At 62.2% G+C, this 57,332-nt stretch carries 49 protein-coding genes, 1 tRNA gene and 1 pseudogene (1 of these 51 running past the window's edge); 20 read left to right on the top strand and 31 right to left on the bottom strand.

All coding sequences use genetic code 11. The features are described 5' to 3' along the window. The 4 genes from JV241A_RS09315 to JV241A_RS09300 form a co-directional block, all read right to left on the bottom strand. Window positions 1–767 carry the 5' portion of a hypothetical protein gene (locus tag JV241A_RS09315; protein WP_115087055.1) on the bottom strand. It extends 286 nt beyond the left edge of the window, so 767 of the gene's 1,053 nt are visible here — the first part of the coding sequence; it begins with the start codon at window positions 765–767; its stop codon lies off the left edge, out of view. Window positions 768–983: 216 nt separating this feature from the next. Continuing rightward, window positions 984–2,048 carry a lipocalin-like domain-containing protein gene (locus JV241A_RS09310; protein ID WP_115087054.1) on the bottom strand — a complete coding sequence of 355 codons (1,065 nt, stop codon included), beginning with the start codon at window positions 2,046–2,048 and terminating at the stop codon, window positions 984–986. Then, window positions 2,038–4,491 (bottom strand): ABC transporter permease, encoded by a 2,454-nt coding sequence (locus JV241A_RS09305; RefSeq protein WP_134062118.1) that lies wholly within the window; start codon window positions 4,489–4,491, stop codon window positions 2,038–2,040. Before JV241A_RS09305 ends, JV241A_RS09310 begins: the two co-directional genes overlap by 11 nt. Then, complete coding sequence (locus tag JV241A_RS09300; protein WP_134062116.1) at window positions 4,491–5,156, bottom strand: ABC transporter ATP-binding protein; 666 nt, start codon at window positions 5,154–5,156, stop codon at window positions 4,491–4,493. The genes JV241A_RS09305 and JV241A_RS09300 overlap by 1 nt, the downstream gene beginning before the upstream one ends. 238 nt (window positions 5,157–5,394) lie before the next feature. Between JV241A_RS09300 and JV241A_RS09295 the strand changes: the two genes are divergently transcribed. After that, on the top strand, window positions 5,395–6,645 hold the full coding sequence (locus JV241A_RS09295; protein WP_134062114.1) for a hypothetical protein: 1,251 nt from the start codon (window positions 5,395–5,397) through the stop codon (window positions 6,643–6,645). A 77-nt stretch (window positions 6,646–6,722) separates the two neighbouring features. Here the strand turns inward: JV241A_RS09295 and JV241A_RS09290 are convergent, their stop codons facing one another. The 10 genes from JV241A_RS09290 to JV241A_RS27605 form a co-directional block, all read right to left on the bottom strand. Beyond that, window positions 6,723–6,941, bottom strand: coding sequence for a DUF4287 domain-containing protein (locus JV241A_RS09290; RefSeq protein ID WP_115087051.1), 219 nt, complete (start codon window positions 6,939–6,941; stop codon window positions 6,723–6,725). Beyond that, window positions 6,934–7,641, bottom strand: a complete 708-nt coding sequence (locus tag JV241A_RS09285) for a class I SAM-dependent methyltransferase (RefSeq protein WP_115087050.1) — start codon at window positions 7,639–7,641, stop codon at window positions 6,934–6,936. Before JV241A_RS09285 ends, JV241A_RS09290 begins: the two co-directional genes overlap by 8 nt. A gap of 98 nt (window positions 7,642–7,739) precedes the next feature. Further along, on the bottom strand, window positions 7,740–10,322 hold the full coding sequence (locus JV241A_RS09280) for a fimbria/pilus outer membrane usher protein (protein ID WP_134062112.1): 2,583 nt from the start codon (window positions 10,320–10,322) through the stop codon (window positions 7,740–7,742). Window positions 10,323–10,411: 89 nt separating this feature from the next. Continuing rightward, entirely contained in the window at window positions 10,412–11,161 is a 750-nt protein-coding gene (locus JV241A_RS09275; protein ID WP_115087048.1) for a molecular chaperone, read from the bottom strand. 73 nt (window positions 11,162–11,234) lie between these two features. After that, a complete protein-coding gene (locus tag JV241A_RS09270) occupies window positions 11,235–11,822 on the bottom strand; it encodes a fimbrial protein (protein ID WP_134062110.1) in 588 nt (195 codons plus the stop codon). A 130-nt stretch (window positions 11,823–11,952) separates the two neighbouring features. Next, on the bottom strand, window positions 11,953–12,600 hold the full coding sequence (locus tag JV241A_RS09265; protein WP_115087046.1) for a response regulator: 648 nt from the start codon (window positions 12,598–12,600) through the stop codon (window positions 11,953–11,955). A 41-nt stretch (window positions 12,601–12,641) separates the two neighbouring features. Next, entirely contained in the window at window positions 12,642–15,860 is a 3,219-nt protein-coding gene (locus JV241A_RS09260) for a hybrid sensor histidine kinase/response regulator (protein ID WP_115087045.1), read from the bottom strand. An 85-nt stretch (window positions 15,861–15,945) separates the two neighbouring features. Continuing rightward, the gene (locus JV241A_RS09255) at window positions 15,946–17,133 is read right to left on the bottom strand and encodes an EAL domain-containing protein (RefSeq protein WP_115087044.1); all 1,188 of its coding nucleotides are present in this window, start codon (window positions 17,131–17,133) and stop codon (window positions 15,946–15,948) included. Beyond that, window positions 17,120–19,939 carry an ATP-binding protein gene (locus JV241A_RS09250; protein WP_134062108.1) on the bottom strand — a complete coding sequence of 940 codons (2,820 nt, stop codon included), beginning with the start codon at window positions 19,937–19,939 and terminating at the stop codon, window positions 17,120–17,122. Before JV241A_RS09250 ends, JV241A_RS09255 begins: the two co-directional genes overlap by 14 nt. A 54-nt stretch (window positions 19,940–19,993) precedes the next feature. Beyond that, the gene (locus JV241A_RS27605) at window positions 19,994–20,968 is read right to left on the bottom strand and encodes a fimbrial protein (protein ID WP_240047848.1); all 975 of its coding nucleotides are present in this window, start codon (window positions 20,966–20,968) and stop codon (window positions 19,994–19,996) included. A gap of 354 nt (window positions 20,969–21,322) precedes the next feature. Here JV241A_RS27605 and JV241A_RS09240 point away from each other — a divergent pair, with 354 nt between their 5' ends. After that, the gene (locus JV241A_RS09240) at window positions 21,323–21,853 is read left to right on the top strand and encodes a glyoxalase superfamily protein (RefSeq protein ID WP_115087041.1); all 531 of its coding nucleotides are present in this window, start codon (window positions 21,323–21,325) and stop codon (window positions 21,851–21,853) included. A gap of 89 nt (window positions 21,854–21,942) precedes the next feature. On the opposite strand, the gene JV241A_RS09235 is transcribed toward JV241A_RS09240, so the two are convergent. Then, window positions 21,943–23,175, bottom strand: a complete 1,233-nt coding sequence (locus tag JV241A_RS09235) for an NADH:flavin oxidoreductase/NADH oxidase family protein (protein ID WP_134062106.1) — start codon at window positions 23,173–23,175, stop codon at window positions 21,943–21,945. A gap of 115 nt (window positions 23,176–23,290) precedes the next feature. Beyond that, window positions 23,291–24,121 (bottom strand): alpha/beta hydrolase, encoded by an 831-nt coding sequence (locus JV241A_RS09230; protein ID WP_134062104.1) that lies wholly within the window; start codon window positions 24,119–24,121, stop codon window positions 23,291–23,293. Between the two features lie 82 nt (window positions 24,122–24,203). Between JV241A_RS09230 and JV241A_RS09225 the strand changes: the two genes are divergently transcribed. Further along, window positions 24,204–24,626, top strand: a complete 423-nt coding sequence (locus JV241A_RS09225) for a MerR family transcriptional regulator (RefSeq protein ID WP_134062102.1) — start codon at window positions 24,204–24,206, stop codon at window positions 24,624–24,626. Between the two features lie 13 nt (window positions 24,627–24,639). Here the strand turns inward: JV241A_RS09225 and JV241A_RS09220 are convergent, their stop codons facing one another. After that, window positions 24,640–25,191, bottom strand: a complete 552-nt coding sequence (locus JV241A_RS09220) for an AAA family ATPase (RefSeq protein WP_134062100.1) — start codon at window positions 25,189–25,191, stop codon at window positions 24,640–24,642. Window positions 25,192–25,459: 268 nt separating this feature from the next. On the opposite strand from JV241A_RS09220, the gene JV241A_RS09215 reads away from it, so the two are divergent. Both JV241A_RS09215 and JV241A_RS09210 read left to right on the top strand, forming a co-directional pair. Beyond that, a complete protein-coding gene (locus JV241A_RS09215) occupies window positions 25,460–26,515 on the top strand; it encodes an alpha/beta fold hydrolase (protein ID WP_134062098.1) in 1,056 nt (351 codons plus the stop codon). Window positions 26,516–26,656: 141 nt separating this feature from the next. Further along, entirely contained in the window at window positions 26,657–27,748 is a 1,092-nt protein-coding gene (locus JV241A_RS09210) for a DUF3616 domain-containing protein (RefSeq protein WP_115087036.1), read from the top strand. Between the two features lie 53 nt (window positions 27,749–27,801). On the opposite strand, the gene JV241A_RS09205 is transcribed toward JV241A_RS09210, so the two are convergent. Both JV241A_RS09205 and JV241A_RS09200 read right to left on the bottom strand, forming a co-directional pair. Further along, window positions 27,802–28,236: a GFA family protein gene (locus JV241A_RS09205; protein ID WP_115087035.1), complete on the bottom strand. Its 435-nt coding sequence runs from the start codon at window positions 28,234–28,236 to the stop codon at window positions 27,802–27,804. Between the two features lie 71 nt (window positions 28,237–28,307). Then, on the bottom strand, window positions 28,308–29,249 hold the full coding sequence (locus JV241A_RS09200) for a carbon-nitrogen hydrolase family protein (RefSeq protein WP_115087034.1): 942 nt from the start codon (window positions 29,247–29,249) through the stop codon (window positions 28,308–28,310). A 103-nt stretch (window positions 29,250–29,352) separates the two neighbouring features. Here JV241A_RS09200 and JV241A_RS09195 point away from each other — a divergent pair, with 103 nt between their 5' ends. The 3 genes from JV241A_RS09195 (at window position 29,353) to JV241A_RS09185 (ending at window position 32,763) form a co-directional block, all read left to right on the top strand. Further along, window positions 29,353–30,048 (top strand): helix-turn-helix domain-containing protein, encoded by a 696-nt coding sequence (locus JV241A_RS09195; protein WP_134062096.1) that lies wholly within the window; start codon window positions 29,353–29,355, stop codon window positions 30,046–30,048. A 292-nt stretch (window positions 30,049–30,340) separates the two neighbouring features. After that, entirely contained in the window at window positions 30,341–31,264 is a 924-nt protein-coding gene (locus tag JV241A_RS09190) for a hypothetical protein (protein ID WP_134062094.1), read from the top strand. A gap of 338 nt (window positions 31,265–31,602) precedes the next feature. Then, window positions 31,603–32,763: an HPP family protein gene (locus JV241A_RS09185; protein ID WP_134062092.1), complete on the top strand. Its 1,161-nt coding sequence runs from the start codon at window positions 31,603–31,605 to the stop codon at window positions 32,761–32,763. Here JV241A_RS09185 and JV241A_RS09180 read toward each other — a convergent pair. After that, window positions 32,737–33,600, bottom strand: coding sequence for a LysR family transcriptional regulator (locus JV241A_RS09180; RefSeq protein WP_045196624.1), 864 nt, complete (start codon window positions 33,598–33,600; stop codon window positions 32,737–32,739). The genes JV241A_RS09185 and JV241A_RS09180 overlap by 27 nt on opposite strands. 66 nt (window positions 33,601–33,666) lie before the next feature. After that, a complete protein-coding gene (locus tag JV241A_RS09175; RefSeq protein WP_134062090.1) occupies window positions 33,667–34,188 on the bottom strand; it encodes an Lrp/AsnC family transcriptional regulator in 522 nt (173 codons plus the stop codon). Window positions 34,189–34,307: 119 nt separating this feature from the next. On the opposite strand from JV241A_RS09175, the gene JV241A_RS09170 reads away from it, so the two are divergent. Continuing rightward, the gene (locus JV241A_RS09170) at window positions 34,308–35,342 is read left to right on the top strand and encodes a histone deacetylase family protein (protein ID WP_115087029.1); all 1,035 of its coding nucleotides are present in this window, start codon (window positions 34,308–34,310) and stop codon (window positions 35,340–35,342) included. A gap of 63 nt (window positions 35,343–35,405) precedes the next feature. Further along, entirely contained in the window at window positions 35,406–36,797 is a 1,392-nt protein-coding gene (locus JV241A_RS09165; protein WP_134062088.1) for an amino acid permease, read from the top strand. Between the two features lie 62 nt (window positions 36,798–36,859). On the opposite strand, the gene JV241A_RS09160 is transcribed toward JV241A_RS09165, so the two are convergent. Next, a complete protein-coding gene (locus tag JV241A_RS09160) occupies window positions 36,860–38,347 on the bottom strand; it encodes an aldehyde dehydrogenase family protein (protein ID WP_134062086.1) in 1,488 nt (495 codons plus the stop codon). Window positions 38,348–38,506: 159 nt separating this feature from the next. On the opposite strand from JV241A_RS09160, the gene JV241A_RS09155 reads away from it, so the two are divergent. The 5 genes from JV241A_RS09155 (at window position 38,507) to JV241A_RS09135 (ending at window position 45,566) form a co-directional block, all read left to right on the top strand. Beyond that, window positions 38,507–39,451, top strand: a complete 945-nt coding sequence (locus JV241A_RS09155; protein ID WP_115087026.1) for a LysR family transcriptional regulator — start codon at window positions 38,507–38,509, stop codon at window positions 39,449–39,451. An 84-nt stretch (window positions 39,452–39,535) separates the two neighbouring features. Continuing rightward, a complete protein-coding gene (locus JV241A_RS09150) occupies window positions 39,536–40,948 on the top strand; it encodes a DOPA decarboxylase (RefSeq protein WP_115087025.1) in 1,413 nt (470 codons plus the stop codon). Window positions 40,949–41,190: 242 nt separating this feature from the next. Next, entirely contained in the window at window positions 41,191–42,360 is a 1,170-nt protein-coding gene (locus tag JV241A_RS09145; protein ID WP_115087024.1) for a p-hydroxyphenylacetate 3-hydroxylase oxygenase component, read from the top strand. 58 nt (window positions 42,361–42,418) lie between these two features. Beyond that, window positions 42,419–43,366: a p-hydroxyphenylacetate 3-hydroxylase reductase component gene (locus JV241A_RS09140; protein ID WP_115087023.1), complete on the top strand. Its 948-nt coding sequence runs from the start codon at window positions 42,419–42,421 to the stop codon at window positions 43,364–43,366. Window positions 43,367–43,472: 106 nt separating this feature from the next. After that, window positions 43,473–45,566 carry a TonB-dependent siderophore receptor gene (locus JV241A_RS09135; RefSeq protein ID WP_177414855.1) on the top strand — a complete coding sequence of 698 codons (2,094 nt, stop codon included), beginning with the start codon at window positions 43,473–43,475 and terminating at the stop codon, window positions 45,564–45,566. Window positions 45,567–45,578: 12 nt separating this feature from the next. Here the strand turns inward: JV241A_RS09135 and JV241A_RS09130 are convergent, their stop codons facing one another. Next, a complete protein-coding gene (locus JV241A_RS09130) occupies window positions 45,579–45,956 on the bottom strand; it encodes a GFA family protein (RefSeq protein ID WP_115087022.1) in 378 nt (125 codons plus the stop codon). Between the two features lie 15 nt (window positions 45,957–45,971). Then, on the bottom strand, window positions 45,972–46,364 hold the full coding sequence (locus JV241A_RS09125; protein ID WP_115087021.1) for a VOC family protein: 393 nt from the start codon (window positions 46,362–46,364) through the stop codon (window positions 45,972–45,974). A 98-nt stretch (window positions 46,365–46,462) separates the two neighbouring features. On the opposite strand from JV241A_RS09125, the gene JV241A_RS09120 reads away from it, so the two are divergent. Further along, window positions 46,463–47,287, top strand: coding sequence for a class I SAM-dependent methyltransferase (locus JV241A_RS09120; protein WP_115087020.1), 825 nt, complete (start codon window positions 46,463–46,465; stop codon window positions 47,285–47,287). Window positions 47,288–47,395: 108 nt separating this feature from the next. On the opposite strand, the gene JV241A_RS09115 is transcribed toward JV241A_RS09120, so the two are convergent. Then, complete coding sequence (locus JV241A_RS09115) at window positions 47,396–49,336, bottom strand: DNA topoisomerase III (RefSeq protein WP_134062084.1); 1,941 nt, start codon at window positions 49,334–49,336, stop codon at window positions 47,396–47,398. A gap of 251 nt (window positions 49,337–49,587) precedes the next feature. Here JV241A_RS09115 and JV241A_RS09110 point away from each other — a divergent pair, with 251 nt between their 5' ends. Next, window positions 49,588–51,438 carry a polyurethanase gene (locus JV241A_RS09110; RefSeq protein ID WP_134062082.1) on the top strand — a complete coding sequence of 617 codons (1,851 nt, stop codon included), beginning with the start codon at window positions 49,588–49,590 and terminating at the stop codon, window positions 51,436–51,438. 129 nt (window positions 51,439–51,567) lie between these two features. Here JV241A_RS09110 and JV241A_RS09105 read toward each other — a convergent pair whose 3' ends face one another. The 3 genes from JV241A_RS09105 to alkB form a co-directional block, all read right to left on the bottom strand. Then, window positions 51,568–52,845: a bifunctional O-acetylhomoserine aminocarboxypropyltransferase/cysteine synthase gene (locus JV241A_RS09105; RefSeq protein WP_115087016.1), complete on the bottom strand. Its 1,278-nt coding sequence runs from the start codon at window positions 52,843–52,845 to the stop codon at window positions 51,568–51,570. Between the two features lie 80 nt (window positions 52,846–52,925). Further along, window positions 52,926–53,882: an alpha/beta fold hydrolase gene (locus tag JV241A_RS09100; RefSeq protein ID WP_134062080.1), complete on the bottom strand. Its 957-nt coding sequence runs from the start codon at window positions 53,880–53,882 to the stop codon at window positions 52,926–52,928. 89 nt (window positions 53,883–53,971) lie between these two features. Next, window positions 53,972–54,628, bottom strand: a complete 657-nt coding sequence (gene alkB, locus JV241A_RS09095) for a DNA oxidative demethylase AlkB (RefSeq protein ID WP_134062078.1) — start codon at window positions 54,626–54,628, stop codon at window positions 53,972–53,974. Window positions 54,629–54,938: 310 nt separating this feature from the next. Between alkB and JV241A_RS09090 the strand changes: the two genes are divergently transcribed. Further along, window positions 54,939–55,012: transfer RNA gene (locus JV241A_RS09090), tRNA-Cys, on the top strand. A gap of 96 nt (window positions 55,013–55,108) precedes the next feature. On the opposite strand, the pseudogene JV241A_RS09085 reads toward JV241A_RS09090, so the two are convergent. Beyond that, window positions 55,109–55,609: pseudogene (locus JV241A_RS09085) on the bottom strand (tyrosine-type recombinase/integrase); the annotation flags it as partial. After that, entirely contained in the window at window positions 55,603–55,842 is a 240-nt protein-coding gene (locus tag JV241A_RS09080; protein WP_233674595.1) for a hypothetical protein, read from the bottom strand. The gene JV241A_RS09080 and the pseudogene JV241A_RS09085, both read right to left, overlap by 7 nt. 107 nt (window positions 55,843–55,949) lie before the next feature. On the opposite strand from JV241A_RS09080, the gene JV241A_RS09075 reads away from it, so the two are divergent. Then, a complete protein-coding gene (locus JV241A_RS09075; protein WP_134062076.1) occupies window positions 55,950–56,141 on the top strand; it encodes a hypothetical protein in 192 nt (63 codons plus the stop codon). A gap of 125 nt (window positions 56,142–56,266) precedes the next feature. On the opposite strand, the gene JV241A_RS27570 is transcribed toward JV241A_RS09075, so the two are convergent. Next, the gene (locus tag JV241A_RS27570; RefSeq protein ID WP_205125906.1) at window positions 56,267–56,500 is read right to left on the bottom strand and encodes a hypothetical protein; all 234 of its coding nucleotides are present in this window, start codon (window positions 56,498–56,500) and stop codon (window positions 56,267–56,269) included. Window positions 56,501–57,148: 648 nt separating this feature from the next. Between JV241A_RS27570 and JV241A_RS09065 the strand changes: the two genes are divergently transcribed. Then, window positions 57,149–57,332, top strand: a 184-nt coding sequence (locus tag JV241A_RS09065; protein ID WP_134062074.1) for a transposase, incomplete at its 3' end; no start/stop codon positions are given.

Genomic DNA, 57,332 nt, shown 5'->3' with positions numbered 1-57,332 from the left:
GCCGTGCCACCCAGCCCAACTCCGACGTAACCACCATATTTGAGATACTTCGCCGTCTTTGCCACCTGTTCCAGATGCGTAGCATAGCCAGGAATCTGTCCAGCTCCACCGGCGCGGCTCCAGTGGTGCACCAGGCTTCGGGTCGAAATTCCCAGGCTCTTGCGCAAGCGCTCGTGGTCTCCAAGATTGAGTTGCTTGTTGAGAAAAATGCTCTTCAATTGCGCATCAAGCTGCTGGAAGAGCGCGCGTCGGGCATTGAAGAATGCCGAGCTGTTCAGCCTGCCACTACGACCGAATTCACGCTGGTGCAACTGTTCGATACTGCGCAAAGTACCGTCAACCTGTCTTAAGCCCTTCTCCAGCATATCTTTGCCGATGCCCATCGACAGACTTGCTGTGCCCAGCATACCGGCGATTTCGGGCAGGTTGCGCATCATGAAGTCTGCTTCCTGGGAAGTGAGCGTGGCCAGGCTTTCGCGTACCTGGGTTGCTGAATTCATCAGTTTGGCTTCTTCGCGAGTACAGGCACTTTCGATGTTCGGGTCACCAATGACGAAGATTTCGCCTGCCTTGAAGCCGCTGGCAAAGGTCGGGTTGAGCCGCTGTAGCCGGGCGATCAATTGCGGTCCATGTGCCGTAGTCAGCGAAGCCACTACCTGACCGCCAGTCATGCTGCGCGGTACGATGTAGAAGCCGGGCTCCAGCGATTCGGAGGTAGAAATTATCGAGGGAGCAGGGGAAGTAGTTGAAGGTGGCATCCTTGTCATGCGCAGGTTCCTTGGGCAATGAGGGCCGGAACCTAGCACCGACGCCCACGGTGTAACGTACCGCCGGGCGGAATCGGAAACGTCCCACAGTAAAAGCCGAGTCGCTTAAGCAGGCGTACGAGAATGCCTGGTCAAGAACCCAGTGGGAGCGGGCTTGCCCCGCGATGCGATGTGGCTGACACAATGCTGTTGCGGGGCAAGCCCGCTCCTGCAAAGTCAGTAGCCGGTCATCTCCAGGTAGCCCTTGCCGCTCACACTTCCATTAAAGCGCACCGGCCCCTCCCAGTACGGAAAGCGCGTAGACATCCATGCGTTCGGCTCCAGTGCATCGACCTGCACATCCACGTCATGCGCCGGCACCTGCACGCGCCAGCGGGTAGGCACCTCGCGGCCGTTTTCCTGCTTGCTCCAGGCCAGCTCCTGCAGCTGGATCTGCTCACCCTGCAGCGCCTGGGCGCTACCCTCGGCACTGATCCAGGTACCTGCGCGGTAAGGTGTGCCTTGGGTCTCGCGCACGCGAAACAGCATCAGTTTGGCGCCGCTGTCCAGGTGCAGGGAAAACCAGTCCCAACCCGACTGCCCGGCCGCCAGGGGCTGGCTGCTCCACTCGCGGTCGAGCCAGGCGTTGCCGGTGACCGTCAGGCGTTGGCCGTCGCGTTCCACCTCGCCGCTGACCTGGTAGAACGGTTGGCTGTAATAGTACGACGCCTGGCCTTTGCCGGATTTTTCGCTGTAGCCCCGGGCGCCATGCAGCACCAGCGGGCCGGGGCTGACCAGGTTCAGGCGGTAGGCAAAGCCCTTGCCGCTTGCGGTCATCTGCAAGTGGCTGATGTCGTCGCTGCCTTGCAGTGACCAATCGTTGATCCAGGCCCGGAATGGCTGGGCTTCGACCCCCGCCTGGCCTATACCGCCCCGAGCCAGGCTTTCGCTGACCTGATGGCCGCCGGGGCCGGTCAGTGCCGCATGGCCCATCCACAGGTTCGGGCTGTCCCAGTCGCTAGTTTCCGGGCCCGCTCGCAGGGCCGAGCGGAACAGCGTCCACTGCGCGCCCCAGTCACGCCCCTGGCGATCCCTGAGGTTGGCGGTGACGTACCACCACTCGATGCGAAAGCCATTGTGGGCAGCGTGGTCGAGGGGGAACACCAGCGGATGATTGCGCGTCACCTGCTTGAAGGCCGCAGCGTCCTGACCCAACCCGGCAAAACTTTTGGGCACTGGCGCAGGCGGGTCACATCCGCCCAGCAGCAACAGGCCGATCAACACGCAGACGTTAAACTTCATCGGCAAATTGCCTCAACAGCTCGCTGGGCTGGCGTCGCGCCAGTTGCCACAGCGGCCAGGCGCTGGCCAGCAGGCTGGTCAACAGGCCGAGCACCGCCAGCTGCAGCAGTTGCGCGGCAAATACATGCAGCGGCAGGCGCCAGCCGAAGGCCTGGACATTCACCACCGCCACCAGGCACCAGGCCAGCAACAGCCCCAGGGGGATTGCCAACAGCACGGTCAGGCTGCTCAGCATCAGGGTCTGTCCCAGCGACAACCACACCAGTTGCGTTCGCCGCACGCCCAACGCCCAGAGCGGTGCCAACTGGCCCAGGCGGCTCTGGCTCAAGGTCAGCAGGCTGATGAACAAGGCGATGCCCGCCACCCCCAGGGTCAGGCTGTTGAGCGCCGTGGTGGCGGCGAAGGTGCGGCTGAAGATCTCGCTGGACCAGCGCTTCAAGGTGGCTTGCTCGACCACGCGGCTGTCGTCCAGGGCGAAGCGTTGTTGCAAGTCGGCCCTCAGCGCCGCAACGCGATCGGGCGCAAGGTTCAGGCTAATATTGCTCAGCTTCGCCTGCGCCAGGTGCCCGCGCAGCCAGTCGGCATTGACCAGCAGGTGGCCCTTGGGGTTGCCATAGTCGGCATAGAGGCCTACGACGGTCATGGCTTGATTGGCTAACTGTAGTTTGTCGCCCAGGTGCAAGTTCAGGCGCCGGGCCAGTTGTTCACTGAGCATAACTGCCCGCCCGCTGGCCAGTTGCGCCCAGGCCTGCGGGCTTTGTTCCAGCAATGGCCAGCGCGCGGGGTAGGCGGGGTGATCGATGATGCCCTGGACCTGCACCGGCCACTGTTGCAAGCGTATTTCTGCACGCCAGCTGGGCAACAGTGTAGTGACGGCCGGTTGCCGGGCGAGCCAGTCGCTGATTTGCAGGGCTTGTGTCGTGTCCTGCGGGGTGAGGTAAAGATCGGCTGAAAGGCGCTGGTCGAGCCAACCGCTGAAGGTCTTGCGAAAACCCTCGGTCATGCTGCCCACGCCGACGCTGGCGGCCAAGGCCAACAACAGCGCCATCAACGCCAGGCTCAGCGCGGGAAGCTGCTGGCGGCTGTCGGCGATAAACCATTCCTTCAGCGGGCCGTGGCACACACGTGCCAGCCAGGCCAGTGTGCCGTCGAGCAGGGCGGGCAGCAGCAACGCTGCCGCCAACAACAGCGCCGCAAGCAGGATCAAGGCGCTGGTCAGGCTGTTGCCCCATTGCCAGCAACCCAGCGCAACCACCAGCAAAAATGCCGCTACCAGTGCCTGACGGTGCAACCAGGGCCCTTGAGCCAGGCGCCAGGCCTGCGGCTGGGCCAGGGCCAGCAGCGGCAAACGGGCGGCGCGCAGCACGCTGCTGGCGCCGGCCAGCAAGGCGCCAAGCACGCTCACCACGATCCCTGCCAGCCACCACCAGGCCGGCAGGCTCAGTTGCCCGGCAACCTGCGCGCCGTACAGGCCACGCAAGCTGGCGGCGACATCGGGCAGCAACAAGGCGGCGAGCCCATACCCGCTGGCGACCCCGGCCAGGCCGCCGAGTACGGCGAAAACGCCTAGCTCCAGCGCCAGGCCGAGCAACAGGGTTTTCAGGCTGATGCCGCAGGCGCGCAGGTTGCGAATCAGGCCACGGCGCTGTTCGAGGGCCAGGCCGATGGCGGCGTGGGCAATGAATAGCCCGACGACGAAGGCCAGCAGGCCGAGGGCGGTGAGGTTGAGGTGAAAGCTGTCGGTCAGGCGCTGCAGGTCGCCGTCGTCGCTGGGCGCTTGCAGGGTCAGGCGCTCGGCGATCTCTGCCGGCAAGGGCCTGGCCTCATCGCTCGACAGTAATCGCGACAGTTGCCCCGAAGCGTGCAGCAACGCTTGTGCATGGCCGATATCCACGACAATCACGCCCGGTGCCAACTGTGGCTGCACAACCAACGGCGGCAATCTCTGGCCGTCACTGCTGGTCGCTTGCCCGGCAGCATCCACAGCCAGTTGCCGCAGGGTATCGGGGCCAATCCAGGCTTGCCCGGGCGTGCCAATGAATGCCTGCAAGTCGAACCCTTGCAACGGGGTGCCGGCGACGGTCATTGCCGGTGGCAGGCTCAGCGGCTCGATACCGATTAAGCGTACCGTCAGCGGCTGCTCCCCGGCAAAGCGCAAGCGGCCTTCCAGCACCGGCGATACCTGCCAACCAAGCTTGCGCAGTTGCAGATACAGCGATTGCTCGAAGCGTTCACCGCTGCGGGCCACCAGCTGCGCTTGCGCGGGGCCGGTCAACACCGCGCTGGCGCGGGCGTAGTCGGCCCGGGCCTGACTGTTGAGCGCCTGTACCCCGGTCCATAGCGCGGTGGCCAGCCACAAGCCGGTAAAGATGCTGAAAAACTGCAAGCGATGGCGCCGCCAGTGGCTGAGCAGCGCCTGCAAGGCAATCAGCAGCGGGCTCATCAGCGCGCCTCGACCTGCACACGCCCGGCGCGCAGGACGCAGCGCTGCTCAAGACGCGCAGCCAGGCGCGGGCTGTGGGTCACCATCAGCAGGCTGCTGCCGGCCTCGCCGACCAGCTGCAGCATCAGCGCCAGCACTTCATCGCTGGTGGCCTCGTCGAGGCTGCCGGTGGGTTCGTCGGCCAGCACCAGCGCCGGGCGGGCGGCCAGCGCCCGGCCAATGGCGACCCGCTGCTGCTGGCCGCCGGACAACTGCTCCGGGTAACGCGGCAACAGGCTGGCGAGGCCCAGGCGGGTTGTCAGGTAATCCAGCCACTGGCGGTCAAGCCGCGCCGCCAGCCTGGCCTGAAAGGCAAGATTGGCCGCCACGTCGAGGCTGCTGATCAGGTTGTACTGCTGGAACACCAGGCCGATGCCTTGCCGGCGCCAGCGTGACAAGGCTGACTCCGAATGACCGTCGAGGGCCTGGCCATCGATCAGGATGCGCCCGCGGTCGGCGCGATCGAGGCCGGCGACCAGGTGCAGCAGGGTGCTTTTGCCGCTGCCGGACTCGCCCATCAACGCCAGGCTGCCGCCCTGGGCCAACTGCAAGTCGACGCCCTGCAAAACCGCTAGCGGGCCTTGGGCGGTGCTGAAGGACTTGTGCAGTTGTTCGATGACCAGCATTGGCTGGGGGTTCCTTGCGAAGGCCCATCTGGTGCGGGGCTGCGGTTGTTGCGCAGATCCGCCACCCACAGTTTAGCTTTCGCCGCCGATCCGGGGCGGCCAAGGATCGACAGTACGAGCGCTTGGATCCCTCGCTATTGCCATAGTAGCATGGGGCCATTATGGCGGCCGGTCATCACGGGACCGCAGCGCAAATGGCCAGGAACACGCTGGAATTTCACGAAGGGAGTCAAACGCGATGTCGATGCTGGAGTTTATTGGTGAAATTGGCAGAGCTGAAAAAATTCACAGAAAGCCGCATGTCCCGCGAGACAAAGCGTACAACGCCATTTCATCCTACTGCCCGAAGGTCAGCTACGAGGACATCGAAATCCTTATCGACGAGACCGTTTTCGGAAATGCCAAGGTAGGCATTATCATCACCGCTGACGGAATCCATGGGAAAGAAAACTTTTGCGATCCCTTCCATTATGAAATGGGTAAGGTCGCTTCCCTGTTCGCCAAAAAAAGCCTGATGGCTACAACGCTGTACATCAATGAAAGGCAAGTCATCAAACTGACCCAACCTTCGGGTTCCGGCATCGTCCATCTGTTCAATAGAATTGAACTGTATCTGCGCCAGAGTACAAGTGCCGCCAAGGCTGAAGTTCAGTCTCAGCCCAAGGTTCAGGCGCCGCCCAGTGTGGACCCGCTACCGGTCGTGCAACAGCCGGTAGCGACGGAAGAACCGCAGGCAACCGCTGCGCTACCGTCCGAGGCGATTGCCCACCCGGTTGAAGATGCGCCTGCCATTGACGAAAAGCCGTCCGCTTCAAAGTTTCGACGCTGGCCGAAAGACGACTTGATCAATTCAATTCAGACCAACAAGCACCTGAACTCCGTGTTCAATTTCATCGGCGATGTGCTGAGCGACAACAACGCCAGCAAAACCGAAACGTTGCGCAGAGAGGTCAGCGGATTCCTCTCCAAAACCATCCTCCGGTTGCGCAAGGACTACATTGATCAGAACCAGGTCATTGGTCTGATGAACGATATTGCAACGCTGGAACTGGCGATTTACAGCATCGCCGTCCTGCGTTTCGAGTTGAGCAGCAGGCGGGTGGATCCGCGTTTGATCGCCTATTCCTTGAACGAAGGGGTAAAGGCCTTTCTCTCGTTGGATAACAGCACCAGTTCCAGAACAATGCTCGACAATGTGTTGCACCTGGCGCAGAGCATGGGGGACAGCCTCGACGATATTCTGTTCTCGTTCTACATGAGAATGGTCACCAGCAATATGAAAGGCGCCCTGGCCGATGACGAGATGGAGATGCGCATGATGCGCTCTGCTGTCAGTTTCAATAAAACGCTTGCGCCCGAGCAGGCCATGGAAAATCTGGTTCAGGAACTCGTGCTCGGAGCACTGTCCGAAATCGGCGACATTAGTGGCAACCGGCACATCGGTCATGACGCCCAACGTTGTGCCGATCGGTTGATTGACCTCTTCTAGCGATGGCTTGTCGCCTCCCGGTCAATGCGCGAAAAGCGCTTTCAGCAAGCATTGAACGGGGGCGCGGCAGCCAACCTTCAGCCCTTTTTAGCGGCTGCCAGAAAGTGCGCAACCAACGCATTGGCATGGCCATGGCCCATGCCATGTTCGGCCTTGAGCCAGGCCACCATCTCCATATGCTTCCTGGCGCTGACTGAGCCGAGCAGCGTCAGCCAGTGGCTTATGGGTTGCCCGTACTTCTTCTCGATCGAAGGGAAGTACGAGGCGGGTCCTTTTACTTTTTGCTCCTCACTCATGATCCAGGCTCCTTTCAAGCGAATTGACTGGCAGTGTCGCCTCAGCCACCAACAACAATGACTGCGGCACGGCGCTTTGCGGATGTTGCGGCTCTTGCAAACCGACCCATTTGAAACCCGCCATGTCCAGCGCATTGAACCAGCTGGACAGGGTGCGCAGGTACCAGGGCATGGGTTGCCACTGGCCCTGGAAACCGGCGAAGTCCTCCTTGCGCCAGCCATCCTGGTAGACCTCTGCGGCTGCCGTCCACGGGTGCAGGGTCTGGATCACCAGGGCACCGCCAGGGGCGAGCAGGGCGTTCATGGCGGCGAGCAGGGGGATGATGTCCTGGTGCAGCAGGGCGAAATTGGCGCAGATCACATGGTAGTTGCTGCCGATATCCACCTTTGCGTCTGCCAATGCCTGGTAGCTGGCCAGATGCACCGATGAATTGCCTGCCGCTCGTGCGGCCTCGACCAGCGTCGGGTCGCCATCCACCCCCACGGCCTCGATGCCCCGTTCGGCCAGCGCCCGCAACAGCCAACCTTCGCCGCAGCCCAGGTCGAGCACGCGCTCGGGCTGGCGGCAGAGCACGGCCAGCAGAATTGCCTGGTCGGTGACCTTGAGGCGGCTTTCGATGGCGCCGCTACGGACGGCCTCTATCCAGGCGCGGGCATTGTGTTGCCAGCTCTGCAGAAGTTCGGCATCGGGGGTGGCCATGGCGCTGTCCGGGGTGGAGTTGCCCACAAGGATAGGACAACTATGGAGGACCTTCGACGAACATTTGCGTCAGTAAGCGCAGCAGGCTTGCCCCGTGATCAAGGCAACGCCGGTTGACACACCAGCGGCACGCGCTCGTAGTTCAGTGCCGGGTTGCGCTCGGGGAGCGCGTAGGACGTCGTGCATTGCTGGTCATTCCATTTGATCAGGAGCGTGGCCGAATCCTTTTCGACCAGGGCCAGGGCGTTGCCGCCAGGGTCAGAGATTGCCAGCTGTTTGCCAGCTTGGTCTTCAACCGAGGCGCCGAACGGGATGCGCTGGTGCTGAGCATCGAACAGCTCGAATTGCACCCGTCTGCCGCTCTTGCTGGCGTAGCGGGCCAGCACCACGGCACCGCGCCTTGGCACCACTTGCCGGGTGGCGTTGTCCATCTCGATGTCGGCGCCCAGGTCGCGGGTATCCAGGCTGATCCAGTTGACCCGATAGGGTTGCGCGTTCGGCACCACGGCAAAGCCGTTGGCGCCGGTTTGCGCGCCGCTGTAACTGCCGATCTTGACCCCTGCAACACCGGGAACTTCAGCCAGGGCGAAGGTTTCACCCACCGTCTGGCCAAGGTTGATGCCGCCGGCATGGGCGACGACGGAACCGGCCAGGTTGAGGTTTTGCGAGTTGTAGCCACGTCCCTGGCTGTAGCCGACACCGATATCGGCAACGCTGGTGCGGGTGGTGATGTTGGCTGAAGCCGAGCTGCCGCCAGTGCTGCTGTTGCCGCCTTGCAGCGAGTAGTAAGTGTCACTGTCTTGCGACAGGTAGCCGTTGATGCCAACTTGCGTGCTGTCGCTGTTCTTCTGGGTGCTGGCCGAGACGAAGGCGCGCGGCGCCCGGGGCTTGGAGCCCAGCGGGAAGGACACGGACAGGTTGACCAGGGTGTCATTGTTCGAGGGGCCGTAATCACCGACGTCTTTGCTGTAGGTGGCGCCAAGGTTGTAGCTCAGCTCACCCCAATAGTTGCTGTAACCGGCGGACAGGCTCTGGGAACCGCCCCGGCCCCAATAGCGCTGATCGCTGGCATTGAGGTAGACGCTGCCATATTGCTGGTTGCGGCCGAGGCTCTGGTTGATGGTGAGGTCGGTACGGGTTTTCGAGTTGCCGGTACGCTTGGGGCTATCGGTATCGAGCTCTTCGACATGGTTGGTCAGCGTCCGGTAGCCCTCGGTCGAGTAACGGTAGGCGGCCAGGGTGAAGCTGGTGTCGGTACCGGTGAAGGTTTTCGCGTACAGCGCCCGCAGGCTATTGCCCCGGACCGACTGGCCCGGGGTACGGCTGGAGGAGTGGGTCAGGTCGACCGAGACCGCGCCAATGGCGGTGTTGCGCCCGGCACCGAGTGCCAGCGCCTGGAAGTGGTCGCTGGCCTGGACGCCGACGATGCCACTCAGGTTGCTGCTGATGCCATAGGCCAGGGTACTGCTGACAAATTTCGGCGACGCCAGGCCCTCGCTGTTGCTGTTGTACTTGCCCGCCGAGACGCTGTACTTCAGCTGGCCTTCACGAACCATGATCGGCAAGCTGGAGAACGCCTGCACGCTAACCCGACGACTGCCATCGGCCTCGATGATGGTCACTTGCAGGTCACCGTTCGAGCCGCTGGGATAGATATCACTGATTTCAAACGGGCCCGGCGGTACGTTGGCGGTGTAGAGGATGTAGTTGTTCTGGCGGATCTCGACCGTGGCGCTGGTTTGCGCCACGCCGCGGATGATCGGCGCGTAGCCGCGCTCGCTGTCGGCGCGCATGCCTTCGTCCGAGGCCAGTTTCAGGCCGCGATAGCGCACGCTGTCGAACAGGTCGGCGTCGGAGAAGATATCGCCGGCACTGAATTGCCCCTTCAACGCGGTCACATCATGCTGAACGTAGCTGCGGTTGCTCTTGAACTTGTTGGGCTGATCGGTACTGCTGCTGAAGTTCGACTCATTACGCAGTCGCCAGGCGCCCAGGTTGATACCGTTGCGCAGGCCCAGATTGTTGGACAGCGTGGTGGCGGTGTCCGTACTGTTGCGGTTGCTGCTCAACTGGTAATTGATGAACGCCGCCGATACGCCGTCATCCCACAGCGCCGGGTCGACATACCCGCGCATGCCGCGTTGCATGGCGACTTGCGGCACGCTCACCATCAAGCGCAGCCGGCTGACGTCATAGCGCTGGGTGGCTTTGTCGATCAGCGCGGACAGGTCGTAGCAGGCCTCTGGCTCGGCCGGGGTGAGCTTGTTCGTGGCTTCCAGCTTTTTCATGTCGATGCCCAGTTGCCGGAGCAGGTCCAGGGTCAGGCAGGCCTCGACTTTGCCGGTGCTGGGTGTGCGCCGGAATTCAATATCACGACGGCCTACCAGTACTTCGTTGCTGTAAAGGTCGACCCGGTAGTTACCCGGTAGCACGCTGTTGGCCGAGAGTAGCAATTGCAGGTCCACCGACGACTGGGCGCCCTGGAGGAACGAGGTGTTGAACTGTTCCTGCTCAATATCGCTGGCTGCGGGGGTGGCTGCGCCCGCTGTCGTGGGCAGGCATGAGACGATGGCGATGAGCAGGGGGCAAAGGGTCGACGGGTGTAATAGGGTGGGGGGCGTTGCCGGTCGCTTTTGCTGGTTTACGCCATGATCGTGTTTGCTGCCAGTGAGTAAAGACATGCAAATAACCTATATCACCCCCGATACGAGTAACGGTGCGGAGCGAAGTAAAGTGCGGTGGAAGTACGATGAATAGTCAAACCGGTGGCTCAAGGTGACGCTTTCGTCAGGCTGGCCTTTGTTGCCGTGGCATTGACGAGTTGCGTGGTGTAATGCTCTTGGGCGCCATAATCGTTAATACTGGTGAATGACAAGTTTGCCGTGCCGGCTGCGTTGAGTTGCTTTACCGCTAACTCTTTGTGTTCACCCGGGGCGATCATCATGGAATCAACGACGATTTCCGTTGATTGGCCGGATTGCAGTTTTATATCCCCCATGGACACGTGGTAGAGGCCGGGGTTATCAATCCCCAGGACGGTTTTCCCTGCGCGCTCGCGCAATTGCCATTGCAGTTCTGTGGGGGCCAGATAGGCGTTGGCGGTCAGGCCTGATGGGCGAAAGAACACTTTGATGCGCTGGCGAACCGCGAGCTGCAAGGTGTTTTCGGTTTTTGCCGCCTGGGGGATTTCCTGGACGTTGAGCCAGACCACAGACTCTTTATCCGACGGCATGCCGGTGCCTTCATAGATCACCCGCAACAACTGCTGCTCGTTGCCGGTGACCCGCGCCAGGGGCGGCGTAACCGCGAACGGCACTGGCGTCGAGTCAGGGCCATCGCTGTCGACCCAAGACTGGATCAGCACGTCATCACCGGTGTTGCGCACGGTGATGCCGGCCTCTTTGTGCTTGCCATCAAAGACCAGGCGAGTGCCGCTCAAAGAGATGCCGGCCGAGGCCTGGGCAACCGCGAGCATGCCGAGGATGCCCAGGCAGAAGGAAAGGGGTTGACGAACCAACATGATATTTACCGCGTCATTGCCAAGAAAAAAGCGGGGCGAGTTGCCCCGCTCCGGGTCAGAGCCTGCTCTGGAGTTATTCGTATTGCAGAACGAATGGCAGGGTGGCGTCACCGCGACCGGCAACGACAGTGTCCAGGGCCCCGGTGGTGACGTAGGCAGCGGAGAATTTCAGGGTGGTGTTGCCATCCTGCAGGGTGTTCTCGACGCGGGCGGTGGCGTCGGAAGTCAGGTCGATCAGCGCGCCATTGGCGTCGAGCAGGGCAATACCGACGTTTTTCGCCGCGCCCAGACCATCAATCAGTCTCAGTACTTTGGTGCCTTCGACCAGGCCAGAACCGTCGGCTTTTTTCGGTTGGAAGATCATCGACACTTTGGTGCCCTTGTTGCAGTTGATCTTCATGTCGAAGTTTTCCGCGCTCAGCTTGCCGCTGCCAATCGGCGCGGCGGCGGTGCCCATGTCTTTGATCGACACTTCACCCATGGGCACGGAAATAGTCTTGTTCATGTCCGAGCTTTCAACGGAGCAGGCGTCGTTGTTGATTTTTCCAGTGAAGTTGATGGTGCCGGAACCGGCTTTGGTCGGCACGGGGTCGGCGGCGAGCGCGTGACCAGTGGCGGCGAGGATCGAGAGGGTCATAAAGGCCAGGGTGAACTTCTTCATTCTGATTTCCATAGGTGTTTTAAGTGCTGCATGAAAGTGCAGTTACACAATACGGAGGCCAGTCGGAAGAAAGAATCAGACGATCCTTATAAGCACTAACGGCGGGTTTCGGCAGGCTCGATAACGCCGGTTAATTGAACAGTTTGCGCTCCAGGCAGTACGCCAATAAGTCCTGGTCACTGGCAACTTCCAGTTTGCGCATGGCCGCAACCTTCTGCGCACTGATCGTCTTGGCGCTTCTATTCTGGCTGCGGGCAATTTCATTGACACTCAGCCCGGCGACAAACAGGCGCAATATTTCATGTTCCTTGGGCGACAGCCGGGCAAAGCGTTCGTCCAGGGCGGTGCTGGACTCCACCACCGACGTGGGGGCGGCCCCGGCGCTGTGAAACGGCTTGCCGCTGGCGACGGCCTTGAGCGCGATTTCAATTTCGTTGTGCAACTGGCTCTTCTGGATAACCCCGAGTACACCCAGCTCATGGAGCCGGGTCAGGATCAACGGGTTGGAGATCATGGTCAGCACCAGGACCTGCACGTTCGGGAAGTGTCGCTGTAAATACCCCACGAGCTTCAGGCCATCGCCGTAGGGGGAGTCGGCGGGCATGTTGAAGTCGGTGATCACCAGGTCGACCGGCTGCTGTTCCAGCAGCTCGATCAGGCCGACGGAGCTGACGGCTTCGCCGACCACGCTGAAATGCACATCGCGCTCTACCAGTTCGCGTACGCCGAGCAACACGATAGGGTGATCGTCAGCGATGACAACGTTTAGTTTTTTCATGACCGGTCGTCCGTAAGGTTTGCTGAAAAAGTGGGGGGTAGTCATTCGACGGCGAGCAGCACAGCGCCCAGCGCTTCAAGGACGTCAAGCACCTCCTGCGCCAGGGCCGGGGTGATGGTCAGCCCGGTCAGCCGGCACTCGAGCTCGGCGCAGGTCTGCGCCAGGGCAAGGGCCTGCACCACGGCCAATGACCCGGCAATGCTGTGAAGTTTCTGCGCCACGCCGTCGGCATCGCCACGCTCAAGCGCGGTGCGGGTGTCCTGCATGTCCTGTTGCAGGGTACTGACAAACAGCGCCCGCATCTTCGCTGACAACTGCAGCGGTGTTGCAGGCGCTTGCGGGAGCGGGGGGAGGGTGGCGCCGATGGCATGCGCCGACTGGTTCGCTCTGCAGTGCTTGAGCAATTGCGTGCGCAAGGTCTGCAGGTTCAGCGGCTTGACCAGCCAGGCATTCATGCCCACGGCCGCGCAGCGTTCACCTTCCTCGCGCAGGGCATTGGCAGTGACGCCGATAATGGGCACCTGAGTATCCCGTTGGCGCAAGGCCGAGGCCAGTTCGTAGCCATTGGTGATTGGCATGTTGACGTCGGTCAGGACCAGGTCGAACCGCCCGGGCAGCCATTGGGCCAGCGCCTGTTCACCATTGTCGGCAACCGTGACGGTACAACCCAGCGCTTCCAGTTGTTCCTTGATGATCGCCTGGTTGATCGGATTGTCTTCAGCCACCAGTACCCGCAGGTTCAGGGCCAGGGCCTGGTGCGGCACCGGTGCCTGGTGTTGGGGGTTGCCCCCTTGCTGCGCCAGGTAGACCGCCCAGGCGATAGCGCGCACATCGTGGGCATCGACTTCCCAGCCTTGGGCCGAATGCTGCGGCGGGTTACGGGCGCCTGCGGCGGCGATAATCCGCGCTCCGGGCCAGGGCGTTTCGTTGCCCAGCGGCAACATATCCACCAACAGTGTCGAGGCCGCTGCCGGTTTCATCTCGGCACCTGCGGGCCAGGCTTGTGCGCCCAGGCGATTGAGCCAGGTGCACAGGTGCTGCGCCAGCTCCTGGGTCGGAGCACGCACGCAAACCGGCGCAGCGCCCGGCTCGAACGCCGGGCAATCGGCCAGCTCGCCCGGTCGGCACTCAAGTGCCAGTTGCAGGGAAAAACTGCTGCCCAGGCCAGGTTCGCTGACGACCTTGAGCTGGCCGGCCATCAATTCACACAGCCACCAGCAAATTGCCAGGCCCAACCCTGCACCGGCTTCACTGGAGGCGTCGCGCACCTGGTAGAACGGATCGAACAACTGCGCCTGCTGGGCCTGGGAAATACCGATGCCCGAGTCGCTGACCTGCCACTGCAGGCTGGCTTCCTCGCCACTGCGTTGCAGTACCCGCAGGCGCAGCACCACCCGGCCGTGATCGGTGAACTTGATCGCGTTGCTCAAGAGGTTATTGAGGATTTGCCGGATGCGCAGCGGATCGCCGCGCACCCGGTCAGGGAGTGTGGCGTCAATGCAGGCATAGAGCTGCAACCCCTTGGCCTGGGCGGAGGCGCTGTAGGTGCGCACGGTGTCTTCGGTCAGTTCCAGGGGGCAGAAGTCCTGGGCTTCCAGGGTCATTTGCCCGGACTCGATCTTCGACACGTCCAGTACATCGCTGATCAACTGGAACAAGGTTGCCGAGGAACGCTGGATGGTGTCCAGGTACTGCTGCTGACGCGGCTCGAGCGCCGTCAGCCCCAGCAGTTCGAGGGTGCCCAGCACGCCGTACAGCGGCGTGCGGATCTCGTGGCTCATGGTCGCCAGGAACCGGGTCTTGGCTTCGTTGGCCGAGTCGGCGGCTTTGCGTGCCTGTTCCAGCGCCACGGCGTCCTCGACCCGGCGGGTGACATCATGGATGGCGCACAGCCAGACATCCTGGCCGTGATAGCGGGTGGAAATGAAATCGACGTGCAGGTGACGGCCGTCGACCTCAAGGTCGGTCTGCCCGGAGCGGGTAAGGTCGTGCTGGCGGTTGAGGGCGTTGATCAGCTTGGCACTGTCCTGCCATTGCTGGGCGCGCGGGTTCTCCATCAACACCTGATGATCGCTGCGGCGGACCACGCACAGGCCGGTCGGCGCGGTGTCGATGACAGTGCGGCTGAACGCCTCGCTTTCGGCGATGCTCTCATGGGCCTGGTGGGCCGGCAGCACCACCCGGCGTTTGTACCAGCGGTTGAAGGCCCAGCCGCCGCCCAGCGCCGCCAGCAGCGCCAGCAACAGGCCAAGCAACGGCCAACGGGCGTAATTGAGGAAACTCTTGATACTGATGACGTAGATCCCCGTCCAGGGTTGCCCCTGGGTGCTGGATACCTTGAACACCAGCCCGTCACTGTTGAAGTTCAGCCCTTCATGCAGGTGCAGTTCAGGCTTCACCGCACCGATCAGCGCTTCGCCGGAGGGGGCGATCAGGGTGAAATGGTCGTAGATCGTCCACTGCATGATCCGCTCGACGTCGTTGACCTGGGACAGGTTCAGCAGTGACGCGACCACCACCCAGGGGCTGGCACCCTGGATGTTCAGATGGGTCGAGGACAGGTCGAGATTGACGTAGCCGAGCACGGACGGGATGGCAACGTTATCGGATGCTTCGTTGTACTGCACCCAGTGAACCTGGTTGTCCAGCGGCTTGGGATTGTTGTCGTGCAGCCGCTGCAGCACCTGCTTCATCACTGCGACGAACTCGCCACCCTGTATCTGACCTGCGTCGCGCAAGCGTCCGGCGGCGGGCACGGCAATGTCGAAGTTGTCCGGAACGTTGAACAGGAACACCTGTGGTGACTGAAAGTGCGAGGCAGACCAGAAGGCGCTGTAGTAATCGGCCAGGTGCGCCCCGAGGGTAAAGACTTTCGCCTGTTGGCTCGGTGCAACACTGTCCGGGTTGATCTTCACGCTGAACGGCAACGAGAACGAAAACTGTTGCCCCTGATAGATGTCAGGGCCTTCATCGGGCAGTGCCTTTTGCAGCGATATGGGTGAGACCAGTGAGTCCAGCAGTTCACCCTTGGCACTCTGCGCAGACACCGTGTCGAGAAAGGCTTCCTGCTCGCGCAGGTTTTCCAGCACCCGGGCAAAGTGGAACCGCACCGTGTCGTGCTGTTCTTCGAGCGTGCGCTGCACCCCCCAATAGCTGATGCCCATCAACAGCAGTACGGTGGTGCACAGCACGGTCAGGCCTCTGTTCAGGCGCAGCGAGCTGTTGGCCAGCTTCTCGAAGAAAGCGTTGGGATGATTCATCGCGGGGCCACCCGGAAGGTGAGCGCAAAGCGGTTGTGCACGGAGACCTCGAAGCAAGAGACGTTCAAACGCACATGCCTGCGGGTCAATACGCGCTTGCCGGACCGTCATGGGTCAACAACTGCTGGAACTGACTCGAAGACACGGCTTGGGAAATCAGGAAACCCTGGACCTGAGTGCAGTCGATTTTACGCAACAGAGCAAGTTCCTGCGCGGTTTCTACACCTTCGGCCACGACGGTCAGACCCAATTGCCGGCCCAGCGCGACAATGCTGGTCAACGCCTGGGCCAGCTCTTCGTTCTCGTTGCAGCCCTGCACCAGCGCCCGATCGATCTTCAGCTCGGTAAAGGGCGTCGACACCAGGTTCATGTAGGAGCTGTAGCCCTTGCCGAAATCATCTTGCGACAGGCCGAACCCCATGATCCGCAGCCGGCAGGCGCCGGCGTAGAAATTGCTGATGTCCTGCGGTACCGAGCACTCCATCAGCTCGAAGCAGATTTTCCCCGGTACCCCTTGCTGATCGTGAACAAACGCCAGAATGCGATCGGCCAGGTCATGGCTGTTGAGCAGGTGGGTGGGCAGGTTGATGGACACCGGAATGTCATAGCCCTGCTCACGCCACTGCGCCTGGGCTTTGATCGCCTGGCCCAGCACGTGCCACAACAGGGGTTCTTCCAGGCCGTAAAGCTTGAGCGCGGTGAGGAACATGCCCGGCAACAGCACCCCGTACTCGGGGTGCATCCAGCGCACCAGTGCCTCGGCGGCGACGATGCGACCATTGGCCAGGGCCTTCTTGGGTTGAAACCAGGCCTGCAGCTGACCGTTGTCGAGGGCATCGAGGATCGCCTGGCGCTCGAAGCCCGGGGTGGGCTCGGGCTGCGCGGCATTGCGCAAGCCCATGAGTTGATCGGTCAGGCTGCGCAGGGCGGCGGCCTTGACCGGTTTCGAGATCAGGCCGATGACCTTCACTCCCAGGTTGCGCGCCACCAGGCTGGCCGCCATCAGCATACGCCGCGAGGTTGCACTCATGATTGCCAGGGCTGGCCTGCAGCGCAGGGCTGCCAGGCCCTGGATGAACTGCACGCCATCCATGCCGGGCATCAGCAGGTCGGTGAGGACCAGGTCGAACTGACGTCGCTTCAAGCGCGCGAGCGCTTCGGCGCCATCGCATGCCACCTCCAGATGGAAATCACCCAGTTCGCTGAACAGGTGTTGCAGGTACAGGTGCTGGAAGGGGTGGTCTTCGACAATCAGAATGCTACAGGGCTTCATGGGGAGTTCTTTCATAAGGCGCCAGGTAATTGAACAGGGCTCTGAGCGTGAAAGGCTTGACCAGGCAGTGGTTCATACCCGCCGCCAGGCACAAGGCCGCTTCACCGCGCAGGGCGTTGGCGGTGGCACCGATGATGGGCGCCGTGCAGCCCAGGCGACGCAGCTCCCGAGCCAGCTCGTAACCATTGAGCCCAGGCATGTTGACGTCGCTGAGGACCGCGTCGAATTTTCCGTTGTCCCAGAGCGACAAGGCCTCGTTGCCATTGGCGGCCAGCTCCACGGTGCAGCCGAGCTCTTCCAGTTGATCGCGCAGGATCAGTTGATTGATCACGTTGTCTTCGGCGACCAGGATGTGCAGGTTCAGCTGCTTGAGGTCGAACGGATCGAACGCCTCCCGGGGGCTTGCCACCCACAGCCCTTGGGCCAGGCTGACGGCCTGGTGAATGGCCGGCAAGTCGTTGAGGTTGACCTTCCAGGCGCCGGACATGATCTGCGGTTCGTTGCTGCCATCGCCGCAGGCCAGCACCAGCGGGCCGAGCCAATGGGGCTCCAGGCGCTGCTCGAAAGCGCTGGCGTGCAGTTCGATCAGGACACTTTGCGTGGCAAGGTCGGCGCTGGGCGGGCGACCGATTTGCGGACGGGCGCCCCAGCGACGCAACCAGCCACTGACGACCTCGGCCAGTTCGCGGATCGGTGAAACCACATGGACGATCTCCGGCAGCAGGCTGGGCATGGTGCTTGGCAGGGTATTGCCCGAGGGTTGCTCCAGTGGCAGGGTCAGGGAAAAACTGCTGCCCAGCCCCAGTTCGCTGACCATGCGGATACTGCCGTTCATCAAATGGGTCAGGCGCTGGCAGATGGGCAGACCAAGCCCCGTACCCGCCACCACATTGGTGTTGCCATCGATCTGGTAGAACGGATCGAAAATCAACGCCTGATCGTCCTGGCTGATCCCTTTGCCGGTGTCCGAGACTTGCCATTGCAAGGTAGCGCGCTCGCCTTCGCGGCACAGCAGCCTGACCCGCAGGACCACCCGTCCGGCGTCGGTGAACTTCACGGCGTTGTTCAGCAGGTTGTTGAGGATCTGGCGGATTCTCGTGGCATCGCCGATAACCCGCTCCGGCAACTGCGGGTCCAGGCAGGCATACAGCTGCAAGCCTTTGCTGCGGGCGGCGGCGGCATAGCTCTGGATGACTTCCTGTACCAGCCCCAGTGGGCAGAACTCGCTCGACTCCAGCACCAACTGGCCCGCTTCGATTTTCGACACGTCCAGCACATCGCAGATCAACTGCAACAAGGTTGCCGAGGAGCCTTCGATCGCCCGCAGATAGTCGCGCTGCTGGACGTCCAGTGGCGTACGCGCGAGCAGTTCCAGGGTGCCCAGCACACCGTACAGCGGGGTGCGGATTTCGTGGCTCATGGTTGCCAGGAACAACGTCTTGGCTTCGTTGGCGGCATCGGCCAGTTGCCGCGCCTGTTGCAGCGCCTCTTCGATCTGGGTACGGGCGCTGATGTCGCTGAAGGCGCACAACAGCACGTCCTCGCCCTTGTAGCGGGTGGGCGAGCTGCTCAAGTACAGGTGGCGGCCATCGGCGGTTTCAAAATAGTCGGTGAAGGTCGCCGACGTGCCAGCAAAGGCCTGGCAAATCCAGCCGGGGCACAACTGCTCGCGCTCACCGCCCTGGCCCAGCCACTGTTGGGACAGAGTGTTTTCCAGCACCACCTGGCCATCGGCGCGGCGCAGTACGCACAGCGCCACAGGGGCGGTCTGGATCACGTCGCGGCTGAACAGCTCGCTTTCGACCACGGCCTGGATCCGGTGGATGGTCGGGGTGATGAAACGATGCTCCAGGCGCCGGATCAGCAGCCACACCAGGCTGATACTCAGCAGGCAGAACAGCAGGGCGCCCAACAGTTGCGATACCAGCGCGGCGAGCAGCGCCTGCAGGCTGATGGAATACACCAGTTGCCAGTCGGATGACTTGAGTTGTTTGCGAATCACCAGGTGATCGGGCAGCCAGCGTTCGCCAACCAGCCCGAAGAAGTTCTCGCGCTGCAGTTGCAACAGGTTCTGGCTCAAGTGTGCGCTGTGGCTATTGGTAAACAACAGCATGCCCTGGGCGTTGAACATCATGAACTCGCCGGCGCTCTGGTCGTTCAAGGCGCTGGAGACTTTACGGCCATCCATTTCCAGGCCCAGCCAGCCGGAGTCCACGTCACGTTCGTCCAGGCGGATGAAAATGTACAGCTGTGCATGCTTGGCCGATTGATGAGTCAGCCAAAGCTCTTCATGGGGTGAGTTGTTTTCGCGCTTCAAGGTTTCCAGGCTTTTGAGCATCGCCTGAGGAAAGGTTCTCGGCATCGGCGTCGCGGTGTACAGGCGTTTTACCTGTGCGTCGGTGCCGCTGCTGACGTAAATCAGATTGACCTGCTTGGCTTTCAAGTTGTCGCGCATGCGCTGGGTCAGCCCGATGCGCCACTGCTTGCCGGGCGTGGTGCCCAGCAGCAGGTGGATTTCTTCATCGGACATCGGTGGCACGCTTCGGGATTTACGCGTGGCCGACAGGCTGAGGCTCTCGAGCAGGGCCTGGCGGGTGGTGAAAAACGTATGGGCCTCGGCGATCGCGCTGCTCATGTAGCCACGACGCTGCGACACTTCATTGGTGAAGGTGAACAACAAAAAGTTGTACACCCCGCCCAGAATGCCGATCAGCAACACCACAGCGAAAATGCGCAACAAGCGTCGCGCCGCATGGGGGGTGGAAAGGATCGGGTTGATCTGATGCAGGTACGTCTTCAATCTCATGCCGGCACTTTAGGCACGCGGGGGTGCCGGCGATATAAGACGATCCTTAATTGACTACAGGTAGCTCATGATGAAGGTCACGGCAGTGTTGGCGCTGCCTGCTTCAAGGTGATCTTCGGCCAGGCGGTAGTAGGCGGCGGCCAAGGGGATTTTGAAGTCGGTACCCAAGGGGTCGAAGCCATTGAACGGATACGAGGTGTCCAGGGCAATGGGTTGTCCTGAATCGTTCATCAACTGCAAGCCGATGCCCTTGGCCGTGGATTCGCCATTCAGTGCCACGACACCGTTTTTTGCATCGATGACCCGAGTGGTGGCCTTGAGTTGGTACGTCACTTTCTTGATGCCGCGCTGGCACTGGTTCAGGGCAATGTTGAACTTGATCACCCGCGGGGTATCGCCACTTTTTTCGAATTCCTGCAGGCGGTAGTCGTCACCCATCGATACCGGCACCGAGGGTGTTTGGCAGGAGGCGGTATTCAGGTGAATGGGCTTGAGCAGGTTGAACTTGATGAACACCAGGTCAGTAACTTGCAGGTTGCCCAGAAAACCGGCGGGAATTTCGTTGGTCGCTGACAAATCGCCGGATTTGAACACTTCGAGCGTGTAGTTACCGTCGTCGGTTGTATAGGTCCCTGCGCCTATGTTAAACGGCGGTGGCATGTAGGGGATGTTCGGGTTGGGGGTGCCCATGCGAAATGAAAGCCCGCTCTTGCCCAGGGGGTAAGTACTGTCTACCGGAATACCCAGGGCAGGGTTCATGGCGAATCCGTATCGTGTTGCTGCCGCACACGTGAAGACATGCTCTGCTGAGTTAAGGCTTTGCTGATAAACGATAGTGCCAATGGGGGCGTCCTGGGGGATCGTCAAGCTGTCAGCGGTCAAACCGGCGCCGAAGTTCACCGTGGTCTCTTTGTTGTGCTTGTCACTAAAGGTAAAGGTGCAATTGGCAGCCATTGCATCGGGGCCAACTGCCCATGCGACTACGCAAGCGATGCCCAATAAAATGCGCTGCCAGGTTGAAAAATCCATGGTGATGACGGTACACGGTGATGAAGATGCGATGCATCTCTAGTGTCCATGCCCAGACGCGAACATCAGGCGATTCTTAGAGTGCATCGCCGCTGTTGGCGCAACTAGGCAAACGACCCCGTGCGTACCTCGCCGCCCCGTACATAACGCGCCACCAGCACACCGCTGGGCAAGGGTGAAATCGACAGCGCGCCGATCATCTGTGTACTATCGCGCCCAGGCCAATGCTGCCTGCCGCTCGCGCCCACAAGGGCATGGTGAAAGCATGTAAAGAAGCACCCGAACCCTGTCGCTTTTCTTGCAGTCGAGGTTTGGCAACGCGAGCACCACACGGCCTCGGCTTCAGGAGGAACGATGATTTCAAACGAGCAAGCCAAACAGATGGCCAAGCGCCTGCGCGTGTCGCTGCAAGCGCATAGCCCAGCGCTTTCACACGCTGCTGCGCTGGAACTGGTGGCGCAGCAACTGGGCTACAAGGACTGGAACACCGCCGCCGCGCTGTTGCCCCCAGACACCCCGCCAGCGGCGATCCGCTTCGACAAGCCCATCCCCATCCTGCGCAGTTTCGATGAAGCCAAGGCCCGCGAGTTCTACCTGGGTTTTCTCGGTTTCAGCGTCGAGTTCGAGCACCGCTTCGAGGCCGATTTGCCGCTGTACCTGGGCATCAACCGCGATGGCCTGCAGTTGCACCTGTCCGAGCATCACGGCGATGCCAGCCCGGGGGCGACGATCTTCGTGCCCATGCACAATATCGAGCAACTGCGCGACGAACTGCAGGCCAAGCGCTACGGCTATGGCCGGCCGGACATCGTCGAGCAGGGCTGGGGCAAGGTGCTGGAGGTCTATGATCCGTTTGGCAACCGGATTCGCTTCTGCCAGAGCTGATGGACCCTGATAGAGCTGTGCTGGCCTCATCGCGGGTCAAGCCCGCTCCTACAGGAGCGAGCTTGACCCGCGATTGAGCGCGAAGTGGCTCAACGCACGCGCTGGGCAATCCACTGCCGGTACTGGCGGGCGCGCAGCGCATTGCCCAGTTGCTGGCCGATCAGCGCCCACAGCGGCGATACCTGCGGGCGGGGCGCCTTGCCCTGGCTGAGCTTGCGCAGCTGGAACTTGACCAGGGCCATGTTGGCCAGCGATGCCAGCGGCTTGTTCTTCCAGGTGATCGGCGCCAGCGCCGGCGCCGTGCCCTTGCCTTGCTGCCAGGCGCGGGGCAGGTTGGGGTCGATGGCCAGCGCCGTGCCGATGCCGACCATGGCCACGCCACTGTCGACCACCTGCTGGGCCACCGGCAGGCGACGGATGCCGCCAGTGACCATCAGCGGCATGCTCGCCACCTTCTGTACGTCGCGGGCGAACTCCAGGAAGTAGGCTTCCCGGGCCAGGGTGCGTCCGTCGCGAGCCTCGCCCTGCATGGCCGGGGCTTCGTAACTGCCACCGGACAATTCCACCAGGTCGACGCCCCGGCCGTTGAGCAGTTGCACCACCTGGCGGGCATCGTCGGCACTGAAGCCGCCGCGTTGAAAGTCGGCGGAGTTGAGCTTGACCGCCACGGCAAACTGCGGCGCCACCACGGCGCGCACCGCCTTGACGATCTCCAGCAGCAGCCGTGCACGGTTTTCCAGCGAGCCGCCCCAGGCGTCGTTGCGCTTGTTGCTCAGCGGCGAGAGGAACTGGCTCAGCAGGTAACCATGCGCGGCATGAATCTCAACCCCGGTGAAGCCGGCCTGTTCGGCCAGTTGCGCGGTACGGGCAAAGCGCTGGATGACCTCGACGATCACCGCTTCGGTCATCGCCTGGGGCGTGTTGAAGTGTTTGGACAGTTTGCCCATTTCCAGCGCCACCGCCGAAGGTGCCCAGGTCGGTTGACCGAGGTTGGCCGGCATCTGCCGCCCGGGGTGGTTGATCTGCAGCCAGAACTGCGCCCCATGGCTACGGCCGACGCTGGCCCAGCGCTTGAACTTGGCCAGTTGCCGGTCATCTTCGAGCACCACGCCGCCCGGGCCGGTCATGGCGCGGCTGTCGACCATCACATTGCCGCTGATCAGCAGGCCCGCGCCACCGTCGGCCCAGGCCTGGTACAAACGCAGCAACTCTGCGGACGGCGCCTGGTCGGCGTCGGCCATGTTCTCTTCCATCGCGGCCTTGGCCAGGCGGTTGGGGATCTCGCTTGCGTTGGGCAATGTCAGCTTGTCGAACACGTTCATGGGGAGTGCCTCGTTTGATCGTGTTCAAACCATAACCTTAAAGTTAACTTTAATGTCAACAGGCTTTTTCAGGGGGTGAAGCAGGGTGCCAGGGCAGGGCCCTGGCACCGCAGTATCAGCTGCGTATGAAGGCCAGCAGGTCGGCGTTGATGATATCGGCATGGGTGGTGGGCATGCCGTGGGGGTAGCCCTTGTAGGTTTTCAGGGTGCTGTTGCTGAGCAGCCTGGCCGACAGCAGGCCTGAATTTTCATAGGGCACGATCTGGTCATCGTCGCCGTGCATCACCAGCACTGGCAGGGTGAGGCGCTTCAAGTCCTCGGTAAAGTCGGTCTGCGAGAAGGCGACGATGCCGTCGTAGTGGGCCTTGGCGCTGCCCATCATGCCCTGGCGCCACCAGTTGAGGATCACCCCTTGCGAAGGTGTCGCCCCGGGGCGGTTGTAGCCGTAAAACGGCCCGGCGGGAATGTCGTGGTAGAACTGCGCGCGGTTGGCCGCCAGTTGCGCCTGCAGGTCGTCGAACACCGACTTGGGCAGGCCGCCGGGGTTGCTGGCGGTCTGCACCATCAACGGTGGCACCGCCGCCAGGATCGCCGCCTTGCTGGCGCGGTCCTGGCCGTGGCGGGCCAGGTAATGCACCACCTCGCCGCCGCCGGTGGAATGTCCGACATGCACTGCGCCGCGTACCCCCAGGTGATCGACCAGCGCCGCCACGTCATCGGCGTAATGGTCCATGTCGTGGCCATCCCAGACTTGACTGGAGCGCCCGTGGCCGCGGCGGTCATGGGCGATAACCCGATAACCCTGGGCCAGGAAGAACAGCATCTGCGCATCCCAGTCGTCACCGCTGAGCGGCCAACCGTGGTGGAAGAAAATCACCTGGGCATCGCGCGGGCCCCAGTCTTTATAGAAGATTTCAACGCCGTCTTTGGTTGTGACGAATGCCATGTTCGTTGCTCCTCTGTGATGTGTTTGCTGCGTCCTAGGGTTAAAGTAAGGTTTAAGGTCACTGCCCTATTGAAGGCGAGCTATGAGAATAGGAGAACTGGCGAAACGCAGCGGCCTGAGTGCCTCGCGAATTCGCTTTTACGAGACCAGCGGCCTGATCAGATCGGTGGTGCGCAAGGCCAACGGCTATCGCGACTACGCCCCGCAAGCGCTGTGGACCCTGCAGATCATCACCAGCGCCCAGGGCGCAGGGTTTAGCCTTGAGGAGATTCGTCAGCTGCTGCCGGCCAATGCCGACGGCTGGCAGCATGACGCGCTGCTGGCCGGGCTCAAGCGCAAGGTCGCCGAGATCGAAGTACTGCAAGCACAACTGGCGCAGAACCGCGAGCAGTTGCTGGTGGCCATCGACAGTATCGAAAACCGCCCCGAGGACCGCGACTGCACCGACAATGCCAGGATGCTGATGGAACGGCTGCTGGAACAGGGGCGAGCGGGGCAGGCGTGAATGCTTTGGGGGATCAGCGCTGACGCTGCAGCCCCTCTGCGCCAACCGCGCCAGCCGGCAACCCTTCGACAAATGCCGCAATCTGGCGGCTGCCGCGCACATGCACCACCGGTACCTGCGGGCCGATGGTCTCGCGCACCGCCTCGATCCCCGGGCGATAACCGCGATTGAAGGTCCAGACAAACTTCAAGAAAGTCAGAAACGCCCGGTCGAGCTTTTCGCTGCAGCCGTCCGCCAGGTCAGGCCGAGGGCGATTCAACACACTGCGCTTGATCACCCGCATCAAGCAGGTCAGGCGCGGCGTATCCAGCCAGATCACCAGGTCAGCCCGGGGCAGGCGCAGGTCAAACGTGCGTCGCGCATAGTTGCCTTCACACACCCAGGTGTCCTGCGACACCGCCTCGCGCACCCGCGAGCGGAACTGCTCGGCATCGGGTTCGACCCAGCCGGGTTCCCAGAACAGCCTGTCCAGGTGCACCACCGGCAAGCCCAGTTGTTTGCCGAGGGCGCGGGCGAGGGTGGACTTTCCGCTGCCAGCGTTGCCCAGAATGACGATCCGTTGCATGAGGGACTACCTTGTCGGGAAAAAAGCCGGCGATTGTGCCGGTTTTGCCGGGGAAATTAAACAAGGACTGGCGGCACGCCATCGCCGCTGTGGTGGTGTGATGCCGTTGCGCTAACGATGAAAGTCCCATGCACGTCGGCGCGAATATGGGCTTTAATGTCCGTGCAACGCACCTGTGCTCAACATTGGATTTCGACCGCATGCGAGATGGGCCCAACAGCCCGCTTCAGAATGCTATGCGCTTGTCCGATCAAGGAAGATAACAACATTGAAAACAGCTTTCGGCGCCCTGTTTCTGATCTGCCTGACTGCCAGCGCATTCGCTGACGATAACCCGGTTGGCTTCCAGTCCTCCACGCTGCTGGACACGCATAATAATCGCACGCTGGAGATGGTCGTCTGGTACCCCAGTGCAACCACCGCCACCACGCAATTGATCGCCGATAATGCGGTGTTTGTCGGTGCTTCTGCCGTTCGTAACACGCCACCGGCTGCTGGCGAACACCCATTGGTAGTGCTCTCCCATGGTTTTGGGGGCAACTGGGGCAACCAGACCTGGCTTGCCAGTGCGCTGGCCCACAAGGGTTACATCGTCGCCGCGGTCAACCACCCCGGCACCACTAGCCGTGACCGTAGCCCTCAAGCAGCGGCGCAGTTATGGCAACGGCCCGTGGATCTGAGCCGAGCCATTGAAGCGGTCACGACTCAACCTGAAAAATTTGGCCAGGTCGCGAAGCGCCGAATTGCGGTAGTGGGCCATTCACTGGGTGGCTGGACCGCCATGGAGATCGTCGGGGCTCGTTTCGACCCAGACCGATTTGCCCGTGACTGCAAAGCCCACCCGCAGTTGGTCAGTTGCACCGTTTATCAACAGATGAACGCCGAAAGCACTTCAGCATTGAAGGCCGGGTTGGCCGGTGATTTGCGCGATAAACGCGTCACTGCGGTGGTTACACTGGACCTGGGCCTTTCACGCGGGCTGACCGATGAAAGCCTTGCGGCGCTGCCGGTACCAGCGCTAGTGATCGCTGCCGGCGTACCGTCGCAAGAGCTCCCCGCTCAGTTGGAGTCCGCCAACTTGGCCAAACGCCTGCCCCAAGCGTCAAGCCGTTACGTCGAAATCAGCGACGCAAGCCACTTCAGCTTCATGTCGGTGTGCAAACCTGGTGCGGTGGCAGTGCTCGAAGAAGCAGTACCAGGCGATGGCATCATCTGCCGAGATGGCGACAACGGCCGCCCACGTGGGTTGATCCAGCAGCAGATTACCTCGCTGATCACTGAGTTTCTGACGCAGTCATCTGGCAACAGCGAGGACATGTTGTAAACCATCAGTATTAGGGGGGCGGTGCTTGTCTACAAAGCCTGCACTGCAGGCTGGGAACCTGGCGAATAGCCTTGATTGTTGACGGGTAACCACTAGCCTTTACACATCTTCGCGTCACCCCCTCAAGGCAGGAGAGCACCCATGAGCAAGCCAGGCAATACCGTGATGCTGCGCTTTGATCCGGCATTTGCGTCATTGCGTGACGGCCTTTCGGTTGCCCTGCAGATCGGCGACACGCTGTGGCTGGCCAACGACGAAACCACCAGTCTGGAACGCCTGACCATCCAGTCCGCAGCACCCGGCGAGGCTGTGATGTGCGATGAGCACCACGCCTTCCCGCTCATGGAATACCTGAGCCTGCCCATACCCGATCCAGACGCCGAGATCGACATCGAGGGCCTGGCCTATGCCCCTGACGGGGGGTATCTCTGGGTCGTCGGCTCCCATAGCCTCAAGCGCAAGAAGGCGGATGCCGACAAATCCGCGCAGAAGAACATCAAGCGCCTGTCGACCGTAGAGGCTGACGGCAATCGCTTTCTGCTGGCGCGTCTCCCTGTGGTGCAGCAGAACGACCGCTATGAGCTCGCCGAAAAGGTGGATGGCGATGGACGTACGGCGGCGCAGTTGCATGGCAACGCGCTCGGCAACGACCTGACCGCGGAAATCGCCAAGGACGATCAGCTACGCGACTTTCTGCGCATCCCGGGCAAAGACAACGGTTTCGACATTGAAGGCTTGGCCGTCATCGGCTCGCGCCTGCTGTTGGGGCTTCGGGGGCCCGTGCTGCGCGGCTGGACCGTGCTGCTGGAGATCGAACCCGAAGCCGACGGCGACTCGACCGACACCCTGGTGCTGAAGAAGATCGGCCCGGGTGGGCGTCGCTACCGCAAACACTTTTTTTCGCTCAATGGCCTGGGGGTGCGAGACCTGTGCACCCGCGGCGACGACCTGCTGATTCTGGCGGGGCCGACCATGGACCTGGACGGCCCGGTCACGGTGTTCCGTTGGCGCGGCGGCTTCGCAGCCGATGAAGAGCAGGTGGTGTTCGCCGATCAATTGGAGACGGTGCTGGAGGTGCCGTTCGGCAAAGGCGACGACCATGCAGAGGGCATGTGTTTGTTCAAATCGGCTGAGGAGAGCAGGGAGCTTTTGCTGATCGTCTACGACGCTGCCGCGCAGCGTCGTAAACACGGTGACCGGAGTGTCGAAGGGGACCTGTTTACCCTCGATTAACGGCGGCGCACTCGCCAGGCAAGGTCGGAGCGCCGCACACTATCGTGCTAGCGCTATTCGTCCACGCTGACACCCGATCCGCCTAATTCGCTAGGGACATCCTTCAGCTTGGGCAACCCGTCTTTGATGCGCAGGTGGGTCTCCTGATAGTGGACGTGAACGCCTGGCGAATACGCGAAATCCGGGATGACGGCGGCATACACGTCGATGAGCCCCATCCCCGGGTGTTCGGTGAAAATATGCCCGCCGCAATGCTTGCACCATTTGCGAAAACTCTGCGGTGTCTTGTTGTAAGTGCCAATGTTCTCAGCCCCCCGCGTTACTTGCACTGCCTCGGGTTTCCACAGCGTGAAGGCATTGACCGGCGCGGCTGACCAATGTCGACACGACTCGCAATGGCAATAGCCCATTGCGGCTGGCTCACCGCTGACGGTGAACTCGACTGCGCCGCAAAAACAACTGCCCTTGTAAGACTTTTGAATGCTCATGGAATGACTCCTTGATCAGTTGCTACACACATCGCTGAAGTGGGAATGGATCGCCTGAGGGTCGGTTAGTTTCATCCGTCGGTGAAGCGCACCGCTGTCGCCGGCGTGCGTCGCACCTGCAACTGGAAAATGTCAGGGCGCGCATAGTGCCCGGTGACGTCAAGCGCCCGCCGCGCCGGCGCCACGAGTGACACGTCAATGTCTGCATACAGAATGCCTGCCTCTCGGTGTAATGGACCGGCTGTGATCCGGCCTTGCGGGTTGACCACCACCGAGTCGCCGTCGTTGATCCACTCTTGCGGATCGGGAAACAGTTGCGTGCGCGCCGGAAAGTCATCGGGAATGTCGCTGCCGCGCAACGCGGTGCCACTGCCCAGCACCCAGCATCGACCTTCGAGTGCAATGTGACGCATCGTGCTGATCCAGCCCTCGCCGGTGTCGTACGTGGGGGCGACGTAGATTTCCACTCCTTGGGCATACAAAGAATAGCGCGCCAAGGGCATGTAGTTTTCCCAGCAGATGAGCGCACCAATGCGCCCGACGGGTGTATCGACCGTACGCAACCCTGACGCATCACCGAAACCATGGACCATGCGCTCGGGGTTCGTTGGCATCAGCTTGCGATGCCGGTTGAGCACTTCGCCGTTCGTACCGATAACGACTACGCTGTTGTAGAGCGTGCCGCCGCCATTACGCCGGTCGCATTCATTGATACCGCATACGATTGTCACGGCGTGAGCGCTGGCGGCCTCGCACAAATCGTTCAGGTCGCCGTTGGCGATATCAACGGCGTTGGCCAGCAGACGCGTGTGCAACTGGCCGATTACAGCCCCGTCTTTTCCCGCCGCCAGCCGCCAGATCCACGACGGGTAACCTGGAATGTACGATTCGGGCAAAACGATCAGCGAGGCGCCCGCCGCCGCGGCCTCAGCGACCGATTGCACGGCCCGGGCGATGGTCGCGCTGCGATCGAGCAGCACGGGCGGACGCTGAATGATGGCTATCTTGGTCATGGCGTTCTCCTGAGGCGGTGGCTTTCACAGGTTTCAGCGTGCACGCGTCGAAGGCACGAGGCTAGTTCAGAATCTGAAGCGTTGTAGTTGCGGAGTACAGGCGATGGATGAAAGCTACGGTCAGTTCTGCACGGTCGCGCGCGGTGCCGAAGCACTGTGCGAGCGCTGGACGCCTTTGGTCGTGCGCGAGCTGCTATGCGGCAGCAAGCGCTTCAATGAACTGCACCGCGGCGTACCACGGATGTCCACCAGCTTGCTGGCACAGCGGCTGCGCCACTTGGAAGCTATCGGTGTCGTACATCGCACGGCCGCAGGCAAAGTCTGGGAGTACAGCCTGACCGAGGCAGGCGAGGATTTGCGCCCCATCATAATGGCGCTAGGCCATTGGGGGGCGCGCTGGATAGGGAGTCGCCTTCGCGATAACGAACTCGACGCGGGCCTGCTCATGTGGGACGTGCGCCGGTTTGCGCGCATCGAGCTGTTCCCGTCCCGGTCGGTGGTCATCCACTTCAGGTTCCGAGACGCGCGCTCCGGCGAGCAAGCGTGGTGGCTGGTGGTCGAACAGGGTGTGGCAGATCTGTGCCGCGACGACCCGGGACGCGAACTCACGCTCGTCGTGGACTCAAGCGTGCGCGCGTTGACCGAAGTGTGGACAGGCGACCGCACACCCAGGGAGGTGCTTCAGTCGCGGGAGTTGCGTGTAGACGGCGCTGAGCAGGATGCGGAAAACTTGTGGCGCTGGCTTGGCACGAGTGCGTTCGCCGGTACCCGGAGCGCTGCAATCCAGCCTGTGCAATAGCCATCGAGAAAGGTAAGCGTTCGACCGTCCGCTTCTGGCCGTTAGCAGCCTGTCACGACTGCTCGCCAACACCCCTTGGCTGCCCATCACCCACAGCAGTTTCTGCAAATCGCTGCCCTGGTATGCAGAACACCCGCTAGCGGCTTCCCGATCATGCACTTTGCATGATGGGAATGCTCTGCAATCGCTGCAACATATTGAATTCACAGGCATTACCAATTGAGCAGGCTTGGCACAGGGCATGCACCCGTTCTACTGAACATTCGATGTTCCTCACGGGAGCTCAAAAACAATGATTACAACATCAGAAACCCACTCGACCACCATCGCCGAAGTGGAAAACCGCTCCGGCGTGTCATGGCCGGCAATTTTTGCAGGCGCGGCAGGTGCGGCGGCGTTGTCGCTGATACTGGTACTGCTCGGTTTTGGGCTGGGCTTTTCGGCCGTTTCTCCGTGGCCTGGCGACGGAATGAGCGCCAAGAGCCTGGGAATATCCACGATTGTCTGGCTGGCGCTGACCCAGATTATCGCTTCCGGCCTGGGGGGGTACCTGGCGGGTCGCCTGCGGGTCAAGTGGGCGAGCGTGCAGGGTGATGAGGTTTACTTTCGCGATACGGCCCATGGCTTTCTGGCATGGGCCGTTGCCACGCTGGTAACGGCAACGCTGGTGGTCGGTTCGGTCAGCAGTATCGTGGGCGGTGGGGTGCAGGCAGGTGCTCAAGTTGCAGCGGGCGCCGCAGACGGCATCACGTCAGCAGCGTCGGCTGCCGCTAGCACCACGGACAGCGACCCCTATGGCTACTTTGTCGACAGCCTTTTTCGTGGCGATAGCACTGTAGCGGTCAATGAGGATGCAACCCAGGGGGTGGTAACCCGGATCATGACTCGCTCGTTGCGCAGCGGCGGGCAGCTTAAGGCCGAAGACCGACTGTACCTGGCGCAACTGGTCAGCCAGCGCACCAACCTGACCCCGGCCCAAGCCGAGCAGCGGGTCGACGAGGTGTTCGCCCAGGCGCGTCAGGCAATAGACGACGCCAAAAGGGTTGCCCGTGAAGCGGCCGATGCCGCCAGCAAGGTGGCTGCGGTGTCGGCATTGTGGATGTTCATCGCTTTGTTGTGCGGGGCATTTTTCGCCAGTCTCGCCGCAACCTATGGTGGCCGCCGTCGCGATGCGGTGATGCCGGTCGATGACTATATCAACGCCCGAGTCCGTTGAACCGAGGAGAACTATCATGCGTTCGCTACTGTTGTTCATGTTGGGTGTGCCTATTCCCGTGATCATCCTGATCGCACTGTTTATGCATTGATTGCCAGGCGATGTCGGCGGCCTTGCCGCCGACACCTGTACTCCCGCGCCATCCCTCAAAAAAACTGCAGCCACCCCTCACTTTTTTGAATTACCACCCGCCAGCCCAACCCCGGCAAAATCCCCGCCCACGCAACACCCAAAAAATTCCATCTCCACGGACGGAGCCCATTGGTATTGCCCCTCGCAATACTCAGCCCAGCCATTTTGGCCGGGCTTTTTTTACTGCCCAGGTGCCCGATTTACCCATGTCTACCCGCGGTCTGAACAACTGGTTCAGCCGGCTGCTGCCGGCCTCTCTGAACATCCCCCCGAAAGAATGGCTACGTGCAGGTGTCGGTGCGTTGCTCGGTCTGTTTCTCGCAGGTTTTGCCTGCAGCCTGGCCTTTGGCCCGACAGTGGCACTGCACCTGCTCGGGCCGCTGGCGGCGTCGGCAGTCCTGCTGTTTGCCGTGCACTCCGGGGCGCTGGCGCAGCCCTGGCCCTTTGTTGGCAGCTATGCCAGCGCGACAGCGGTGGGGCTGGTGCTGCATCACTGCTTTGGTTCGGCCTTGTGGGTCGCGGCGCTGGCCCTGGGCGTGGCGATCCTGGTGATGTGCCTGCTGCGCTGCCTGCACCCGCCGGGTGGCGGCGTGGCGGTGAGTGTGGTGTTGGCGGACTCATCGCTGGCGGCGCTGGGTGACCAGGTGTTCGAGCCAATCATGCTCAATGCCCTGGTACTGGTAGCGGTTGCGGTGATCTACAACCGCCTGACCGGGGTGCGCTACCCGAAAACCGCCGCGCCGCGCAAAGACCTGCACCACACCGCCGATGTGTTGCCGGGTGAGCGGGTCGGGGTCAGTGGCGAGGACCTTGACCAGGCGCTGGAAGAGCTCGGCGAGTTTGTCGACGTCACCCGCGATGAGCTCGAACGCATCATCATGGCCACCGAGCAACACGCGCTCAAGCGCAGCCTGGGTGGCATTACCGCCGCTTCGGTGATGTCGCGGGACGTGCAGTTGGCGACGCCGCAGACCACCTTGCAGCAGGCCTGGCAGCTGTTGTCGAGCCACCATTTGCACACCTTGCCGGTGCTGGATGACGCGCGGCGGCTGGTGGGGATTGTCAGCCTGACTGACCTGGTCGGCCCGGCCATGACTTTGGGGCGTTTCAGCTGGCGCGGGTTGTTCGGGCGCCGGCCCAAGGTGCTGCTGGAGCAGATCATGAGCCGGCCGGTGATCACCGTGCGCAGTGACGAGCCGGCGGTGGCGCTGATTCCGTTGCTCAGCGAGCAGGGCCTGCATTGTTTGCCGGTGATGGACGGCGAGGCGCTGGTGGGGGTTATTACCCAGACTGATTTGATTGCCGGGCTCAAGCGACAGTTGTTGAGTGAGGTGGCGCGCTCAGATCACCGGATCCCAGCGCTGTGACCAGTCACTCTCACCGGCCACCACTTCGCGCAGCACCCTGAACGCCTGCTGCAATGCCTCGCTGTCGCGCTCGCGGGCATACACCAGGTAGGTGGGGTAGGTGAACTCCGGTGCTTGCGGCACGCGTTCGAATACGCCGCTGTCCAGGTATGCCTGCACTACGCGGGTCCGGAAGTAGCCGCTGCCGCCGTGTTCGAGGATGTACTGCAGCGCCAGCGGTCCGAGGTTGAAGCTCAGTGCCGGGCGCGCGCATTCGGGCAGGGCGGCGTCGTGGCGGCGGCGGAAGGCCTGGCCCCAGTCGATGTACACGTAGGGCTCGGGTTTGTCCTTGCGGCGGATCCGGATGAGCTTTTCTTCCATCAACTGCTCCACCTGCAGGCCCGGGCCGTAGGTGGGCTGGTAGACCAGCACGGCATCGAGCACGCCCATTTCCACTTTGTGCAGCAAGGATTCGCCGTCGCTGACTTCGCTACGAATGGCGTGGCCGGGCATTTCCCGGTGCAGGGCGCTGACCCAGCCAAGCACCATGGGGTTGCCGAGGCTGACTTCGCCGCCGATGTGCAGCACCTGGTGGCAGCCTTCGGGCAAGGGCAGGTCGCGGCGCGCGGCTTCCCAGGTTTGCACCAGCTGGTTGGCGTAAACCACGAAGGCCTCGCCGTCGGCGGTGAGGCTGGCGCCGCTGCGGCTGCGGATGAACAGCTGGCAGGCGAGTTGCTGTTCGAGCTTTTGTACCCGGGCGGTGATGGCCGTCTGGGTCACGTGCAGGCGCTCGGCGGCGGACACCAGGCTGCCGGTGCGAACGATTTCAAGGAAGGTGCGGGCCAGCTCGATATCCATGGGGGCAGCCTGGTTCTGGGGTGGCTTATTCTAGTGGTATTGCACCGGTTTGGGGCGAGACAAGTACTAGGCACTAGATCGCGGGACAAGCCCGCTCCTGCATCCAGGAATGGCCACGCGGTGGGTGGACTTGACCTCGCGCAGGGCCAGGCTCGACTGGATCGAGGCAATGCCCAGTTGTCGGCGCAGCACCTGCTCGATGAAGTCGCTGTAGGCGTCCAGGTCGGTGGCCAGTACTTGCAGCAGGTAGTCGGCATCGCCGGTGATCTTGTGGCAGGCGATCACCTCCGGCAGTTGCAGTACCACCGCTTCGAAATCATCCGGCGCCTGGTCGCTGTGGGTGGCGAAACGGACCTGGACGAAGGCCATGATTTCCAGACCCAGCAAACGCCGGTCGAGGTTGGCCTGGTAGTCCTTGATCACGCCTTCTTCTTCCAGACGCCTGCGCCTGCGCCAGCAGGGGGTGAGGCTCAATGACAAGCGCTCGCTGAGTTCGGCGTTGGACATGCTCGCGTCCGCCTGGAGCAAGGCGAGGATGGCGCGGTCGGTGTCGTCTAGGGTGACGCTTCTGGATGATTTTTTCGCCATGGCTGCCTCAAGGGGATAATTCGCCTCAAAACGCTAACACGACGAGAAGATAAAGCAAAAAAAGATCAGTGCCGTCGGAATAGGCTATTTGCACACCCACTGATCAAGGCACCTGCGCCATGCTGACCATCTTCAGCCCCGACCACCGCCTGCACCACGGCACCGAACTCAAGGACGGGGTGCTCAAACCTTCGTTCGAACAACCCAGCCGCGCCGATACCGTGTGCGAACGGGTCAGGCTCACTGGCCTGGGCGATGTCGTCTCGCCGCGCGCGTTCGACCGCGCCTGTTACGTCGCAGCGCATAGCGAGCGTTATGTCGCCTTTCTCGAAAATGCCTGGAGCGAATGGACCGCCATCGGTCGCAGCCACGACGCCTTGCCGCTGGTGTGGCCGGTGCGTGATCTGGCCAACGACCGGGTACCGGCGTTCATCGACGGCAAGCTGGGTTTTTTCGCCATGGATGCCGGCGCACCGATTACCGCCACTACCTGGCAGGCGGTGAAAACCAGCGCCGACCTGGCCCTGACCGGCCTGGCCCTGATCAACGAAGGCCAGCACAGCGCCTTTGCCCTGTGCCGGCCACCGGGGCACCACGCCGCACGGGAATACATGGGCGGCTACTGCTATCTGAACAACGCCGCCATCGCCGCCCAGCATAGCCTGACCCTCGGCGCCAAACGGGTGGCGGTGTTGGATGTGGACTTTCACCACGGCAACGGCACGCAGAACATTTTCTATGCACGCAGCGATGTGCTGTTCGCCTCGATCCATGGCGATCCGGCGGTGTCGTACCCGTATTTTTCCGGCGCGACCAGTGAACGAGGTAGCGGCGCAGGCGAAGGCTTCAACCTCAACTATCCGTTGGCCAAAGGCACCCGCTGGTCCGCCTATCAGCAGGCGCTGGAAGATGCCTGCCAGCGCCTGCGCGCCTATGCCCCCGAGCTGCTGGTGATTTCCCTCGGCGTCGACACCTTCAAGGACGACCCCATCAGCCATTTTTTGCTGGAAAGCGAGGACTACTTCGCCATGGGTGCAGCCATCGCCAAAGTCGGGGTGCCGACGCTGTTCGTGATGGAGGGCGGTTACATGGTTGATGAAATCGGCATCAATGCGGTGAACGTGCTGCAGGGCTTCGAAGGCGCTTGCGCCTGAACAACAAAAAAAGATTGCTTCCTTACTGCCTCGACTCGACAACAAAAACCAAGAGATTGAGCTATGAAACCAGTGACCCACGGCCCCCGGCACAGGGGGCTGCAGCGCACCCTGAGCAACCGCCACATTCAGTTGATTTCCCTCGGTGGCGCCATCGGCACCGGGCTGTTCATGGGCTCGGGCAAGGTCATCGCCTTGTCCGGCACCTCGATTCTGCTGATTTACATGATCATCGGATTCTTTCTGTATTTCGTCATGCGGGCGATGGGCGAGTTGCTGCTGTCGGACCTGAAGTTCAAGTCGTTCGCCGATTTTGCCGGCGCTTACATCGGCCCGCGGGCGGCGTTCTTTCTCGGCTGGTCGTACTGGCTGAGCTGGTGCGTGGCGGTGGTGGGCGATGCGGTGGTGGTCGGCGGTTTCTTCCAGCACTGGTACCCGGATCTACCGGCCTGGATACCGGCAGTCGGCATGATGCTGACCTTGTTCGCCCTCAACGTACTGACAGTGAAGCTGTTCGGTGAGGTGGAATTCTGGTTCGCGATCATCAAGATCATCGCCGTGCTGACGCTGATTGGCGTGAGTGTGGTGCTGGTGGCGACCTCGTTTGTTTCGCCCACCGGGGTGACGGCGTCGCTGGGGCATCTGTTCCGGGCCGAGGCAGCGTTCCCGCATGGCATCAGCGGCTTTTTCGCGGGTTTCCAGATCGCGATTTTCTCCTTTGCCGGTACCGAGCTGATCGGTACCACGGCAGCAGAAACCAGGTCGCCGGAGCAGGTACTGCCCAAGGCGATCAATGCCATCCCGATCCGTATCATCCTGTTTTATGTGGTGTCGCTGGCGTGCATTATTGCGGTGACGTCATATGCCCATGTGTCGCCGAACAAGAGCCCGTTTGTGGAGTTGTTTCTGGTTGCGGGGTTTCCCGCGGCGGCAGGGATCGTCAACTTCGTGGTGCTGACCTCGGCGGCCTCGTCGGCCAACAGCGGGGTGTTCTCCACCAGCCGGATGTTGTTCGGCCTGGCCGGTCAGGGCAATGCGCCGGGGGTGTTCAAGCGTCTTTCCGGTAATAGCGTGCCGCTGGCGAGCCTGGGCTTTTCGACGCTGTTGATGTTGTTCGGGGTGATGCTGCTGTTCATCTTCCCGGAGGTGATGACGGTGTTCACTATCGTCTCGACCATCTCGGCGATCCTGGTGATTTTTACCTGGTCGACGATTCTGGTCGCCTACCTGTGCTATCGCCGCGCACGGCCGGATCTGCATGCGCGCTCGATCTACAAGATGCCCGGCGGGGTGGTGATGGCCTGGGTGGCGTTGGGGTTCCTGCTGTTTGTGCTGTCGTTGCTGGCACTGAAGCCGGACACCCGCTTGGCGTTGTGTGTGATGCCGTTGTGGTTTGTCGGGTTGGCGCTGGCGTATTGGCGGGTGCAGGGCAGGGGTGTGGTGGTTCGTGCGTAATCGCGGGGCAAGCCCGCTCCCACACGACCTGTGGGAGCGGGCTTGCCCCGCGATGCTGTCAGTCAGTAACGAATCATCACCGACTTGAGCTCGGTATAGTCCTCGATAAACGCGCCACCAAACTCCCGTCCAATCCCCGACGCCTTCACTCCGCCAAACGGCACCGCCGGGTCCAGCAGGGTATGCATGTTCACCCACACCGTGCCGGCCTGCACCTGCGGTACCAGGCGCAAGGCCTTGCTCAGGTCGTTGGTCCACAGGCTGGCGCTCAGGCCATAGGGGCTGTCGTTCATCAGCGCGATCAGTTGCTCTTCATCGTCGTAGGGCAGGAAAGTCGCCACCGGGCCGAAGGTCTCTTCATTGAGCAGGCTGTCGTTCACCGAATTGGCCAGGATCACCGTCGGCTCCACGTAGCACCCCGGGCCTTCGAGCAAGCGGCCGCCATGAATGATCTGGCTGTTCTCGCTGCGTGCCTTGGCAAACAACGCGCCGAGTCTGGCCTGGTGCTGCTTGTTGCTTACCGGGCCGAATTCGCTGGTTTCATCCAGCGGCGAGCCGATCTTCAACTTTGCCAGGCGCTCGCTCAAGGCCCCGGTCACCGCCTCGATCTGCGAGCGATGCACATAGAAGCGCTCGGCTGCCGCGCAGATCTGCCCGGAATGCAAAAAGCCCGCTTCGATGATGCCGTCTACTGCTTTGCTCAAGGCTACATCGCGGAGGAACCCGGCCGCGTTCTTGCCGCCCAGTTCCAGGGTGGTGCGGGTCAGGTTGGCGGCCATGGCGCTCTGGCCGACGGCAAGGCCGGTGGGCACGGAGCCTGTGAACGAGACCTTGTCGGTGCCCGGGTGTTCGATCAGCGCCTTGCCGGCCATGCCGCCACCGGTCACCACATTCAACGCCCCTGCGGGCAGGCCGGCGTCAATGGCCAGTTCGGCAATGCGCAGGATGGTCAGCGGGGTGAATTCGCTGGGCTTGATGATGATGCTGCAACCGGTGACCAGTGCCGAGCCGAGCTTCCACAGGGCGATCATGGTCGAGAAGTTCCAGGGCACGATGCCGACTACCACGCCGACCGGCTCGCGCAGGGTGAAGGCGGTGTAGCGCTCGCCGCTGAACGAGGGCAGCGACGGGGTGAGGGTCTGGCCGCTGAGCTTGGTCGCCCAGCCGGCGTAGTAACGCAGGAAGTGCGCGGCCTGATCGACCTCGAAATTGCGCGAGATATTGATCAGCTTGCCCGACTGGCAAGTCTCCAGCTGCGCCAGCTCTTCCCGGTGTTGTTCGATGAGATCGGCGAGTTTCAGCAGCACGCTGGCACGCACGGCAGGGGCGGCCTGTGACCACTGGGCAAAGCCGCGACGGGAAGATGCGACGGCATCGTCGACAGTGTGCACGCAGGCTTCGGCCACACGGCTGATGACCTGGTCGCTGGCCGGGTCGATCACCTCAAGGTAGTGGGGATTGTCTGCAGGCTGCTGGCGACCGTCGATAAAGCTGCTGTGCTCACGTTGAAGAAACCCGCGCACCTGGGGCAAAAGGCTGATGTTGCTCATGGGACGAACCTCAAGGAAAAGCAAAGCCTCGACCCTAGCGCAGCCTACCCGCGCCGGCTTGACTGAGCCTGCCGCCGGCCATGCACCGGCCTGCCAGGTGCTTTGTAATCTGCAGGTTTTGCCCGTAGGCTGCGGCATCCGCCTGTGCAGGAGCGCCCCTTGAACCCGATTTTCGCTTCCCTGAGCATCGCCCACCTGCGTGCGCTGCAAAGCATGCTGCAACTGAAAAACCTCAGCCATGCCGCCGAGCGCCTGGGCAGCAGCCAGTCGGTGCTCAGCCGTCAGCTGGCACATATGCGCGAGGCGTTCGACGATCCGCTGCTGGTGCGTCAGGGCCGCGGCTATGTGTTGAGCGAACGCGGCGAAAGCCTGCTCGTGCCGCTGGGCCAGGTGCTGGCCGAGCTTGAGGCCTTGCGCCAACCGCAGGCCTTCGACCCCCAACGCTGCGAGCGGCGCTTTTGCCTGGCGGCCTCGGACTATATCGCCGAGCACATGCTGCCATTGTTGGTCAGCACCCTGGAGCTCGAAGCGCCGGGGGTGTCTATCGAGTACCGCACCTGGCAGCCGGGGCAGTATGAACTGCTCGCCAGTGGCGAAGTCGACCTGGCCACTACGCTGTTCGACGACGCCCCGGCCAACCTCCACGGGCGTATGCTCGGTGAAGACCGCGCCGTGTGCCTGATGCACCGCGAGCACCCATTGGCGAGCAAAACCGAACTGACCCAGGACGATTACCGGGCCTGGAACCATGTGCGCATTTCCGGCGGTGGCGACAAGGACAGCTTTATCGACCGCCACCTGCGCGAGCAGGGCCTGAGCCGGCGCATCAGTCTGCAGGTGCCGTTCTACTCGGCGGCGGTGCAGGTGGTCGGCAGCAGCCAGGCGCTGGTCACCGTGCCCGAGCACATCGCCCGCCAGCTCAGCCGCTTGCACCCGTTGACCTGGCGGCCGCTGGCTTTTGTCGAGCACACCCAGCGCTACTGGGTGGTCTGGCATCAACGCCTGCACGCCTCGGCCGAGCACCGCTGGTTGCGCAACCTGGTGTTCGAGCAGTGGCAGCGGTCACAGTTCGGCGTGCACGGCGGCCATGCGCATTCGCCATAGCAGCTATGCGCCGGGCGGCGTTTTTTGTCGGTTGGCCAGGGCCTAGACTCAGGCCCACTTACCGACAACAACAGGAGCCGCTGCATGAGCCCGGAAGAATTTCGCAAACATGGCCACCAACTGATCGACCTGATCGCCGACTACCGCCAGGGTGTCGGCGAATTGCCGGTCATGGCCCAGGTTGAGCCCGGTTACCTCAAGGCGGCATTGCCAACCTCGGCGCCGGCTCAGGGTGAGCCGTTCGAGCAGATCCTCAAGGACGTCGACCAACTGGTCATGCCCGGCCTGTCCCACTGGCAGCATCCGGATTTTTTCGGTTACTTCCCCTCCAACGGCACCTTGTCGTCGGTGCTCGGCGATTTCCTCAGCACCGGCCTTGGCGTACTCGGCCTGTCGTGGCAATCCAGCCCGGCGTTGAGCGAACTGGAAGAAACCACCGTCGACTGGCTGCGGCAGATGGTCGGCCTGTCGGATCAGTGGAGCGGGGTGATCCAGGATACCGCCTCCACCAGTACCCTGGTGGCGCTGATCAGCGCCCGCGAGCGCAGTAGCGATTACGCCCTGGCCAAGGGCGGCCTGCAAGGGCAGGGCAAGCCGTTGATGATCTACACCAGCGCCCAGGCCCACAGCTCGGTGGACAAGGCCGCGCTGCTGGCAGGCTTTGGCAAGGACAACATCCGCTATATCGAAACCGATGAACACTTCGCCATGCGCCCGCAGGCACTGGCCGCGGCCATCGAAGAGGACCTGGCCAACGGCCTGCAGCCCTGCGCGGTGGTGGCAACCACCGGTACCACGACGACCACCGCCCTCGATCCACTGCAGCCAATCGGTGAGATCGCGCGTCAGTTTGGCCTGTGGCTGCACGTCGATTCGGCCATGGCCGGTTCCGCGATGATCCTTCCGGAATGCCGCTGGATGTGGGATGGCATCGAACAGGCCGATTCCATCGTGGTCAACGCGCATAAGTGGCTGGGCGTGGCCTTTGATTGCTCGCTGTATTTCGTCCGTGATCCGCAGCACCTGATCCGGGTCATGAGCACCAACCCCAGCTACTTGCAGTCGGCGGTCGACAGCAAGGTCAAGAACCTGCGCGACTGGGGCATTCCGTTGGGGCGGCGCTTCCGTGCCTTGAAACTGTGGTTCATGCTGCGCAGCGAAGGCATCGAGAATCTGCAGCAGCGCTTGCGCCGCGACCTGGACAATGCCCAATGGCTGGCCGAGCAGGTGCGTAATGCCCAGGGCTGGGAATTGCTGGCGCCGGTGCAGTTGCAGACCCTGTGCATTCGCCATCGGGGTGATGGCCTGGAAGGTGAGGCGCTGGATGCGCATACCCGCCGTTGGGCTGATCGGCTCAATGCGTCAGGGGTGGCCTATGTCACCCCGGCGACCTTGAATGGCCGCTGGATGGTACGGGTGTCGGTGGGGGCGTTGCCGACCGAGCGTGAGCATGTGGCTGAGCTTTGGCGGAATTTGCAGCAGGTGGTTCAAGGGTAACCTTCAGGGCCCAATCGCTGGCAAGCCAGCTCCCACAGGGGCCGGTGCATGCTGACCCTGTGGGAGCTGGCTTGCCAGCGATGAGGCCCTTGAACCCACAAAAAACGCTATGAAAAGTACAATCTTGCCTGTGGAAGTTGCATTTTCCCCCTGAGCCAAGCCTCCCATACTGGCCCCTGCATCCGCTGCCACCTGCCACTTCGCAGGCCTCGGCGGACATCCAATAATAAGCAGGGCCCCTCATGAAAAAGCCAAATCCGCTGCTCGAAGACCTCCGTTCGATTCTGCCCACCATCGCCACCAATGCCGCCCGTGCCGAGCAAGACCGCAAGGTTCCGGCCGAAAACATTGCCCTGCTCAAAAGCATCGGCCTGCACCGCGCCTTCCTGCCTAAACCCTATGGCGGCCTGGAAATTTCCCTGCCGCAATTTGCCGACTGCATCGCCTTGCTCGCCGGCGCGTGCGCCAGTACCGCCTGGGCCATGAGCCTGCTGTGTACCCACAGCCATCAGCTGGCGATGTTCCCGGCCAAGCTCCAGGACGAAATCTGGGGCGACAACCCCGACGCCACCGCCAGCAGCAGTATCGCCCCGTTCGGCAAGGTCGAGGAGGTCGAGGGCGGTGTGCTGTTCAGCGGCGAGATGGGTTGGAGCAGCGGCAGCGACCATGCCGAGTGGGCCATTGTCGGCTGCCGTCGGGTCAACGCCGAAGGCAGCCAGGATTACTGCTTCGCCGTGCTGCCGCGCAGCGATTACGAGATTCGTGACGACTGGTTCGCCGCCGGCATGAAAGGCAGCGGCACCAAGACCCTGGTGATCGACAAGGTGTTCGTCCCCGAGCACCGCATCCAGAAAGCCAAGGACATGATGGAAGGCAAGTCGGCAGGCTTTGGCCTGTACCCGGACAGCAAGGTGTTCTACTCGCCGTACCGGCCGTATTTCGCCAGTGGCTTTTCGACCGTCAGCCTCGGCATTGCCGAGCGCATGCTTGAAGCCTTCCGCGAAAAGACCAAGAACCGTGTGCGCGCCTACACCGGGGTCAATGTCGGTGCCGCCACCCCCGCACTGATGCGCCTGGCCGAATCCACCCACCAGGTTGCCGCCGCCCGCGCGTTTCTGGAAAAAACCTGGCAGGAACACGCCGAGCACAGCGAGCGTCACCAATATCCGACGCGCGAGACCCTGGCGTTCTGGCGCACCAACCAGGGCTATGCGGTGAAGATGTGCATCCAGGCGGTCGACCGGTTGTTCGAAGCCGCTGGCGGCACCGCCTGGTTCGACAGCAACGAGATGCAGCGGCTGTGGCGCGATGCACACATGACCGGCGCCCATGCCTACACCGACTACGACGTTTGCGCACAGATCCTCGGCCGCGAACTGATGGGCCTGGAGCCCGATCCGAGCATGGTCTGAAGTACACCGCCAATAACAACAATGACGGCTGCCGCTCTAGGCAGCCGGGGAGTCTTGCATGTCTACTGCAACCGCAACGGCCTTCGACAGCCGCGCCTTTCGCCGCGCCCTGGGCAATTTCGCCACTGGCGTTACCGTGGTCACCGCCGCCGACCCGCAGGGCAATCTGGTCGGGGTCACTGCCAACAGCTTCAACTCGGTGTCCCTCGACCCGCCGCTGATTCTCTGGAGCCTCGATAAGCGCTCCAGCAGCCTGGCGGTGTTCGAGGCGGCCAGCCATTTTGCGGTGAACGTTCTCGCCGCCGACCAGATCGATCTGTCCAATAACTTCGCCAAGCCCAAGGACGATCGCTTTGCCGGCATCCGCTATCAGGCCGGCGAGGGCGGGGCGCCGATCCTGGCGGATTGCTCGGCGTGCTTCCAGTGTGAAACCCACCAGATCCTCGATGGCGGCGATCACTGGATCATGCTCGGCAAGGTGCTGGCCTTCGATGATTGCGGCCGTTCACCGTTGCTCTATCACCAGGGTGCCTATTCCATGGTGCTGCCGCACACCCGCATGACCCGCCGTGAAGAAGGCCAGCCGCCGAGCAGCCATTTCCAGGGGCGCCTGAGCCACAACCTCTACTACCTGATGACCCAGGCCCTGCGCGCCTACCAGGCCAGCTACCAGCCGCGGCAGCTGTCCAGTGGCCTGCGCACCAGCGAGGCGCGGATGCTCATGGTGCTGGAGAACGACGCCGGGCTGAACCTGGCCGAGCTGCAGCGCGAAGTGGCCATGCCGGCGCGGGAAATCGACGAGGCGGTGGCCAACCTCAAGCGCAAGGGCCTGGTGTGCGACAGCGAAGCGGCCGGGCATGTGCGCCTGACCATCGCCGGCATCGACCAGACCGAGGGCCTGTGGAGTATCGCCCGCGAGCAGCAGGACAAGGTGTTCGGGACGTTCAGCGAGGAGCAGATTGCGACCTTCAAGACCGTGCTGCAGGCGGTGATTCGCAGCTGTTGAGGTTTGATCGCGGGGCAAGCCCGCTCCTGCAGGAGCGCTTGCGTCGCGATGCTTTTATATTTCTCCTTAAATTGTTATGTTATTACATATATTTTAAGGAGCCCCCATGAACTACCCCGTAGGAAGGTTATCCCTGGGCCTGTCCGCCTCGCTGCTCGCCCTGCCAGCCGTTGCCGCCGACGCCGTAGTACTCGATGCCCTCAACGTCAACGAGCGCCATTACGAAGAAACTGCGACCGGGCCGGTGCAGGGCTATCGCGCAAGCCGCTCGAGCACCGCGACCAAAACGGACACTGACATCCGCGACACCCCGCAAAGCATTGCCGTGGTGCCCAGCCAAGTGCTCGAGGACCTGAATAGCACGCGCATCGACCGCGCCCTGGACTTTGCCGGCGGTGTCAGCCGGCAGAACAACTTTGGTGGCCTGACCTTCCTCAACTACAGCGTGCGCGGCTTTACCACCGGCGAGTTGTACAAGAACGGCTTTGCCGTCAATCGCGGTAGCTACAGCGCCCCGGATACCTCCAACATCGAACGCATCGAAGTGCTCAAGGGCCCGGCGGCCAGTTTGTATGGGCGCGGCGATCCGGGTGGGCTGGTGAACATCGTCACCAAGCGCCCGCAAGCCGAAGCCTTTACCCAGTTCAAGGCCAGCGCCGGCAGTTGGGACCGCTACCGCAGCAGCCTGGACGTGAATACGCCGCTGAGTGAAGACGGCCGGGTGCTGTCGCGGGTGAACATGGCGGTGGAGGATAACGGCAGCTTCCGTGATTACGTCGGCAGTGAGCGGCGCATCGTCAGCCCGTCGCTGAGCTGGCAGTTGAGCCCCGAGACCCTGCTGTCGATCGACACCGAGTTCTCGCGCACCGAGTCGGTGTTCGACCGTGGTATCCCGGCGGTCAACAATGAGCTGGGCTCGGTCAGCCGTTCGACCTTTCTGGGCGAGCCCAACGACGGGCGCATTCGCAACGACAACCAGACCCTCGACCTGACCCTGGAACACCACCTCAACGACAGCTGGAAGCTGCGCCTGGCCAATCACTACACCCAGGGCCGGCTCAAGGGCAACAGCTCGGAACCATCGCGGGTGGTCGGTACCACCATCAGCCGGTTCTACCGGGAGCGCGATTTCGAGTGGAACGACAACATTACCCAGGCTGAGCTGCATGGCCAGTTCCAGTTTGCCGGCTGGGAGCACCAGAGCCTGATCGGCCTGGAATACGAGAACTACCGCAACAGCCAGAAGTACCCGCAAAGCGCCACCTCGCTCGGCTATGGCCTGGACATCTACAACCCGGCGTACGGTCAGGCAAAACCGCCGCTGATCAACCCCAATGACTTCTTCGAGCGCACCGAAAGCTATGCCCTCAACCTGCAGGACCAGATCGCCTTTACCGACCGTTTGCGCGGCCTGGTGGGCGTGCGTCTGGAGCACATCGAGCAGACCGCGCAAAACCGCACTACACAACTGAGCAACAGCCAGGAAAAAGACGTTGCCACGCCGCGTGTCGGCCTGCTGTACCAACTGACGCCAGAAGTTGGCGTGTTCGCCAATGCCTCGACCTCGTTCAAGCCCAACAGCATCGGTACCCGGGGCCAGATCTACAAACCGGAAAAAGGCCTGGGTTATGAAACCGGGCTCAAGCTGGATCTGTTCGACAGCCGCCTGGGGGCGACCATCGCGCTGTTCCAGATCGACAAGGAAAACGTCATCACCACCGATGCCTTCGGTGACAGCATCGCCGCCGGCAAGGCGCGCAGTCAGGGTGTCGACCTGCAGTTCAGCGGCCAGCTCAGCGACGCCGTGCGCGTGATCGGCGCCTATGCCTATATCGATGCCGAAGTGACCAAGGGCGATGCCGCCTTGCCCAAAGGCAGCGACCTGCTGGGCATCCCGCAGCACAGCGGCAGCCTGATGGCGGTGTATGAGTTCCAGAGCGGTCCATTGCTCGGCTCGGATTTCGGCGCGGCGGCCAACTACGTGGGCGAGCGTTCAGGCCAGGCCGGCAGTAGCTTCCGTCTGCCAAGCTACAGCACTGTCGACCTGCTGGCCCACTACAAGGTCAGTGAGCAGGCAACCATCGGCCTGAACCTGAATAACCTGTTCGACCGCAAGTACTACGAACGCGGCTACAACGCGGCGTGGAACCTGCCGGGTGAGCCGCGCAACGTCATGGTCAGCCTGAGCCTGGCGCTGTAAGCCGACGGTGCTTTATTGCACGCACCACCAGCGCGGCAGCTGGTCGTTGAACGAGTGAGTTATCGGTGCCAGGGCCTGGTGCTGGTTGCTGTCGAAGCTGCCCAGCAGCAGGGCCACCGTTGGCTGATCATCGATGGCACCCAGCGAGCTGCCGCAGCTGGGGCAGAAGGCCCGGCTGGAATAGTCCGAGGAGCGAAAAGTTGCCGGCGCTGCGCCGGGGCCGGTCCAGCGTATTTGCTCGCGGGCAAACTCAACCCAGGTGGCCGTCAGCGCGCCCGTATGGCGCTGGCACCACTTGCACGAGCAGCAATGGGGGTTTAGTGCCGGGCCCGTGGCTTCAAAGCGGATCGCCCCGCACAGGCAGCCACCGCTGTAGGTTGCAACGTCCATTGTTTCGTCTCCGGGCTAGTTGCCTACGGGGGTGCACAGCTCCACCAGGGTGCCATCGGGGCAGCGCACATACGACAGTGTTTGCCCCCATGGCTTGGCTTCAGGTGTTTTCAGCTCGACGGCGCCCGCCGCCACGGCGCGGGCATGGGCGGCTGCGACGTCGTCGGTGACCAGGGCGATTTCCATGCCCAGTGGTTTTGGCGATTCGCTGGCCGCCAGCACGCCGCCCGGAAAGTGGCTGTTACCCAGTGCCAGGGCGGCGAAAGCGAGGGTGGTGGCGCCGGTGTCCAGCTCGCCATAGTCGCCCGACTCGTGCAGAAACCGCCGGCTCAGGCCGAAGGCCTGTTCGAAGAACGTCAGCGAGGCAGCGACATCCGGGACGTAGACGATGGTGTATCCGAGTTTCATCAATGCTTCCTTGATTGAAGAGGGCGTGGGCGGTTTATACCGTACTTGCCGGATGCTTGGGTACATCGCTATGGTTGCGTCTGCAATGGAGAGCCATGATGACTGATCCGATTGAACTCAATCGCCGCAACTGGGATGAGCGTGCGCCACTGCACGCCGCATCCACCGACTATGAAGTGGAAAAATTCGTCGCAGACCCCGCACACCTTTCCGAAGTGGTGCGTTTCGACCTGCCGCGCCTGGGTGATATCCAGGGCCTGCGCGCTGTGCACCTGCAGTGTCATATCGGTACCGACACCTTGTCGCTATCGCGCCTGGGCGCCGAAGTCAGCGGGCTGGATTTCTCTTCGCAGTCTCTGGCCCAGGCGCGGGCTTTGGCTGAACGCTGTGGGGCAAGGATTGATTACGTCGAGGCGGATGTGTATGCCGCTGACCGGGTGCTGGCACCCAATTCTTTCGACCTGGTATACACCGGTATCGGCGCGCTGATCTGGCTGCCGAGCATCGAGCGCTGGGCGCGTACCGTGGCGGCCTTGCTCAAGCCGGGTGGACGGCTGTTCCTGCGCGAAGGTCATCCGATGCTGCTGGCGGTGAACGAGGACTATCAGGACAAACTGGTCATCGAGTACCCGTACTTCGAGCGCGAGGCGCCAACGGTGTGGGACAGCGGCGAGACTTATGTCGAGACCGACAGATTGCTGGAGCAGACTGTCACCCATGAGTGGAACCATGGCCTGGGCGAGATCATCAGCGCCTTGCTCAAGCATGGGCTGCAGATCACCGCGTTGGTGGAGCATGACAGCATTCCCTGGGAGGCGTTGCCGGGACAGATGAGTACAGACGCAGCAGGTGAGTGGTCGCTGGACAAGGATCGCTGGCGCTTGCCGTTGAGTTATACCCTGCAGGCGGTCAAGCAGGGCTAACGGCTGTGGACCTTGAGGGCCTCATCGCCGGCAAGACCGGCTCCCACAATGGCTTGGTAGACGCCGATCTTGTGGGAGCTGGCCTTGCCAGCGATGAGGCCGGCAGCCTCATTGCGCTGCCGCCTTCGGCTTACGGGTTCGTTTACCCGCCGCAGTACCGCTCTTGCGCTTTTTCTTCCACGGCGTACCACTACGCCCCGCCGGAGTCGCCGGGCCGCTGATGGTCAGGCGCAGGCCGGCACAACGCTCGACCTGCTTGCTCATCCACGCCGACTGCTTGGCGACAAACTCTTCCAGGCTCATCTCGCCGCTTTGCACCATGTCCAGCGCCTGCTCCCAGATCGCCGTGGTGCCCGGGTCGGCAATCGCCCTTGGCACGGCATCGATCAGGCTGAAGGCCGCCGGGGTGGCACTCAGGGCCTTGCCGTGCTTGACCAGGTAACCGCGATCGAGCAGGCCCTGGATGATCCCCGCACGAGTAGCCTCAGTACCAATACCGGTGGTGTCCTTGAGCTTTTGCTTGAGGCGCGGGTCGTCCACCAGCTTGGCGACGTTCTTCATCGCCTTGATCAGGTCGCCTTCGGTGAATGGCTTGGGCGGCTGGGTCCAGAGGTCCTTGAGGTTGACCCCGGCCACCGTGCAATCCTGGCCTTCGTGCAGCAGCGGCAGCACCTGGGCTACCGGCGCTTCACGGCCTTTGGCCGGGGTCAGGGCTTCAGGCAGGGCGCGGCGCCAGCCCGGTTCGACAATTTGCTTGCCCACTGCACGCAAGGCAAAACCTGCGCAATCGAACTCGGCCTGGGTGCGGTCATATTCGTGGTTGGGCAGGAACTGCGCCAGGTAGCGGGCGCGGATCAGGGTATAGACCGCCTTGTGCTTGGCCGGCAAGCGCGACGGGTCGCTGGCGGCGGCCGTGGGGATAATGCCATGGTGGGCGCTGACCTTGGCGTCGTTCCAGGCCCTTGAACGGCGCTGGGGCTGCAGGTGCGGCTGCAAGGGCGCAAGGCTGGTATCCGCGCGCTGCAAGGCGGCGAGAATGGCCGGGGCCTCGCTGTGCTGGCTCAACGGCAGGTAGCCGCAGTCGCTGCGCGGGTAGGTGATCAGCTTGTGGGTTTCGTACAGGGCCTGGGCGATGTCCAGGGTCTCCTGGGCGCCGAGGCCGAACTTCTTCGAGCACAGCTCCTGCAGGGTGCCGAGGTCGAAGGGCAGCGGCGCTGCTTCGCGAACCCGTTCGGTGGCCACTTTCATCGCCCGGGCACTGCTGGCGGCACCGATGGCTGCGGCGGCCTGCTGGGCCAGGGCCTGGTTCAGGCAGCGGCCCTGATCGTCGCAGGCATCCTCGGGTGCCCGCCACTGTGCAGTGAACTGTTCGCCAGCGCTTTGCAACTGCACGTCGATGGCCCAGTAAGCCACCGGCACGAAATCGGCGATGCTGCGGTCGCGGTCAACCACCAGGCGCAACGTCGGTGTTTGCACCCGGCCCACCGGCAGTACGCCCTGGTAGCCGGACTGGCGGCCGAGCAGGGTGAACAGGCGGCTCATGTTCATACCGATCAGCCAGTCGGCCCGCGAGCGACCCAGGGCCGAATGGTAAAGGCTGAAGGTTTCGGTACCGGGCTTGAGCGCTGCCAGCGCCTTGCGGATGGAGGCGTCGTCCAGCGCCGACAGCCACAACCGGCTGATCGGCCCGCGATAGCGGCAATGCTCGACCAACTCGCGGGCGATCATCTCGCCTTCACGGTCGGCGTCGGTGGCGATCACCAGCTCGCGGGCTTCACCGAGCAGGCGTTTGACTGCCTTGAACTGGCTGGCGGTCTTGGGTTTGACCAGCATCTTCCACTTCTCGGGAATGATCGGCAGGTCGGCCAGCACCCAGCGCTTGTACCGAGCGTCGTAGCTGTCGGGTGGGGCGGTCTCGAGCAAATGGCCGATGCACCAGGTAACGGTAACGTCGGTGCCGACCCAGCAGCCGTCGCCGCGGCGGTTGGCACCGAGGACTTTGGCGATGTCTTTGGCCTGGGAGGGCTTTTCGCAGAGAAACAGGCGCATGCCGTTCGATCTATGGCTGGAAATGGCCATAGGATGCGCAGGATTGACAGGCATGGCAAGTTTTATCTGTATGGATATACAGCTCGATGTTGCCATCGATGACAACGAAAACTCCTCGCATTTGGCCAGCTTGCCCTCGACGTTGCCATGGACGGGCAATTTACCGTTGTGGCAGCGTTTGACCTTGCCCACGGGTGTGTCAACGGACGCTGTCGCCAGGGTTTTCTGCCACCTGCACAAGGATGTATGCCATGCCTGTTTTCGATTATCGCAACCTCGACAGCACCGCTTCCAAAGCCCTGTACAGCGACGCCATGGCGCTGAGCCTGTATGCCTACCACGGCATCGACAACGGCTTCGCCGTTGGCTACCAGCAGTACGGTTTCGGCCTCGGCTTGCCCGCCACCTTGATCAAGGCGTTGATTGGCGGCACCGACAGCCAGGGCGCGATCCCCGGTCTCCCCTGGAACCCCGACTCCGAAGCCCAGGCCCTGGCCGCAGTCAAGGCCGCAGGCTGGACGCCGATCAGCGCCCAGCAACTGGGCTATCAGGGCAGCACGGATTTTCGTGGCACCATCCATGGCGAAACCGCCGGCTACACCAGTGCCCAGGTCGAGATCCTCGGCAAGTATGACGCTGCTGGCCAGTTGAGCGGCCTGGGCATCGCCTTTCGCGGCACCAGCGGGCCGCGGGAAAACCTGATTGGCGACACCATCAGCGACGCCATCAACGACCTTATGGCCGCCATTGGCCCGGCTGACTATGCCAAGAACTACGCCGCCAATGCCTTCGGCAGGCTGTTCGAGGATGTCGCCAGATTCGCCAAGGCCAACGGCCTGAGCGGCACCGACATCACCGTCAGCGGCCACAGCCTTGGCGGCCTCGGCGTCAACAGCCTGGCCGAGCTCAGCAACGAAAAGTGGGGCGGTTTTTATAAAGATGCCCGTTATGTTGCTTTTGCTTCACCTACCCAGGCCAGCGACAGCAGCAAGGTGCTGAACATCGGCTACGAGAACGACCCGGTGTTCCGCGCCCTCAACGGCTCGAAAGCCGACTGGGCAACCTTCGGCGTACATGATGCCGCCAAGCCCTCGAGCACCGACAACATCGTCAACTTCAACGACCACTACGCCTCGGATGCCTGGAACCTGCTGCCGTATTCGATCGCCAACATCGTCACCTGGCTGTCGCATTTGCCCTCCGCTTACGGCGATGGCCTGGGCCGGGTGCTGAACTCGACATTCTATGAATGGACGGCGAAGGACTCGACCATCATCGTCAGCAACCTGTCCGACGTCACCCGTGGCTCGACCTGGGTCGAGGATCTGAACCGCAACGCCGAAACCCACAATGGCAGCACCTTTATCATCGGTTCCGAAGCCGGCGACCTGATTCAAGGCGGGCGTGGCAACGACTACCTCGAAGGGCGCGGCGGCAATGACACCTTCCGTGACGAAGGCGGCTACAACCTGATCGACGGCGGCGCCGGCCACGACACCTTGAAACTCGGGCAGGCGCTGGGCAACGTCGACATCGCCCGCGATGGCAATGGCACGCTGTACCTGCGCGACGCAGCGGGCGGCATCAGCCTGGTCAACCAGGTCGAGACCCTGGTCAGCAAGGAGTCCAGCCTGGTGTTCTTCAGCAAGGAAGTCAGCCACCAGATCGACCCGGCGGGGCTGCTGAGCAGCGGCAAGCTGCATGCCTACGCCGCCAGCCAGAGCGGCACGGCGGGCAATGACGGCCTGACCGCGAGCGCCCAGGGCGACTGGCTGTTTGGCCTCGATGGCAATGACCACCTGCAGGGTGGCCGTGGCAACGATGTGTTCGTCGGCGGCGCCGGTAATGATGTACTGGTGTCAGGCGGCGGCCGGGACACCTTCCTGTTCAGCGGCCATTTTGGCCAGGATCAGGTTCAGGGCTTTGGCGCTGATGACCGTCTGGTGTTCATGGGGGTTGATGGCGGCACCGCGCAAGCAGATTTTCGTCAGCACCTGAACCAGGTGGGCAACGATACCGTGCTGCATTTTGGTACTGACAGCGTGACCCTGGTGGGGGTATCGGCAGACAGCCTTGGCGCGGCGCAGGTCGTCATCGCCTGAACGATCCGGCGCCAGGCTTCATCGAAGTGTTGCGCTTGGCAAACAAACAGACTGGAGCTCGCGGTGATCAACGCCGCCTGCGGGTAGTCGCCGCAGCCTCGCGTGAGGCTGCGTAGTAGTCTGACTGCTTCACCCGCGGCTGGCCTCCAGCGCCTGGCTCAGGTCGGCAATGATGTCATCGCTGTGCTCGATGCCGATCGACAGGCGCACCATGTCCCGTGGTACACCGGCCCGTTCAAGCTCTTCGTCGTTGAGCTGGCGGTGGGTGGTGGAGGCGGGGTGGCAGGCCAGTGATTTGGCATCGCCAATATTGACCAGACGCACCACCAGCTGTAGCGCATCGATGAAACGCGCGCCAGCTTGCTGGCCGCCCTTGATCCCGAACGACAGGATCGAGGCCGGTTTGCCTTCGGTGTAGCGTCGGGCCAGTTCGTGTTCGGGATGATCGGGCAGGCCTGCGTACTTCACCCAGGCGACCTGCTCATGGTCTTGCAGGTAGCGGGCGACCTTCAGCGCATTCTCGGTGTGACGCTCCATGCGCAGGGCCAGCGTCTCCAGGCCTTGCAGAATAAGGAAGGCGTTGAATGGCGATAGCGCAGCCCCTGTATTGCGTAGCGGCACCACCCGGCAGCGGCCGATAAAGGCGGCAGGGCCAAAGGCTTCGGTGTAGGTCACGCCGTGGTAGGACGGGTCCGGGGTGTTGAGCAGGGCGAAGCGCTCTTTGTTTTCGGCCCAGGGGAACTTGCCCGAGTCAATGACGATGCCGCCGATGCTGGTGCCGTGGCCGCCGATGTACTTGGTCAGCGAGTGCACGACGATATCGGCGCCGTGTTCGAACGGGCGGCAGAGGATCGGCGTGGCGACGGTGTTGTCGACGATCAGCGGCACGCCATGGCGGTGCGCGGCATCGGCAAGGGCCTGCAGGTCGACGATATTGCCGGCCGGGTTGCCGATCGACTCGCAGAACACTGCCTTGGTGCGGCTGTCGATCAGCGCTTCGAGGGCGGCGATGTCGTCATGGGCGGCGAAGCGGGTCTGGATGCCGAAGCGCGGCAAGGTATGGGCCAGGAGGTTGTAGGTACCGCCGTAGAGCTTGGCCACCGAGACGATATTGTCGCCGGCTTCGGCCACGGTCTGGATCGCGTAGGTGATCGCCGCCATGCCCGAGGCCACGGCCAAGGCACCGACACCGCCTTCGAGCGCCGCCATGCGCTGCTCGAGCACGTCGTTGGTAGGGTTCATGATCCGGCTATAGATGTTGCCGGCGACTTTCAGGTCGAACAGATCGGCGCCGTGCTGGGTGTCGTCGAAAGCAAACGAGGTGGTCTGGTAGATCGGTACCGCGACGGCCTTGGTGGTCGGGTCGGGGCTGAAGCCCGCGTGGATGGCCAGGGTTTCCAGCTTCATGCAATCTTCCTTGAAAGTCGGGGGAGGGGCTAGAGCATGGAGCGGGTAGGGAGTGACGGTCAAGGCCCGTAGGAACGGGCTCAGTGTCCCAGTACAAATTCGCCCACGGCTTCGGCCAAACCTTCCGACAATGGCAAACGCGGATCGCTGTAAGCCATGAGATTGGCCAGCCGGTCACCCTCGGGCACATCCTTGAATACATGGTTGGCGCGCTCCAGCAAGACCAGCCGCGCCTTCGGCTGGCCCTGCTGCAAGGCCTTGGCATCGGCCGCCGTGATCTGCAAATCCTGACCTGCCTGGATGATCAGCACGGGCTGCTTCAGGGGGGCGATCAGTTGCGCCGGGTCGTGGGCCATTTCACTGCGGATCAGGCCTTGCACCTCCTGGCGCAGCAGCGGTTTGAGCTCATCGGGGATCTGTGAGTTCGACACCGTCTCGCCCGCCTCGAGGCGGCGGATGAGGGCTATTCCAGGCTCGACCAGTGGCGCGTTTTCAGGGTGGGCCTGGAGTTGCTCGACCAGGATCGTCGCGATTGGCCGCCCGGCACTGGCCGCCAGCACCAGGCCGCTGACATCGGGGTTGTCCCGGGCTGCGAGCATGGCAATCAGGCCGCCCTGGCTATGCCCCAGCAGCCACACCGGCGCCTGCGGCTGACGCTCGCGCAAGGCTGCGACCCAGGCGCGGACATCGCTGGCATAGTCGTCGATGGTCACCTGATCGGCATCGGCAACCGCCCCGGCACTATCACGCACGCCACGCTTGTCGATGCGCAGGCTGCTGATGCCTTGGGCAGCGAGGCTTTCGGCCAGTAATTTATAGGTGAAAGGGCGCAAACCTGCGCCCTTGTGGTTGCCATTACGGTCGGTGGCACCGGAACCCGGGATGATGACCACCACCGGCGCGGTACTCTGGGCCTTGAGCCAGGTTGCGCTCAGTGGGCCTTGAGGGCCAGGGATCTGCAGGGTCGCTTCCTCACCGGCCATGGCTACGCAGCACGGCAGGGCGACGATCAGGGCCAGGGCTTTGATCCATTGCATGGCGAGCAAGACTCCTGTCAGTGCGGATAATCATTCCATTATCGATAGGTGCTGCGCGTGGGGTTGTGAGGTTTTGTAAAACATAGACCTCAGCCTGCCTTACGCAAGGTCAGGTTGATCCGCCGGCCGCTTAGCAGCGGATGACTGCCCGGTTTGAGTGGCAGTACCCCATGAAAGCGCAGACGGTCTTCACCACCCCAAACCATCACATCGCCATGACGCAGGCCGATGCGCCGTGTCGATTCGCTGCGGGTATGCCCGCCGAACTGGAACACCGCTGGCAAGCCCAGCGACACAGAGACGATCGGCTGGCTGTAATCGCGCTCATCACGGTCCTGATGCAGGCTCAGGCGATTGCCGGGTTTATAGCAGTTGATCAGGCAAGCGTCCGGCCGGAAATCGGCAAAGCCTGCGGCCGAAGCGGCGAGGGCCGCCAGTTCGATGAATGCAGGTGGCAGCACGGGCCAGGGCTGCTGACTGAGCGGATCGACCGGGCTGTACCGATAGCCGCGACGGTCACTGATCCACCCCAGCGCCCCACAGTTGGTCAAACCCACGGCCATGTTCAGGCCGCCGGGGGTGAGCATATGCCGGAACGGCGCGTGGGCGATGATCTGGCGCAGCTCAGGCAGCAGCACGTCTACCCAGGCCAGGGCAAAACCGGGCAGCACCACCGCCTGTTTACCGATCCATTGTGGTTCGGCGGGGCTGGCGGGGTTGAACAGATCCAGTTCGGTTTGCATCATGATCGGCAATTCAGGCAGCGGGCAGGGTGTAGAGCCTGTATAGTAACGCGCTTTGGCAATGGGGGCTGTCACCCTGTTTGTTGCGGCCAAAGCCCGCACTTCGGGGCCCGTAGCGTCTCTCGAATAAAAAAATAAAACTTTTTGAATTCAAGGGGTTGCCAGGGCTGGGGAATGAGTACATAATTGCGTCCATCGAAAACGAGGCACGAAAAAAGCCTAGCGTTTTCAAGGGGATAGCGGTTTTAGCGAGTTGTTTCCTTAAAGAGTTGTATATGTTTGAGACCGCAGTATCAGGGTCTCGGGCATTTGAGGCCGAGTAGCAAAGTGGTTATGCTCCGGATTGCAAATCCGTCTACGCCGGTTCGATTCCGACCTCGGCCTCCATTATTGAAAGCCCCGCAGATTAACGTCTGCGGGGTTTTTCTTTGTGGGTCGGAAAAGTCGAGAGTTCCGAAACTTAAGGCATGGAGTTCCGAAACTTCAGCCTTTCGAGGGCTTGGCGATGGCCCCGACGCGACGGTAAACGCGCTCGGTGATTTCCTCTTTCGAGTGGCCGAGCAGCACGCTCGCATCGCTCAGATCGTTGATCTCGGATGCTGCCTTCGGTCGGATGTCCCTGAACTGGAACTGGGCTATTCGATTGGCAAGGTCAGGCTTCTTCTCCAGCTCTGCTTTCACCCTCGCGGCCTCGCGTGCGTCCGCCCACCGGTTGCGCAACATTGGCCAGCTCATCCGCTTGCCGTGCTCGTTCACGATGAAGAACGGGGACAAGTGCTCTCTGGTGCGCCGCATGATGCGCTCTAGCAGCAGCCCCAGGCTGTTCTTCAAATCATCCGCTTCCAGGACGATCCTCAATCGCTTGCCGGTCTTGCCTTGGCTGACCAGCAGGTAGATTCCTTCCATGTCGTCCTTCCGCATGGACAGCACGTCTGACGGCCGCTGGCCGGTCAGGTACGCCAGATCCATCGCATCCTTCAGCTCGTCAGGAGTAGGTGGTCTGCTGCCTTCTCGAAGTCCTCCTCGCGGTAGTTGCCCTCGGCGAGACCGCCACGGCACACGCGCCACACGCTGCGCTTGGGCTGGGCCTCGGCCGCCTTGATCTTCTCGGCCATCTTGTCGCGGGCGTAGCGCATCTGGTCCAGGGTCAATGTCTCAACCCACTGGTCCGTGCTGACTCGCATGGTGTGGCCCTGGTGACAGGTTATTTCAGGCATGACTCATCCTCGCCCGCCTATCGGCAGGCTTGAGTTGTTGTGGGGTGGAGGGCCTCGACGGTGCCGAATGTGAGCTTTAATTAAGCTCACACTTGGAGGAGCACAAGATGGGTGACTGGTCTGATTATTTTGAAGACTTTCCTGAAGAAAACCCTGCAAACGAAGTACGACAGCCAGGGCCTCTTGAGCGTGTTAAGTCTAAGCACATAGACACTGTCCGAAAAAACAGTTTGAAAGAGTGTAAGGAGGTTCAGAAGCTGCTGGACGAAGTCTTTGCTCGCAAAAAGGATGGCTCTTGATCCGGCTTGGTATCGACCTCATCACCTCCAGGCAGTCGCCATGGTGAAGGCTGACCTCTGTCATGGCCTCGGCCCCTTCCAGATCATCCAGGCCATGTAGAGCGGGGCGGCGATGGGTATGAACATCATGGCTCGATCCTCTTGAACTCGACGACCCAGACCCAGGGGTTGGCATTCCAGTCGCCGCCGGTTGAGTTCCACAGTTCGGCGAATGCGTCGAAAGCTGTGGTTACCGGGATGAATTCGTACATCGAGCGGGCAAGGCCCTCTTTGCAGATCTGGCCGATGGTGATGTGCTGCAGCGGTTCGATTCGAACCTCGGTGATCTCCAGCAGAATGCGGCTGGCCCAGCGGGGCATGTGAATGCTCGGACGCCAAGCGCCCTCGTACTGCAGGCTTTTGGTCTCCGGCTTCCAGTCGGCCTGATCAGGAATCTGCCACAGGCCATAATCCCCGACACTGCAGCTGCTCTGTAGATTCGTGCGGCCTGGCGCTCGTCGCCTTTCTGCACATGGTCATTCCAGTCAATACAGACGCCATCCTCGTTGCCGAGCAGTGCGAAGGTCTCGCGCACCCACAGACGATCACCGGGTAGGCCAAAAGGGCAAAGTTCGGCGTAATAGCTGGCGCTGTTCGGTGGACCTGGCCATCGGCCGGCAGCTCGTGGCATTCGCCCAGCTGGACGCCGTAGCCGATTTCCTTGAGTGACTGGGCATTGAGGGCGCGCCGGGTAACTGTCTTCCGACCATCCAGCACGGCGCGGACCATCGGCCCGTTGAACAAGATCGGGCATTCCTTTGCTTCAGGCATGACTTCGTCCTTGCCGCTATGGCGGCTGACTTTAAAGGGGGGGTTAAGTATCGGCGCGCGAGTAATGCGTGGTGCGATTTGCTGTGTTTATATACAGCCTTATTGCTTGCAAGAGGTTCCCACCAATGCTCCATGTAGTGGTCTAATGAAACCGGACACCCATTTAGGCGAGAATGCTCGCCAGAGAGAGGTGTCCGATGACCAAGCAACGTCGTTCCTTTACGCCCGAGTTCAAACGCGAAGCTGCCAGTCTGGTGCTCGACCAGGGCTACAGCCATATCGAAGCAGCCCGTTCGCTTGGGCTGGTGGAGTCGGCCCTGCGTCGATGGGTTAACCAGCTTCAGGAAGAGCGAAACGGTGTGACTCCGACCAGTAAAGCGC

The organism is Pseudomonas sp. JV241A (genome assembly GCF_900275665.1).
GTDB classification, from domain to species: Bacteria; Pseudomonadota; Gammaproteobacteria; order Pseudomonadales; family Pseudomonadaceae; genus Aquipseudomonas; species Aquipseudomonas wadenswilerensis.
Note: the sequence above shows the minus strand (reverse complement) of the source record. Positions and strands in the feature narration are given on the sequence as shown.

Coding starts and splice junctions, on each gene's coding strand:
- JV241A_RS09310 (WP_115087054.1), bottom strand. CDS start 2,048: ATGAAGTTTAACGTCTGCGTGTTGATCGGCCTGTTGCTGCTGGGCGGA.
- JV241A_RS09305 (WP_134062118.1), bottom strand. CDS start 4,491: ATGAGCCCGCTGCTGATTGCCTTGCAGGCGCTGCTCAGCCACTGGCGG.
- JV241A_RS09300 (WP_134062116.1), bottom strand. CDS start 5,156: ATGCTGGTCATCGAACAACTGCACAAGTCCTTCAGCACCGCCCAAGGC.
- JV241A_RS09295 (WP_134062114.1), top strand. CDS start 5,395: ATGTCGATGCTGGAGTTTATTGGTGAAATTGGCAGAGCTGAAAAAATT.
- JV241A_RS09290 (WP_115087051.1), bottom strand. CDS start 6,941: ATGAGTGAGGAGCAAAAAGTAAAAGGACCCGCCTCGTACTTCCCTTCG.
- JV241A_RS09285 (WP_115087050.1), bottom strand. CDS start 7,641: ATGGCCACCCCCGATGCCGAACTTCTGCAGAGCTGGCAACACAATGCC.
- JV241A_RS09280 (WP_134062112.1), bottom strand. CDS start 10,322: ATGTCTTTACTCACTGGCAGCAAACACGATCATGGCGTAAACCAGCAA.
- JV241A_RS09275 (WP_115087048.1), bottom strand. CDS start 11,161: ATGTTGGTTCGTCAACCCCTTTCCTTCTGCCTGGGCATCCTCGGCATG.
- JV241A_RS09270 (WP_134062110.1), bottom strand. CDS start 11,822: ATGAAGAAGTTCACCCTGGCCTTTATGACCCTCTCGATCCTCGCCGCC.
- JV241A_RS09265 (WP_115087046.1), bottom strand. CDS start 12,600: ATGAAAAAACTAAACGTTGTCATCGCTGACGATCACCCTATCGTGTTG.
- JV241A_RS09260 (WP_115087045.1), bottom strand. CDS start 15,860: ATGAATCATCCCAACGCTTTCTTCGAGAAGCTGGCCAACAGCTCGCTG.
- JV241A_RS09255 (WP_115087044.1), bottom strand. CDS start 17,133: ATGAAGCCCTGTAGCATTCTGATTGTCGAAGACCACCCCTTCCAGCAC.
- JV241A_RS09250 (WP_134062108.1), bottom strand. CDS start 19,939: ATGAGATTGAAGACGTACCTGCATCAGATCAACCCGATCCTTTCCACC.
- JV241A_RS27605 (WP_240047848.1), bottom strand. CDS start 20,968: ATGGATTTTTCAACCTGGCAGCGCATTTTATTGGGCATCGCTTGCGTA.
- JV241A_RS09240 (WP_115087041.1), top strand. CDS start 21,323: ATGATTTCAAACGAGCAAGCCAAACAGATGGCCAAGCGCCTGCGCGTG.
- JV241A_RS09235 (WP_134062106.1), bottom strand. CDS start 23,175: ATGAACGTGTTCGACAAGCTGACATTGCCCAACGCAAGCGAGATCCCC.
- JV241A_RS09230 (WP_134062104.1), bottom strand. CDS start 24,121: ATGGCATTCGTCACAACCAAAGACGGCGTTGAAATCTTCTATAAAGAC.
- JV241A_RS09225 (WP_134062102.1), top strand. CDS start 24,204: ATGAGAATAGGAGAACTGGCGAAACGCAGCGGCCTGAGTGCCTCGCGA.
- JV241A_RS09220 (WP_134062100.1), bottom strand. CDS start 25,191: ATGCAACGGATCGTCATTCTGGGCAACGCTGGCAGCGGAAAGTCCACC.
- JV241A_RS09210 (WP_115087036.1), top strand. CDS start 26,657: ATGAGCAAGCCAGGCAATACCGTGATGCTGCGCTTTGATCCGGCATTT.
- JV241A_RS09205 (WP_115087035.1), bottom strand. CDS start 28,236: ATGAGCATTCAAAAGTCTTACAAGGGCAGTTGTTTTTGCGGCGCAGTC.
- JV241A_RS09200 (WP_115087034.1), bottom strand. CDS start 29,249: ATGACCAAGATAGCCATCATTCAGCGTCCGCCCGTGCTGCTCGATCGC.
- JV241A_RS09195 (WP_134062096.1), top strand. CDS start 29,353: ATGGATGAAAGCTACGGTCAGTTCTGCACGGTCGCGCGCGGTGCCGAA.
- JV241A_RS09190 (WP_134062094.1), top strand. CDS start 30,341: ATGATTACAACATCAGAAACCCACTCGACCACCATCGCCGAAGTGGAA.
- JV241A_RS09185 (WP_134062092.1), top strand. CDS start 31,603: ATGTCTACCCGCGGTCTGAACAACTGGTTCAGCCGGCTGCTGCCGGCC.
- JV241A_RS09180 (WP_045196624.1), bottom strand. CDS start 33,600: ATGGATATCGAGCTGGCCCGCACCTTCCTTGAAATCGTTCGCACCGGC.
- JV241A_RS09175 (WP_134062090.1), bottom strand. CDS start 34,188: ATGGCGAAAAAATCATCCAGAAGCGTCACCCTAGACGACACCGACCGC.
- JV241A_RS09170 (WP_115087029.1), top strand. CDS start 34,308: ATGCTGACCATCTTCAGCCCCGACCACCGCCTGCACCACGGCACCGAA.
- JV241A_RS09165 (WP_134062088.1), top strand. CDS start 35,406: ATGAAACCAGTGACCCACGGCCCCCGGCACAGGGGGCTGCAGCGCACC.
- JV241A_RS09160 (WP_134062086.1), bottom strand. CDS start 38,347: ATGAGCAACATCAGCCTTTTGCCCCAGGTGCGCGGGTTTCTTCAACGT.
- JV241A_RS09150 (WP_115087025.1), top strand. CDS start 39,536: ATGAGCCCGGAAGAATTTCGCAAACATGGCCACCAACTGATCGACCTG.
- JV241A_RS09145 (WP_115087024.1), top strand. CDS start 41,191: ATGAAAAAGCCAAATCCGCTGCTCGAAGACCTCCGTTCGATTCTGCCC.
- JV241A_RS09140 (WP_115087023.1), top strand. CDS start 42,419: ATGTCTACTGCAACCGCAACGGCCTTCGACAGCCGCGCCTTTCGCCGC.
- JV241A_RS09135 (WP_177414855.1), top strand. CDS start 43,473: ATGAACTACCCCGTAGGAAGGTTATCCCTGGGCCTGTCCGCCTCGCTG.
- JV241A_RS09130 (WP_115087022.1), bottom strand. CDS start 45,956: ATGGACGTTGCAACCTACAGCGGTGGCTGCCTGTGCGGGGCGATCCGC.
- JV241A_RS09125 (WP_115087021.1), bottom strand. CDS start 46,364: ATGAAACTCGGATACACCATCGTCTACGTCCCGGATGTCGCTGCCTCG.
- JV241A_RS09120 (WP_115087020.1), top strand. CDS start 46,463: ATGACTGATCCGATTGAACTCAATCGCCGCAACTGGGATGAGCGTGCG.
- JV241A_RS09115 (WP_134062084.1), bottom strand. CDS start 49,336: ATGCGCCTGTTTCTCTGCGAAAAGCCCTCCCAGGCCAAAGACATCGCC.
- JV241A_RS09110 (WP_134062082.1), top strand. CDS start 49,588: ATGCCTGTTTTCGATTATCGCAACCTCGACAGCACCGCTTCCAAAGCC.
- JV241A_RS09105 (WP_115087016.1), bottom strand. CDS start 52,845: ATGAAGCTGGAAACCCTGGCCATCCACGCGGGCTTCAGCCCCGACCCG.
- JV241A_RS09100 (WP_134062080.1), bottom strand. CDS start 53,882: ATGCAATGGATCAAAGCCCTGGCCCTGATCGTCGCCCTGCCGTGCTGC.
- alkB (WP_134062078.1), bottom strand. CDS start 54,628: ATGATGCAAACCGAACTGGATCTGTTCAACCCCGCCAGCCCCGCCGAA.
- JV241A_RS09080 (WP_233674595.1), bottom strand. CDS start 55,842: ATGCCTGAAATAACCTGTCACCAGGGCCACACCATGCGAGTCAGCACG.
- JV241A_RS09075 (WP_134062076.1), top strand. CDS start 55,950: ATGGGTGACTGGTCTGATTATTTTGAAGACTTTCCTGAAGAAAACCCT.
- JV241A_RS27570 (WP_205125906.1), bottom strand. CDS start 56,500: ATGCCCCGCTGGGCCAGCCGCATTCTGCTGGAGATCACCGAGGTTCGA.